At 42.3% G+C, this 47972-nt stretch carries 69 protein-coding genes and 1 other RNA gene; 9 read left to right on the top strand and 61 right to left on the bottom strand.

All coding sequences use genetic code 11. The annotated features are described in order from the left end of the window. The 10 genes from FN732_RS06570 to FN732_RS06525 all read right to left on the bottom strand — a co-directional run. On the bottom strand, positions 1–318 hold a 318-nt coding region (locus FN732_RS06570), incomplete at its 3' end, for a helix-turn-helix domain-containing protein (protein ID WP_142935767.1). A 286-nt stretch (positions 319–604) separates the two neighbouring features. Next, positions 605–1066 carry an SsrA-binding protein SmpB gene (gene smpB, locus FN732_RS06565; RefSeq protein WP_142935766.1) on the bottom strand — a complete coding sequence of 154 codons (462 nt, stop codon included), beginning with the start codon at positions 1064–1066 and terminating at the stop codon, positions 605–607. After that, the gene (locus FN732_RS06560; protein ID WP_142935765.1) at positions 1039–2058 is read right to left on the bottom strand and encodes a 30S ribosomal protein S1; all 1020 of its coding nucleotides are present in this window, start codon (positions 2056–2058) and stop codon (positions 1039–1041) included. Before FN732_RS06560 ends, smpB begins: the two co-directional genes overlap by 28 nt. Then, the gene (gene ispH / locus FN732_RS06555; protein WP_142935764.1) at positions 2030–2908 is read right to left on the bottom strand and encodes a 4-hydroxy-3-methylbut-2-enyl diphosphate reductase; all 879 of its coding nucleotides are present in this window, start codon (positions 2906–2908) and stop codon (positions 2030–2032) included. Before ispH ends, FN732_RS06560 begins: the two co-directional genes overlap by 29 nt. Next, positions 2889–3545 (bottom strand): lysophospholipid acyltransferase family protein, encoded by a 657-nt coding sequence (locus FN732_RS06550; protein ID WP_142935763.1) that lies wholly within the window; start codon positions 3543–3545, stop codon positions 2889–2891. The genes ispH and FN732_RS06550 overlap by 20 nt, the downstream gene beginning before the upstream one ends. Positions 3546–3629: 84 nt before the next feature. Then, the gene (locus tag FN732_RS06545; RefSeq protein ID WP_142935762.1) at positions 3630–4634 is read right to left on the bottom strand and encodes an outer membrane beta-barrel protein; all 1005 of its coding nucleotides are present in this window, start codon (positions 4632–4634) and stop codon (positions 3630–3632) included. A gap of 58 nt (positions 4635–4692) precedes the next feature. Beyond that, positions 4693–5976: an ammonium transporter gene (locus FN732_RS06540; protein WP_142935761.1), complete on the bottom strand. Its 1284-nt coding sequence runs from the start codon at positions 5974–5976 to the stop codon at positions 4693–4695. Positions 5977–5998: 22 nt separating this feature from the next. After that, positions 5999–6337 (bottom strand): P-II family nitrogen regulator, encoded by a 339-nt coding sequence (locus FN732_RS06535; protein ID WP_142935760.1) that lies wholly within the window; start codon positions 6335–6337, stop codon positions 5999–6001. A gap of 170 nt (positions 6338–6507) precedes the next feature. Continuing rightward, positions 6508–8052 carry an HD-GYP domain-containing protein gene (locus tag FN732_RS06530; RefSeq protein WP_142935759.1) on the bottom strand — a complete coding sequence of 515 codons (1545 nt, stop codon included), beginning with the start codon at positions 8050–8052 and terminating at the stop codon, positions 6508–6510. Further along, on the bottom strand, positions 8030–8524 hold the full coding sequence (locus FN732_RS06525; RefSeq protein ID WP_142935758.1) for a ferritin-like domain-containing protein: 495 nt from the start codon (positions 8522–8524) through the stop codon (positions 8030–8032). Before FN732_RS06525 ends, FN732_RS06530 begins: the two co-directional genes overlap by 23 nt. A 67-nt stretch (positions 8525–8591) precedes the next feature. On the opposite strand from FN732_RS06525, the gene rsmH reads away from it, so the two are divergent. Then, positions 8592–9479, top strand: coding sequence for a 16S rRNA (cytosine(1402)-N(4))-methyltransferase RsmH (gene rsmH / locus FN732_RS06520; protein ID WP_142935757.1), 888 nt, complete (start codon positions 8592–8594; stop codon positions 9477–9479). Here the strand turns inward: rsmH and thrB are convergent. The 9 genes from thrB to dapA form a co-directional block, all read right to left on the bottom strand. Next, complete coding sequence (gene thrB, locus FN732_RS06515) at positions 9476–10369, bottom strand: homoserine kinase (protein WP_142935756.1); 894 nt, start codon at positions 10367–10369, stop codon at positions 9476–9478. The genes rsmH and thrB overlap by 4 nt on opposite strands. A gap of 29 nt (positions 10370–10398) precedes the next feature. Then, the gene (locus FN732_RS06510) at positions 10399–11529 is read right to left on the bottom strand and encodes a T4 RnlA family RNA ligase (protein ID WP_142935755.1); all 1131 of its coding nucleotides are present in this window, start codon (positions 11527–11529) and stop codon (positions 10399–10401) included. Then, the gene (hisA, locus tag FN732_RS06505) at positions 11519–12244 is read right to left on the bottom strand and encodes a 1-(5-phosphoribosyl)-5-[(5-phosphoribosylamino)methylideneamino]imidazole-4-carboxamide isomerase (protein WP_142935754.1); all 726 of its coding nucleotides are present in this window, start codon (positions 12242–12244) and stop codon (positions 11519–11521) included. Before hisA ends, FN732_RS06510 begins: the two co-directional genes overlap by 11 nt. Before the next feature lie 82 nt (positions 12245–12326). Continuing rightward, complete coding sequence (locus tag FN732_RS06500; RefSeq protein WP_142935753.1) at positions 12327–12587, bottom strand: hypothetical protein; 261 nt, start codon at positions 12585–12587, stop codon at positions 12327–12329. Then, positions 12587–13369: a 4-hydroxy-tetrahydrodipicolinate reductase gene (dapB, locus tag FN732_RS06495; protein WP_142935752.1), complete on the bottom strand. Its 783-nt coding sequence runs from the start codon at positions 13367–13369 to the stop codon at positions 12587–12589. Before dapB ends, FN732_RS06500 begins: the two co-directional genes overlap by 1 nt. 3 nt (positions 13370–13372) lie before the next feature. Beyond that, the gene (locus tag FN732_RS06490) at positions 13373–14407 is read right to left on the bottom strand and encodes a protoglobin domain-containing protein (protein WP_142935751.1); all 1035 of its coding nucleotides are present in this window, start codon (positions 14405–14407) and stop codon (positions 13373–13375) included. Between the two features lie 29 nt (positions 14408–14436). Continuing rightward, positions 14437–15057, bottom strand: coding sequence for an MjaI family restriction endonuclease (locus FN732_RS06485; protein ID WP_221928608.1), 621 nt, complete (start codon positions 15055–15057; stop codon positions 14437–14439). After that, complete coding sequence (locus tag FN732_RS06480; protein WP_142935750.1) at positions 15047–16315, bottom strand: DNA methyltransferase; 1269 nt, start codon at positions 16313–16315, stop codon at positions 15047–15049. The genes FN732_RS06485 and FN732_RS06480 overlap by 11 nt, the downstream gene beginning before the upstream one ends. A 25-nt stretch (positions 16316–16340) precedes the next feature. Continuing rightward, positions 16341–17216 carry a 4-hydroxy-tetrahydrodipicolinate synthase gene (gene dapA, locus FN732_RS06475; protein WP_142935749.1) on the bottom strand — a complete coding sequence of 292 codons (876 nt, stop codon included), beginning with the start codon at positions 17214–17216 and terminating at the stop codon, positions 16341–16343. Positions 17217–17291: 75 nt separating this feature from the next. Here dapA and thrC point away from each other — a divergent pair, with 75 nt between their 5' ends. Genes thrC through FN732_RS06460 form a run of 3 tightly spaced genes read left to right on the top strand, consistent with a single transcriptional unit; the run spans position 17292 to position 20952 of the window. Continuing rightward, positions 17292–18353: a threonine synthase gene (gene thrC, locus FN732_RS06470; RefSeq protein WP_142935748.1), complete on the top strand. Its 1062-nt coding sequence runs from the start codon at positions 17292–17294 to the stop codon at positions 18351–18353. 1 nt (position 18354) lies between these two features. Continuing rightward, positions 18355–19626 (top strand): ATP phosphoribosyltransferase regulatory subunit, encoded by a 1272-nt coding sequence (hisZ, locus tag FN732_RS06465; protein WP_142935747.1) that lies wholly within the window; start codon positions 18355–18357, stop codon positions 19624–19626. Positions 19627–19662: 36 nt separating this feature from the next. Next, positions 19663–20952: an adenylosuccinate synthase gene (locus FN732_RS06460; RefSeq protein WP_142935746.1), complete on the top strand. Its 1290-nt coding sequence runs from the start codon at positions 19663–19665 to the stop codon at positions 20950–20952. Positions 20953–20956: 4 nt separating this feature from the next. Here FN732_RS06460 and FN732_RS06455 read toward each other — a convergent pair whose 3' ends face one another. The 7 genes from FN732_RS06455 to FN732_RS06425 are packed head-to-tail and all read right to left on the bottom strand — an operon-like array spanning position 20957 to position 26324. Further along, positions 20957–21769: a DNA polymerase III subunit delta' gene (locus tag FN732_RS06455; RefSeq protein WP_142935745.1), complete on the bottom strand. Its 813-nt coding sequence runs from the start codon at positions 21767–21769 to the stop codon at positions 20957–20959. Next, the gene (gene tmk / locus FN732_RS06450) at positions 21759–22373 is read right to left on the bottom strand and encodes a dTMP kinase (RefSeq protein ID WP_142935744.1); all 615 of its coding nucleotides are present in this window, start codon (positions 22371–22373) and stop codon (positions 21759–21761) included. The genes FN732_RS06455 and tmk overlap by 11 nt, the downstream gene beginning before the upstream one ends. Continuing rightward, a complete protein-coding gene (locus tag FN732_RS06445) occupies positions 22374–23546 on the bottom strand; it encodes a cation:proton antiporter (RefSeq protein ID WP_142935743.1) in 1173 nt (390 codons plus the stop codon). Continuing rightward, positions 23547–24035 carry a cation:proton antiporter regulatory subunit gene (locus FN732_RS06440; RefSeq protein WP_142935742.1) on the bottom strand — a complete coding sequence of 163 codons (489 nt, stop codon included), beginning with the start codon at positions 24033–24035 and terminating at the stop codon, positions 23547–23549. It abuts the gene before it with no gap. Beyond that, positions 24036–24632, bottom strand: coding sequence for a Tll0287-like domain-containing protein (locus FN732_RS06435; protein ID WP_185954274.1), 597 nt, complete (start codon positions 24630–24632; stop codon positions 24036–24038). Beyond that, positions 24629–25435, bottom strand: coding sequence for a radical SAM protein (locus tag FN732_RS06430; protein ID WP_142935768.1), 807 nt, complete (start codon positions 25433–25435; stop codon positions 24629–24631). The genes FN732_RS06435 and FN732_RS06430 overlap by 4 nt, the downstream gene beginning before the upstream one ends. After that, positions 25422–26324, bottom strand: coding sequence for a PSP1 domain-containing protein (locus FN732_RS06425; RefSeq protein ID WP_142935740.1), 903 nt, complete (start codon positions 26322–26324; stop codon positions 25422–25424). The genes FN732_RS06430 and FN732_RS06425 overlap by 14 nt, the downstream gene beginning before the upstream one ends. Positions 26325–26826: 502 nt before the next feature. On the opposite strand from FN732_RS06425, the gene ssrA reads away from it, so the two are divergent. Both ssrA and FN732_RS06415 read left to right on the top strand, forming a co-directional pair. After that, positions 26827–27179: a transfer-messenger RNA gene (gene ssrA, locus FN732_RS06420) on the top strand. A 51-nt stretch (positions 27180–27230) separates the two neighbouring features. Next, positions 27231–28184 (top strand): bile acid:sodium symporter family protein, encoded by a 954-nt coding sequence (locus tag FN732_RS06415; protein WP_142935739.1) that lies wholly within the window; start codon positions 27231–27233, stop codon positions 28182–28184. On the opposite strand, the gene FN732_RS06410 is transcribed toward FN732_RS06415, so the two are convergent. Genes FN732_RS06410 through speB form a run of 3 tightly spaced genes read right to left on the bottom strand, consistent with a single transcriptional unit; the run spans position 28181 to position 30910 of the window. Then, a complete protein-coding gene (locus FN732_RS06410) occupies positions 28181–29227 on the bottom strand; it encodes a bis-aminopropyl spermidine synthase family protein (RefSeq protein WP_185954275.1) in 1047 nt (348 codons plus the stop codon). The two genes, FN732_RS06415 and FN732_RS06410, sit on opposite strands and share 4 nt — an antisense overlap. Before the next feature lie 11 nt (positions 29228–29238). Next, positions 29239–30105 (bottom strand): polyamine aminopropyltransferase, encoded by an 867-nt coding sequence (gene speE / locus FN732_RS06405; RefSeq protein WP_142935737.1) that lies wholly within the window; start codon positions 30103–30105, stop codon positions 29239–29241. 1 nt (position 30106) lies between these two features. Beyond that, on the bottom strand, positions 30107–30910 hold the full coding sequence (gene speB, locus FN732_RS06400; RefSeq protein ID WP_142935736.1) for an agmatinase: 804 nt from the start codon (positions 30908–30910) through the stop codon (positions 30107–30109). 50 nt (positions 30911–30960) lie between these two features. Between speB and FN732_RS06395 the strand changes: the two genes are divergently transcribed. The 3 genes from FN732_RS06395 to FN732_RS06385 are packed head-to-tail and all read left to right on the top strand — an operon-like array spanning position 30961 to position 32666. Further along, positions 30961–31611: a septum site-determining protein MinC gene (locus FN732_RS06395; RefSeq protein ID WP_142935735.1), complete on the top strand. Its 651-nt coding sequence runs from the start codon at positions 30961–30963 to the stop codon at positions 31609–31611. After that, positions 31612–32409 (top strand): septum site-determining protein MinD, encoded by a 798-nt coding sequence (gene minD / locus FN732_RS06390; protein ID WP_142935734.1) that lies wholly within the window; start codon positions 31612–31614, stop codon positions 32407–32409. It begins immediately after the preceding gene. 8 nt (positions 32410–32417) lie between these two features. After that, positions 32418–32666: a cell division topological specificity factor MinE gene (locus FN732_RS06385; RefSeq protein WP_246051346.1), complete on the top strand. Its 249-nt coding sequence runs from the start codon at positions 32418–32420 to the stop codon at positions 32664–32666. A 24-nt stretch (positions 32667–32690) separates the two neighbouring features. Here the strand turns inward: FN732_RS06385 and rplQ are convergent, their stop codons facing one another. The 32 genes from rplQ to FN732_RS06225 form a co-directional block, all read right to left on the bottom strand. Then, a complete protein-coding gene (gene rplQ, locus FN732_RS06380) occupies positions 32691–33065 on the bottom strand; it encodes a 50S ribosomal protein L17 (RefSeq protein WP_142935732.1) in 375 nt (124 codons plus the stop codon). After that, positions 33065–34015 (bottom strand): DNA-directed RNA polymerase subunit alpha, encoded by a 951-nt coding sequence (locus FN732_RS06375; RefSeq protein ID WP_142935731.1) that lies wholly within the window; start codon positions 34013–34015, stop codon positions 33065–33067. The genes rplQ and FN732_RS06375 overlap by 1 nt, the downstream gene beginning before the upstream one ends. Positions 34016–34042: 27 nt before the next feature. Continuing rightward, on the bottom strand, positions 34043–34669 hold the full coding sequence (gene rpsD, locus FN732_RS06370) for a 30S ribosomal protein S4 (protein WP_142935730.1): 627 nt from the start codon (positions 34667–34669) through the stop codon (positions 34043–34045). Between the two features lie 12 nt (positions 34670–34681). Beyond that, positions 34682–35074, bottom strand: coding sequence for a 30S ribosomal protein S11 (gene rpsK, locus FN732_RS06365; protein ID WP_142935729.1), 393 nt, complete (start codon positions 35072–35074; stop codon positions 34682–34684). A 16-nt stretch (positions 35075–35090) separates the two neighbouring features. Continuing rightward, positions 35091–35471 (bottom strand): 30S ribosomal protein S13, encoded by a 381-nt coding sequence (gene rpsM / locus FN732_RS06360; protein WP_142935728.1) that lies wholly within the window; start codon positions 35469–35471, stop codon positions 35091–35093. An 11-nt stretch (positions 35472–35482) separates the two neighbouring features. Continuing rightward, positions 35483–35599 (bottom strand): 50S ribosomal protein L36, encoded by a 117-nt coding sequence (gene rpmJ / locus FN732_RS06355; protein WP_013637834.1) that lies wholly within the window; start codon positions 35597–35599, stop codon positions 35483–35485. Between the two features lie 54 nt (positions 35600–35653). Beyond that, complete coding sequence (infA, locus tag FN732_RS06350) at positions 35654–35872, bottom strand: translation initiation factor IF-1 (RefSeq protein WP_142935727.1); 219 nt, start codon at positions 35870–35872, stop codon at positions 35654–35656. Between the two features lie 26 nt (positions 35873–35898). Further along, the gene (gene map, locus FN732_RS06345; RefSeq protein ID WP_142935726.1) at positions 35899–36669 is read right to left on the bottom strand and encodes a type I methionyl aminopeptidase; all 771 of its coding nucleotides are present in this window, start codon (positions 36667–36669) and stop codon (positions 35899–35901) included. Between the two features lie 3 nt (positions 36670–36672). Next, positions 36673–37236, bottom strand: coding sequence for an adenylate kinase (locus FN732_RS06340; RefSeq protein ID WP_142935725.1), 564 nt, complete (start codon positions 37234–37236; stop codon positions 36673–36675). Further along, the gene (gene secY, locus FN732_RS06335) at positions 37233–38567 is read right to left on the bottom strand and encodes a preprotein translocase subunit SecY (protein WP_142935724.1); all 1335 of its coding nucleotides are present in this window, start codon (positions 38565–38567) and stop codon (positions 37233–37235) included. Before secY ends, FN732_RS06340 begins: the two co-directional genes overlap by 4 nt. A 10-nt stretch (positions 38568–38577) precedes the next feature. Next, on the bottom strand, positions 38578–39036 hold the full coding sequence (gene rplO, locus FN732_RS06330) for a 50S ribosomal protein L15 (RefSeq protein ID WP_142935723.1): 459 nt from the start codon (positions 39034–39036) through the stop codon (positions 38578–38580). A gap of 1 nt (position 39037) precedes the next feature. After that, positions 39038–39223: a 50S ribosomal protein L30 gene (gene rpmD / locus FN732_RS06325; RefSeq protein WP_142935722.1), complete on the bottom strand. Its 186-nt coding sequence runs from the start codon at positions 39221–39223 to the stop codon at positions 39038–39040. Positions 39224–39225: 2 nt separating this feature from the next. Further along, complete coding sequence (gene rpsE / locus FN732_RS06320; protein WP_142935721.1) at positions 39226–39783, bottom strand: 30S ribosomal protein S5; 558 nt, start codon at positions 39781–39783, stop codon at positions 39226–39228. 11 nt (positions 39784–39794) lie between these two features. Continuing rightward, the gene (gene rplR, locus FN732_RS06315) at positions 39795–40160 is read right to left on the bottom strand and encodes a 50S ribosomal protein L18 (protein WP_142935720.1); all 366 of its coding nucleotides are present in this window, start codon (positions 40158–40160) and stop codon (positions 39795–39797) included. Between the two features lie 18 nt (positions 40161–40178). Further along, complete coding sequence (gene rplF / locus FN732_RS06310) at positions 40179–40721, bottom strand: 50S ribosomal protein L6 (protein WP_142935719.1); 543 nt, start codon at positions 40719–40721, stop codon at positions 40179–40181. 22 nt (positions 40722–40743) lie between these two features. After that, complete coding sequence (gene rpsH, locus FN732_RS06305; RefSeq protein WP_142935718.1) at positions 40744–41166, bottom strand: 30S ribosomal protein S8; 423 nt, start codon at positions 41164–41166, stop codon at positions 40744–40746. A gap of 25 nt (positions 41167–41191) precedes the next feature. Continuing rightward, on the bottom strand, positions 41192–41377 hold the full coding sequence (locus FN732_RS06300) for a type Z 30S ribosomal protein S14 (RefSeq protein WP_142935717.1): 186 nt from the start codon (positions 41375–41377) through the stop codon (positions 41192–41194). Between the two features lie 15 nt (positions 41378–41392). Further along, positions 41393–41950, bottom strand: coding sequence for a 50S ribosomal protein L5 (gene rplE, locus FN732_RS06295; RefSeq protein ID WP_142935716.1), 558 nt, complete (start codon positions 41948–41950; stop codon positions 41393–41395). Between the two features lie 20 nt (positions 41951–41970). Continuing rightward, on the bottom strand, positions 41971–42324 hold the full coding sequence (gene rplX / locus FN732_RS06290) for a 50S ribosomal protein L24 (protein WP_142935715.1): 354 nt from the start codon (positions 42322–42324) through the stop codon (positions 41971–41973). A gap of 12 nt (positions 42325–42336) precedes the next feature. Next, positions 42337–42705 carry a 50S ribosomal protein L14 gene (gene rplN, locus FN732_RS06285; protein ID WP_142935714.1) on the bottom strand — a complete coding sequence of 123 codons (369 nt, stop codon included), beginning with the start codon at positions 42703–42705 and terminating at the stop codon, positions 42337–42339. 24 nt (positions 42706–42729) lie between these two features. Then, a complete protein-coding gene (gene rpsQ / locus FN732_RS06280) occupies positions 42730–43023 on the bottom strand; it encodes a 30S ribosomal protein S17 (RefSeq protein WP_142935713.1) in 294 nt (97 codons plus the stop codon). Positions 43024–43034: 11 nt separating this feature from the next. Next, positions 43035–43235: a 50S ribosomal protein L29 gene (gene rpmC / locus FN732_RS06275; protein WP_142935712.1), complete on the bottom strand. Its 201-nt coding sequence runs from the start codon at positions 43233–43235 to the stop codon at positions 43035–43037. A 3-nt stretch (positions 43236–43238) separates the two neighbouring features. After that, positions 43239–43667, bottom strand: coding sequence for a 50S ribosomal protein L16 (gene rplP, locus FN732_RS06270; protein ID WP_142935711.1), 429 nt, complete (start codon positions 43665–43667; stop codon positions 43239–43241). A gap of 2 nt (positions 43668–43669) precedes the next feature. Continuing rightward, entirely contained in the window at positions 43670–44368 is a 699-nt protein-coding gene (gene rpsC, locus FN732_RS06265) for a 30S ribosomal protein S3 (protein ID WP_142935710.1), read from the bottom strand. A 14-nt stretch (positions 44369–44382) separates the two neighbouring features. Further along, positions 44383–44781, bottom strand: coding sequence for a 50S ribosomal protein L22 (gene rplV, locus FN732_RS06260; RefSeq protein WP_142935709.1), 399 nt, complete (start codon positions 44779–44781; stop codon positions 44383–44385). A gap of 13 nt (positions 44782–44794) precedes the next feature. Beyond that, the gene (gene rpsS, locus FN732_RS06255) at positions 44795–45073 is read right to left on the bottom strand and encodes a 30S ribosomal protein S19 (RefSeq protein ID WP_013537020.1); all 279 of its coding nucleotides are present in this window, start codon (positions 45071–45073) and stop codon (positions 44795–44797) included. 9 nt (positions 45074–45082) lie between these two features. Beyond that, positions 45083–45910 carry a 50S ribosomal protein L2 gene (gene rplB / locus FN732_RS06250; RefSeq protein ID WP_142935708.1) on the bottom strand — a complete coding sequence of 276 codons (828 nt, stop codon included), beginning with the start codon at positions 45908–45910 and terminating at the stop codon, positions 45083–45085. Positions 45911–45925: 15 nt separating this feature from the next. Next, entirely contained in the window at positions 45926–46249 is a 324-nt protein-coding gene (gene rplW / locus FN732_RS06245) for a 50S ribosomal protein L23 (protein ID WP_142935707.1), read from the bottom strand. After that, complete coding sequence (gene rplD, locus FN732_RS06240) at positions 46246–46872, bottom strand: 50S ribosomal protein L4 (RefSeq protein WP_142935706.1); 627 nt, start codon at positions 46870–46872, stop codon at positions 46246–46248. Before rplD ends, rplW begins: the two co-directional genes overlap by 4 nt. Before the next feature lie 10 nt (positions 46873–46882). After that, the gene (gene rplC / locus FN732_RS06235; protein ID WP_142935705.1) at positions 46883–47506 is read right to left on the bottom strand and encodes a 50S ribosomal protein L3; all 624 of its coding nucleotides are present in this window, start codon (positions 47504–47506) and stop codon (positions 46883–46885) included. A gap of 14 nt (positions 47507–47520) precedes the next feature. Beyond that, a complete protein-coding gene (gene rpsJ, locus FN732_RS06230) occupies positions 47521–47832 on the bottom strand; it encodes a 30S ribosomal protein S10 (RefSeq protein WP_142935704.1) in 312 nt (103 codons plus the stop codon). Between the two features lie 17 nt (positions 47833–47849). Continuing rightward, on the bottom strand, positions 47850–47972 hold a 123-nt coding region (locus FN732_RS06225; RefSeq protein ID WP_483985260.1), incomplete at its 5' end, for an EF-Tu C-terminal domain-related protein.

Below are 47972 nucleotides of genomic sequence, written 5' to 3'. Positions count from 1 at the left end.
TTCAAGTTCTGGTTCTATCTGAGGTTGTCTTACTCTGTGGGGTCTTTTGTTTCTGTCTTTGAGGCCTTCTAAACCGTACTTTTTGTATCTATTTTTCCACTTGTAGAAGGTGGTTGGACTTATTCCGAAGTATCTGCAGGTTAGTCTTGCATTTTGGTGTTTTTCGTAGTGTTGAATCCATTTAAGTCTTTTTCTCACGTTTGGGTCTTTTGTTAGGTCGAGTTTGGTTTTTATTTTTGTTCCTCTTTTGATTGTTTTTTTGAAGGGTGTATTTGATATGTGCAGGGATGTTCCTTTGAATTTCTTTAATTGTTTCATTGGTGGACACCTCCTTTTGTTGGAGTTCAAATCTTATTTTAGGGTGTCCACCTTCTTTCTGAACTTCAACAACAGTTTTAAAAGGAGAATAGTTGAAATAAGAGACATCTCTCTGTAGTTCTGTTAGTTAGGATTTTTCAATCAGTTTCAGGTAGTAACATTGATTTTTAGATTTAGATAAAAAAGAGAGAAAGTTCCCCTTGAAAAGGAGAATAAAATAACAAAACAAATTAATCAGGTACATTAGCAAAAATCAGAAAAACTTTAAAATTGTAAATCCACCCTCCTACTTATAGTACTTCATAGCCTTTTGAGCCTCTCTCTCAAGTTCTCTTCTCTTGATAGCCTCTCTCTTATCGTACTTCTTCTTACCCCTAACCAAAGCTATCTCTACCTTTACCTTTCCCCGTTTATTGAAGTACATTCTAAGAGGAACTATTGTTAATCCCTTTTCTTGAACTTTTCCCAAGAGCCTTTTTATCTCTCTCTTGTGTAGAAGTAGCTTTCTCCTTCTCGTAGGTTCGTGATTGAAGAGATTTCCATGTGTATATGGAGCTATATAAGCGTTAAAAAGGTAGGCTTCCCCATTCTCTATGCGGACAAAGGAATCCCTTAAATTAACTTTTCCCTCCCTTATGGATTTAACCTCTGTTCCCTTTAGCTCAATACCTGCTTCGTACTTTTCGAGAATCTCATAGTCAAAGAAAGCCTTTTTGTTTTTTATCTCTGGTGTTCTTCCTCCGGCCATTTTAGAATAACTCTCCTGTTCTCTTTGTCTATTCTGTCAACTACAAATTTATACTTATGTTTATACTTAAGTTTTACTCCTTTAGGAACGTTTTCGCTTGGAATAAATCCTGCAACATCCTGAGGGAGGTAGACCCAGAAACCTCTCTTTTCCTCCTTTACAACCTCACCCTCAACTTTCATTCCAGGAGCATAAATCTCATCAATCCTTTCCCAGGGGTCAGGTTTTACATCCTTTAGCGATAGAACGAGTCTTTCCTTGTCCCTCTCTATCTTCTTGATTTTTACCTTTATTCTGTCCCCTATCTTGGCTACATCAAAGGGTGTTTTTAAACCGGACCAGGAAATATCACTCTTGTGAACCAAACCATCAACACCATCAACATCTACAAAAATTCCAAAGTCCACAATATTTTTAACAACTCCCTCTACAACGTCTCCCTCTTTTAATCTCTTTAACGTTTCCTTTCTCTTTTCGGCTCTTCTTTCCTCAAGAAGTTTCCTCCTTGATATAACGATGCTCCTTCTCTTTCTATCAATCGATAGAACCTTTGCCTCTATCTCCCTGTCAAGCCAATCATCCGGCCTTGTAACTGGCATTATGTCAACCTGAGACATGGGGAGAAAAACGGTCAAACCGTTATCGAGTTTAACCTTGTATCCCCCTCTCACTTTTTGCTTTATTATCCCCCTAACAAATCCCTTTTTCTCAATTTCGTCTGCAAGCCTTTCCCACTCCTTAATTGACCTTGCACAGTTAACGGACAGGAGGGCATAACCATTTTCCGTTTCAGGTTCAACAATACAGACATCAATTTTCTCGCCAATTTTGGGTCTATAACCTAATTCTTTCAAAGGAACAACACCTTCCGATTTCCAACCAAAATCAATAAACGCCTCCCTATCCGTTACTTTAACAACGGTTCCGGTAATTACTTCTTGCTTTAGCTTTTTAAAACTCTCTTCAAGTAGTTTGGCAAACTCCCCTTCCACTTAAAACTCCCCCTTTTTTAAGATGAAGAAGATGGTTGACTACCTCCTCGATTACCCACTGCGGAGTAGAGGCTCCTGCAGTTATTCCAACTGTTTCAGAGTTTTCAAGCCAATCGGGCTCAATTTCATCTTTAGATTCTATGTGGTAAGTTCTTGGATTAACCTCCTTCGCTATCTGGTAGAGTTTTGTTGTATTCGAACTATTCTTCCCACCGATAACAAACATAACATCAACTTCTTTAGCAAGCTTTAACGTTTCCTTCTGTCTTACGGAAGTTGCACTGCAGATTGTATTGTAAACTTTCAAATCTTTCACCTTTAAAGACAGAATAGAAACTGCCTCCTTAAAAAAGGAGAGATTTAAGGTTGTCTGGCATACAACACCCAACTTTTTCATAAGAGGAAGTTTTTTTATCTCCTCTAAACTACCAATTATCATTGGATTCTTTACATGTCCAGCAATTCCTATAACCTCAGGGTGGCGGGCATTACCCAAGATTAGAACGGGATATCCCTCCTCTTCCAACTTTATTGCCTTTTCGTGAACGTCCTTAACAAAGGGACAGGTTGCATCTACGATTTCAACTCCCTTTCTTTTTAGAAACTCAAGAACTTTTGGAGAAACACCGTGAGACCTGATTACAACTGTGTCCCCTTTTCTCAAATCGTTCATATCCTCAATAAAGACCATTCCCAAATTTTTTAACCTCTCTATCTCCCTTTTGTTGTGAATGAGTTCCCCTAAGCAGAGAGCTCTTCCTCCTGCCTTTTTGACAGAGTCAACTGCCATATTTACGGCTCTCTTAACTCCCCAGCAGAAACCTGCACTCTTAGCTACTTTTATCTTCACCCTTTAGCTCCTTTATTTTCTCCATTATAAAATCGGCAGCCTTTTGATAATTGTCCTTTCTATCCTCTAAATCTAATTGAAAGGGCTTACCAAATGCAATAGTAACTCTCGGTACTCCTCCTATGAGTTTTTCCTTACCTATCAGAGCCTCACTTCCCTCTATTAAACATGGAACAACTGGAACTCCCGACTTTAAAGCAACCATTCCTGCTCCCCACTTTGGTCTAACAAACCTGCCGGCTGGAGCTCTCTGTCCTTCCGGAAAAATACAAACCAATTCCCCTTTTCCTAAAACCTCTAAGGCTGTTTTAAGGGCTGTTAAATCTGCCCTTCCCCTCTTTACGGGGAATGCATTTCCCCAGTGTTTTATCAACGTTGAGAGAACAGGCATTTCAAAGAGTTCCGATTTTGCCATAAAGAAAACAGGTCTCTTCATCACTGCATACGCAACAAGTGGTGGGTCAAGGTAGCTTCTGTGGTTTGCCATTAGAAGAACTGGTCCTCTGTCCGGAATGTTCTCCCTACCGATAACTCTTAGTCTGCATAAAAAACCTAAAAGACGAGCAACAGTATGAAGCCAGACCCAGTAGGCCTTTTTTCTTTTTACCCAAGGATATTTTTTTGTTAACTGTTCCATAAGTGAGATTTTAGCAAAACCCCTTATTCTTTAAATGTGTCCCCCCTTCCTAAGAAAGGGGGGAGAGAAGAAGAGGGAGGTGTCCTAAAAGGTGAAAGAGAGTTGAACAGAAGCTATACCTTTGTGGTCTGAGCCGTTAAAGGCATTATCGTCATTACTCTTAACGTAGGAGTATTCAGCTCTAACCGTTGTGTCGTCGGAGAGTTTGTAGGTTGGAGTAATTGTAAGGGAATAGGTTCCTTTGTTGTTAAACCCGTAGATTCCCGAATTGTCCTTGTCCTTTACATACTCGGCTCTTAAGGGAATAGAGATTTTTCTGAATTCGGGAATAATATAGAGCACAACTCCATAACCTTTCTTACTACTGTCCTCGTCAAGCCACTGGTAGTCTCCATTTAGTGCAAGTTGAACGTTCTTAATCTTATAGCCTAAAGTGAAGTCTATGAGGTTTTTATAGTTTTCATAGTCGAAATAGGTTAACTTATAGCTAACATCCTTAACCGTTCCAATACTTCCCACTGCAAAGGCATGGTCCTTACTATTTCCGTTTAACTCGTCTCCCCTATCGTACTCGGCGTATACCTGAATGTTGTCTGTGAGATTGTATGTAGCTCTTGCACCTTTGTAGATAAAGGGCTGGGAGTTCCACACTAAACCGTACGTAATGTTTGGATTTAGATAGGTTGCAGCAAGCTCGTAACCTACGTTTGTCGTTAAAACACCGGCATCAATCTCAAGTCCCTTTAAGGGTAGGGCAGAGACGTATCCCCATAGAATTCCATAGTGGTCTCCTACAATGGCAACGTTGTCGTTGTTTACACTGCCTAAAACTGTAGGTTCTAAAATTGAACCTAAGGCAATGTCAAAACCTCCAAACTTATCTCCTCCTGAGAGCTCTAAAACAGCATCTGTCAACTTTATGTTGTTTGTGGAGCTCCCATAACTCTCTGCCCTTGACTCGTTGAAGCCTGTTGTAGAAATTCCACCGCTCAACTTTACTTCTGGCAGGTTTACCTTAATCTCTCCTGCCTTTGAAACTGCCGGTACCGTAGAAAGTACTAATGTTAGAATTATAAGTGCGCGCTTCATCGTTTTTTCTCCTTTTCCTCTTCTGTTTTTAAATAGGAGGGTCTCCCCCTCCCAATTTTTACAGCTTAAAGCCCTTTTCTCCGTGGATTGCAGAGTCAAGCCCTTCAACTTCGTATTCTTCAGGAACTCTTGCACCACCTGTAAGGATTGATGAAACAAAGTAGACAACTACAGTCATTACACTGGAGTAGACTATTGTTACGATAACTGCTTTTAGCTGAATCCAGAGCTGAGGAAGATTCCCTTCGAGGACACCGGGAGTTCCACCTATAGCCTTAACTGCAAAGATTCCAGTTGCAATAGCTCCCCATATTCCGTTTAAACCGTGAACTCCAAAGGCATCAAGAGAGTCGTCGTATCCCAACTTCTTCTTTAAAACAAAAACTCCGAACCATCCCAAAATTCCTGCAACGAGTCCTATTACGAGTGCTCCAAAGACATCAACAAAACCTGCGGCAGGAGTAATTGCAACTAATCCTGCAACTGCACCGGATGCAGCACCAAGTAGGGTGGGTTTCCTTGCAAAAATCCACTCTGTAACCATCCACGAAATTGCTGCCATTGATGCGGCAACGTTTGTTACTAAGAATGCAGAACCGGCAACCCCGTCTGCAGCAAGCTCGGAACCTGCATTAAATCCGAACCATCCGAACCAAAGTAGCGCTGCGCCTAAAACGGTCAGAACGACAGAAGATGGAAAAAATGCCGTTTTCCCGTAGCCTTTCCTCTTTCCAAGAAGTAAAGCAAGAACCAATCCTGCAATACCTGCATTTATGTGAACAACAGTTCCACCGGCAAAGTCTAGGGCTCCATCATTTCCTAAGAATCCACCACCCCAAACCCAGTGGGCTATTGGAGCGTAAACCACCGTAACCCAAATGAGTGAAAAGATTAACCAGGTTGAAAACTTCATTCTCTCAATTACAGCACCACTTGCAAGGGCAACAGTTATTGCTGCGAACGTTCCCTGAAATGCTGCAAAGACAAACTCCGGAATCTTTCCGCTTAGAGTGTCTGTTCCTATGCCGTGCATGAATATTTTCTGTAATCCTCCTATGAATCCTCCAACGTCTGGTCCAAAGGCCAACGTGTATCCCCAGAGAACCCAAACGACAGTTGCTACACAGTAGGCAAGAAAACTCATTCCTATGGTGTTTAGTATGTTCTTGCTCCTCGACATTCCTCCGTAAAAGAGTGCAAGACCTGCCGGTGTCATTAGCATTACAAGGGCTGTTGAAACCAGCATCCAAGCAGTATCTCCACTGTCCAGCTTTGGAGCTTTACCTGCAAACGCTGCTGCTGGCATTAGGGCTAACGGCAGAGCTCCCAGTAACTTTCTCATCAAAACCTCCCTGAAAGTATTTTTAAAGAGCTTCATCCCCTCTTTCTCCCGTCCTTATTCTCACTGCATCTTCAACGGGAATTACGAAAATCTTCCCGTCCCCGATTTTCCCGGTCCTTGCCGAGTTAACAATCACGTCTAAAGCCTTTTCAACCAAGTTCTCCGATACTACAATTTCCAGCTTTATCTTCGGGATTAGGTCAATAACGTACTCAGCTCCCCTGTAGAGTTCTGTGTGTCCCTTTTGTCTTCCAAATCCCTTCACTTCCGAAACGGTCATTCCAGAGATTCCAATTTCTGTTAAGGCCTCCTTTACCTCATCAAGCTTAAACGGCTTGATGATTGCCTCTATCTTTTTCATTCCAACCTCCTTTAAACCATTTTTGGATACTTATTTAGCAAAGAACGTGCCAAAAAGTGGGGTTTTAAATAGAGGTCTTAAAACAAAGGATTTAAAACAAAAAGGGAAACTTAAAGAAAAGTTTCTTAGAAATAGCTGGAGTTGAACAGTAGGGATTTAAAACTGCACCATTATTGTTCAGTAGGTTCACTTAGTATTTTTCTTATCTCTTCTTTCGACTCGCAGAGAGCTCTAACAACCCTTTCATCGAACAGTTTATCCTCACCTGAGTTTTCCAAAATGTAGTTTATCACATAGTCGAGAGAATGGGATTTTTTGTAAGGTCTTTCAGCAGTCATTGCTTCAACAACATCGGCAACTGCAACAATCTTTGCTAAAAGGGGGATTTCATTACACTTTAATCCTTTAGGATATCCGGAGCCGTTGCACCTTTCATGGTGATAGAGAACAATTGGTAAGACATCTGAGAGCTCTTGTATAGGTTCAAGTATTTTATATCCTATTTCAGGATGTTTCTTTACTATTTCAAATTCCTCCTCTGTCAACTTTCCTGGCTTATCTATTATGCTTTGAGGAACTCCTAACTTTCCAATGTCGTGGAGTAGAGCTCCAATCTCCAACAATCTCAAATCCTTTTTATCAAGTCCCAGTTTTCTTCCTAAAATAACTGAAATTTCCGCAACCCTTTCACTGTGTCCTCTCGTCCACGGAGACATTGCATCAACTGCATTGGCAAGAGCTCTAACTGCCCCCATCAGAAGGTCTTCAAGTTCCTTCTTCTTTTCTAATACAGAAATTCCTTGATGAACCATGTTTAAAATGGTTTTTAGAATATTTTCTGGAACATCTGCAGAATCTCTTATTTCGATTTTAACTTTTCTTTCTTCGGATAAATATTCTAAGACAGCATCTATATTAAAGAACTTTTTTAGCGTGGCATAAGTTCTACCTAAGAATTCATCCAGATTATCCGAATCTACAATGGAGTTTAAAAGTTCTTTAGAAAATAGGAGAAGCTTATTATCTATCTCCCTTCCTTTTTCCAAGTTACTATACATTTCAAGAACGGACTTGATAATATCAGCAAATTCATTACCTGATTCAAGCCAACTTTTTTGCTTTAAAGTTTTAAGTTTTCCTTCATTCCATCCTTTAATCGCAGTAACGATTTCTGATACTCTTTTGTTTATTTTGAAGTAAACGTAAAACAATATTGATAACATTGATGAAAATACAGCTAAAAAGAGAACAATCACAAACTTTCTTATTTCTGCAATTAAATTTATAATCTCTTGGGTGCTAAAGTAAGCTGAAAACTCCAGAACGGGAGTTGTGTTAAATTCATAGGTAACCTTATAGTAACATGGCTCATTCAAAAGGGAATTTTTACAAATCTCTTTATTCTTGCAGTTTCCAACTGAAACTAAAGGAAATCCGTACTCATAAATTCCTAAACAGGATAAATTTCTATCCTGTCTAACAGTATCCTCTAAAACTTTATAGAGTTGAGTATATTCATAGTTTTTTATCAATTCCCATGAATAAGAAGCAAGAAGCTTCGTTTCAAGTTGACATCTCTCTTTAAACTTCTTTTCTAACCCCTCACTTAAGTAGTTTTTTATACCAAAATAGACAAGAATTAGTGCACCAAGAAATAGGAAAGCAGATGTGATGAGCAATTTTCCATAAGTACTACTTATTAGTCTTTTTAGCATTCAAAATCCCCACGAGGCGAGAACGGTGGAGCTCTTCTCTCTTTAAAAACGAGTAAATGGAATCCCTCCACTTTGAGGACTCCTTTAAATCTAAAATCGTTGAATAAAGCTTTATGGCCTGATTTTCTCCATTAATGTCTTCCTCTATCAATTTTTCAAATTGAAGTCCCGTCTGTGGGGGCCAAATTGCTACAGTTGGAGTAGCTCCCTCTTTAACGAGTATTTCAGTTAAACTTCTTGCGTGTAGAATCTCATCCATCATATTCATCTCAAGAATTTTTTTCACACTTTTATCTTGAATTATGCCACTGTGGTTTATATACTGACAAATAGCTCCGTATTCGTGGGATATGGCAAGGTTGCAGAACGTAACAAACTTATCCTCTTTAACTATTTCTGCTTCCGAATAAACAGGAACGACGAATGAAAATAGTGAACCAAAAAGGAGTTTTAAAATATCTCTTCTATTCATAATTAGCTCCTACTATAAGTTTATTAATAAATTTAATTTTATCAATTAACCATACTTAGAGGATAAAATGAAGGGAGAGATTTACCATCCACCAGTTTTGCTGAAAGAGTCCTTAGGTTACCTAAAGGCCGATAAAGGAGGAATTTTTGTTGATGCCACGTTGGGAGGAGGAGGGCATACAGAGGCAATTTTAAGGGCAAATCCTAAAAACAGGGTTATTGGAATTGACAGGGATGAGGAGGCAATTGAGAGAGCTCTAAAGAGGTTGGAATCGTTTGGAGATAGAGTTTCAATATACCATGCAAACTTTTCTCAAATTGGAAAGGTGTTAGAAGAGGAGGGAATAGATAGAGTTGATGGCATTCTCTTCGACCTGGGAGTTTCACACTTTCACCTAAGGGGAGAGAGGGGATTTACAGTTTGGAAGGAACAGCCCTTGGATATGAGGATGGACAGAAGACAGAAGCTAACGGCAAAGGACGTTGTGAATAAGCTTTCAGAGAGGGAACTCTCAGAGATAATTTTCAAGTACGGAGAGGAGAGGTTTGCAAGGAAGATTGCAAGGGAGATTGTGAGGAGGAGAAAGAAGAAGGAGATAGAAACAACAAAGGAGCTTGCAGAGATTGTTGAATCTGTTATTCCTAAAAAGCTCTGGGCAGGAAGGAAAAAGCACCCTGCAGTAAAGACTTTTCAGGCAATAAGGATTTACGTAAACAGGGAGTTTGAGGAAATTGAGAGGGGAATTCCTGAGGCAGCAGAGTTTGTAAAAACTGGTGGGAGAATAGTTGTAATCACGTTTCACTCCTTGGAGGACAGGCTCGTTAAAAATATACTGAAGAACTTGGAGAACTTTAAGGTAGTTACGAAGAAGCCGGTCCAGCCAACGGAGGAGGAGGTAAGGGAAAATCCGGCCTCAAGGAGTGCAAAACTAAGGGCAGTTGAAAGAATAGGTTAGAGCTCCTCTATCTTTGCCCCGTCTCTGTCAACATCTAAAACGAGGTACCTCGATTCTATTCCGAGAGCGTCAAAAACGTTACACATCGCCCTTCCTATCTCGTCAAAGTTACCGTCTGCGAGAGCTCCAATACAGCTTCCGGCGCCGGACAGGTAAACTGCATAAGCTCCGGCTTTGTACCCTTCTGAAACAACCTCCCAGAAGGAAGGAATGAGGTCACACCTGTAAGGTTGGTGGATTCTATCCTTAACTGCCTCCTTTAAAAGCCCGTAGTCCCTCTTTTGGAGGGCTCCTAAAAGTAGAGCAACCCTTTGGATGTTAAAAATAACGTCCTTCTTAGGATAGCTCTCTGGAAGAACAGAGCGGGAATCCTCTGTGGAGAGGAAGAGTTCAGGAACAACAATTACAACCTTCAAATCGTCAGGCCAGTCAAGTTTTATGTAGTGGAGGTCTCCGTTCGTTGCGGCTACAACAAATCCACCGGTGTATGCAGGTAGAACGTTGTCAGGGTGTGGTTCAAACTTAAAGGCAATATCAATGACCTCTGGAAGGGAGAGTTTCTTTCCGGAAATTCTCTCAGCGGCAAGTATTCCCCCTACAATTGCCGTTGCAGAACTTCCAAGTCCTCTTCCTAAGGGAATTCTGTTTATAAGTTTAACCTTTATGGGTTGGTTTAGACCTAAGTACTCCATTGTACTTCTGTAAGTTTTTAAGAAGAGGTTGCTTTCATCCTTGGGGAGCTCCTCCTTTCCCTCTCCCTCAATCTCTACAGAGTAAAAGTCTGACGGCTCAAACAGAAATTCATTGTAAAGGCTCAAGGCAAGTCCTAATGCATCAAACCCAGGTCCTAAGTTACTTGTGGAGGCTGGAACGGAAACTTTAAACCTCATAGTTAACCTCTTTCTATTTTTATACCAAACTATTTTAACAATTCTATTTCTTTTGTTTTCAACATTGTGTAGAACTTCGTTCCTAAATAGGACTCGTACTTCCCGCCGGTCTTTGCTATTCTGACAGCTTCCTTTAGATAATTTTCTTGAATTTTTAACTTACTAAAATCCCTTCCATATTTTTTCCTCAGCTTCTTAACTTCTCTTTCAAATACCTCGTCAAATTTAGAAGAACCATAAACCTCAGATAATTTTTCTACCAAACTCAGTAAATCAGTGTAAAGGTTTGTTAGTTTTTTTAACCTTTCTTCCTTTTCTCTTACTAAATTTTCATTAGTTACTCTTGAGAAAATGTCGTCAACTCTTCCCTGAAGGAATATGTTAAAAAATTTATGGTCTGGAATGTTATTAAGGTACGTAAAAGCGTAGTGATGCTCTACGTACCAAGGAGATTTGACCTTAACAAAAAGGGGAAAAGGCTCTTTCTTAGAGAAATCCTTTAAAACAAATCCCTCTATACTTTCTCTATTCTCAATTAGCTTAAGTAAATCCTTAAGTCTCCCGTAAAATTTACGAGGAATCTTTATTCCTCTCTCTTTAATTTCATTTTCCCACTCTTCGAGATAGTATCTACCTGATTTGTTTTCTCTAATTTCTGTTAGGAAAAGCTCATCCTTATCGTACGGAATTACAAGTTGAAACTCGGGAGAGATAAGCTCAAAAATCGGAGTAAATCCTTTGTTTAGTAGCTCCTTAGTAAAGTTCAGTAAGTTATCGTTCTTTTTTAAAAGTTCCTCTCCCTTTTCGGTGTAAGGATTGGAGAAACCCTTTTGGGTTAAAAGCTTTACTTTGTTGTTTATTAAAACAGGATGGAGCATCGTTCCATCAAGTTTTTCTCTAAAAATATACTCTCCCCTTAATCTCTCTTCCTTTGTCTCTTCAACCTCGTTTAAATTGAAAAATTTATGGAAAGGACGGGAAACTACACTTCCCGTTTTCCTATCAAAAGTAATTCCCCTCAGTTCTCTCTTTAAAGGAGAATCAAAGACAAAAGGGGCATTGTACCTATAGGATACCTTCGTTAAGTTTTCCCTTTCTAATACTTTAAAGTACTTGTTGTTTTCTATCTCCTTTAGAGCTCTATCGAGGTTAAGCTCCACTTAAAACCTCAAGGGCTTCCTTTAGGTCAACAGTTCCCTCGTAGAGAGCCCTTCCAACAATTGCACCAAAAACATTTTTAATTTTGGAAAGTTTAACTAAATCCTCTAATTTTGAAACTCCGCCCGATGCTATAACTGGGTGAGTAACCGACGATGCAAACTTCTCTACTTCCTCAAAGTTTGGACTCGTTAGAGTTCCGTCCCTTGATATGTCGGTATACACAAATCCCCAAATGTTTTCATCATCAACCCTTTTTGCAAGTTCAACTGCAGGAATTCCGGAAAGCTCTACCCAGCCCTTTGTCGTTGCAATACCGTTCTTTGCATCTATCCCAACAACAACTTTGTTTGGGAACTCTTTAACCATTTCTTTAAAGAGCTCTGGATTTTCAACGGCAACCGTTCCAACAACCACTCTGTCAACTCCGGCTTTAAACAGCTCCTCAAGGGCTTTTAAAGTCCTTACCCCTCCTCCAAACTGAACGGGAATGGAGAGCTCCTCTACTATTTCTCTAACTATTGGCAGGTTCTTAGGAATGCCCTCAAATGCACCGTCGAGGTCAACTACGTGGACTCTACGAGCTCCTAAATTTTCCCACCTTTTTGCAACCTCAACGGGGTTTTCAAAGTAGACCTTCTCCCTATCTGCCCTTCCCTGATAGAGCCTCACACACTTTCCACCTTTTATATCAACTGCAGGAATTACCTCAAACATACATTTTCTCCTCAAAAAAATTTTTGTCATTTAGTAGGACTTGTTTTAAGCATATAGAGAAACAGCCCAAGAACTATCGACATTAAGAATAAAACAAAAAGAATTTCAACCATTTTCTGCCTCTTTCAATAGCTTTAATAATCTTAAAATCTTTCTCCAGATTAAGAATATAAACGAGTGAGATTGCTAAAAGACCTAATATTCCTCCGAGAACCCAAACATCAAAAACGTCAACTTTTACAGCCCTTGTAACTGTTGCCGTTAAATCAAGAACAAATAAATAGATAACAGCTTTTAAATTTTCCTTACAAACTCCAATCTCTTCTTTTAAGGCTTCTTTCATCAAATCTCCAAAACGTCAAACATTGTGTAGAGTCCGGGTTTCTTATCAAAGACCCACTTAGCGGCAATTAGAGCTCCCCTAGCAAAGGTCTCCCTGCTCGTTGCCCTGTGGGTGAGCTCTAATCTCTCTCCCAACGTTCCAAAGAATACTGTATGGTCTCCCACAACGTCCCCCATTCTTGAGGAGAGAATTCCAATCTCATCGGGCTTTCTCTCCCCTACGAGTCCTTTCCTTCCATAAACGGCTACATCCTCCAAATTTTTACCTAAATTTTCTGCAACTATCTCTGCCAGCCTCACTGCAGTTCCAGAAGGGGCATCCTTTTTGAACCTGTGGTGAATTTCAAAAATCTCTACGTCGTAACCCTTATCCTTTAAAGCTCTTGTAACTTCTCCAACTATCTTAAATAAAATGTTTACCCCTAAACTCATGTTGGGAGAGAAAACTATCGGAATAACCTTGGAGGCTTCCTCTATTATCCTTTTTTCCTCTTCAGAAAATCCCGTAGTTCCTATTACAAGGGAAACCCCCAAAGTTTTTGCATCTTCAATGTTTTTTAAGGTCGCATTAGGAGTAGTAAAGTCAATGAGAACATCCGGCCTTTCCTCAAACTCCCTTAAAGAACTGTAGAATTTAACCCCTCTTGAAAATTCGCTCCCTATGAACTCAGAGTCGGGTTTTTCCGTAACCCCTACAAGCTTAAAATCACTCTCCTGAAGGGCTAAATTTGCTATTAATGAACCCATCCTACCCTTAGCACCTGCAACGGCAAGCTTTACCATTTCCTACTCTCCCAACTTCTTTTTTCTCTTTATTTCAAACCACTTAACTATCCCGTAAACAATACCCAAGATGAGAATTAAGGCTCCAATTCCCAGTTTGAACTCTATAGGTTTACCGTGCTCCAACGAAACAACAAGGGCTTCCCTTATTGTTGCCGCCAGTGCAACGCTGACAAATGCAGAAACGGCAAGTTCCCCACCCAACATGAACTTTATCTCGCTGTTGAGGAGCTCCAAAACGGTCCAGAGGATAAGGAGGTCGCCCATTGCAGCAATTAAGCTGTGAGCAAGGTCTCCGTGGAAGAAGTGGTAGATATCCATTCCAAAGAGCGCGATAACGAAAACTGCAAGGAACATTAAACCTATAAGAATTGCTATATCCATAAAAACTGCAAACTTCTTGCTGAACTTAATTGCAGCCCTCTCTACTTTTCCGGCCTCAAAGAAGGTTCGGAGCTCTGCATCAACGTAGTAGGAGACTAAAACGTCCTCGTTTAAGGCAAGAATCTTCCTCAAGGACCTGTTTAGGTCCTCCATCCTCTCAAAGACTTCCTCAAGAATAAATCCCTCTACAATCTCAGCCTTTGAAGGGTCACAGACCTTCTCCTGCTCTCTCCTGTAGTCCTCAAAGAAGACCTTTGCCTTTTCGGAGAAAAAGTTTGCTATGCGGCGGCTACAGAAACGACTAACGAAGTTCATTGCAACGATTATGTAGTGAGGAGGAATACCTTCCTCAACATGAACCTTCGCAATTCTCAAGAGATACAGAAGATACTCAGAGTCGTACCTTCCGGAAAAGAGCCTTTCATACCAAATCTTTATTGTTCTCTTTAACCTCTGAAGTTTGGCTTCAGGAATGTATTCCTTTATATCTTCAAACTTCATTAAATTGTCATAAAAGGCATCTGCAAACTCCTCCTTGTAGGGAAGGAGGATATTTCCCAAAAACCTTAGATTCTTAACATCCTTATCCCTTATCTCAAAGTAGTCAAAGAGTCTCTCTAAATCCCTATAGTCAACTCCAGCAGCTAAACTCACTTTATAACTCCAAATTTGGTTAGAAAATTCTAAGCCTCATTATTCCTTTGAATTTTGAGTTTTTTCTCTAAAGCAGGAGGAATTGTAATCTTTAATCCATCCTTTTGCTTTTCATAGTAAATGATGTCTATTTTTATTTCTTCAGGTAACATTTCTTTAGCTTGATAACTTTTAGGTTTCAAACTTACAGGAACACTTCCAATATAACCATCAATACCTTTACTTTCCTCCTCAGGCGTTGAAAGTCTATAATCTAAGCTGAACTTATCAGCAACTTTCCTCAATATTGCTTCCTGGAACCTTAAGCCAACGAAAGTTTTTACAATTACTAAGTCTCTAATCCACTTTCTAACCATTGATTCATCAATTTGGTTTATAACTTTCCTAAAATTATCAACCATCTCCAAAACTTTTTTAGTAGCCTTCTCTATCGCATCAGGATAATGTTCTAAATACCACTCTTCCCATTCCTCTAAAGTTTTACCTGAAAATTCCTTTATGAGTTCACTCATCTGCCCTACAACCTTAGGTCTGGTTGCTTGAGCATTTTGATTGGCCAAGTTAAGTATTTGAGTTGCATATTTTGGGAACTCAGGAGCATCAATTTCCATTAACTTTCTTATTTCCTCTGTTTTTATTTTAAATTCCACCTAAATCCTCACTACACAACTTTAGATTCTCTTTCTCTAACTTTAGAAATTTAGTTTTAAAGTCAAAATTGATATGCCTTTCTGTTGTTGCAGTTCCAAGCTTAATTAATTGAGCATTGATAAAAATTCTGTTTTTTAAGTATACGTAAGCTTCTAAAAAATCCTCATTAGCCACATAATTTTTATCAAATTTCAAATAAACTTTCTTCTTTAAAACATATTCTTTCAAATACTTAATAGCTCTTTTTAAATCCGTTATAACAATACCCCGCAACTTAACAGTAAGCCCCGAATCCAATTTTAATTTTCCATCCTCCAAAATATCAACCACTCTATACAAATTATTTTTATTGAACCTTAATTTATCAGGCTCAATAAGGGGCTTTGCATCCTGTATTCTGGGAACATAATCCACAATTTCTGGAACTATCTGACTCTTCCTTTTAATTACTTCAATCCTCCTACTGAATAAATCCAAGTTATCCATTCCCAATTTTTTTCTTATAACCTGCAAAAAGTCCTCATTTATCTCGTAGCCAATTACATTTCTATTCAGTTCTAAAGCTACTTTCGCCGTAGTTCCGCTTCCTAAAAAAGGGTCTAAAACCGTCTCACCTACAAAGGAAAACATCCTTATCACTCTATTAGGAAGCTCTTCGGGAAACATTGCCTGATGTTCTATCTGTCTAACTCCACCAAAGTACCAGTGTCCTGAAAAAAACTCCTTCCACTCCTCTTTTGTTAACTTGGATTTTTCTTTAATTTCCTTGGGAACTTTCCTACTTTTTCCCGGTTTTTTAAAAATCAAAATATATTCATAATCAATCTCAACCATTCCATTCGGCGGGTAGGGATAAGAACCCATCACATTTGCTCCGCCGGTTGTATTCATTGTGGTTTTTTTCTGCCAGATTATGGAACCCATATAATCAAACCCAATTTCCTCACACTGCGCAATTATTTCTGCATGGAGAGGGATAATTTTGTACCTCCCATAAATGATAGACCTTGCAAACTGGTCACCTATGTTAATAACCAACCTTCGACCCGGTTCTAGCACCCTATAAGATTCCTTCCAAACCCTGTATAAATCCTTTAAATATTCATGAAGAGTTTGACCATAACCAATTTGGTTTTCCGTACCATAATTTTTAATAGACCAGTATGGTGGAGAAGTAACAACTAATTGAACAGAGTCATCTTCCACTTCTAACATTTTCCGACTATCACCTATTACTATTTTCGCCCAGTTTTCCATAGTAAATCTCCAGACTAAGTTAAACTCAACTTATGATTCCATACTCCTTAAGAACTTTTCTGATTTTCTCCTCCTTTTCAGGAGTTGTAGGACAGAGTGGAAGTCTAAACTCCTTCTCCATCCTTCCCATCATCCAAAGAGCCGTTTTAACAGGAATAGGATTTGTATCAATGAACAAGACCTTTGAAAGAGGATAGATTTCTCTGTGAATCTCCGAAGCCTTCTCCCAGTTTCCATTTTTAAAGGAGAAGTACATCTCAACGACCCGTTCAGGAACAACGTTTGCAGTTACAGATATAACCCCCTTTGCTCCTACAGAAAGTAGTGGAAAGAATGTCTGGTCGTCGCCGGAAAGAACCGAGATTTTATCTCCACACAGGTTAATTATTTCAGTTGCAACGTTTGTACTTCCGGTTGCCTCCTTTATGGCAACAATGTTGTCTATTTCTGAGAGTCTCGCAACTGTCTCCGGAAACATATTTACTCCCGTTCTTCCCGGAACGTTGTAAAGAACAATCGGAATGGAAACGGCCTCTGCAACGGTTTTAAAGTGAAGGTATAAACCTTCCTGGTTCGGTTTGTTGTAGTAGGGAGTTATAAGGAGAGCTCCGTCAGCCTTAACCTCCTCCGCAAACTTTGTAAGCCTTATGGCCTCACGCGTTGAATTTGAACCGGTTCCGGCAATTACCTTTACCCTTCCCCTTGACTGTTCTATTGTCAGCGCAATTACTTCCTCGTGCTCCTCGTAGGATAAAGTTGCACTCTCACCGGTAGTTCCACAGGGAACGATTCCGTCAACTCCGTTTTCAATGAGAAACTCGATGTGTTCCTTCAGAGCTCCCCTGTCAACAGAGCCGTTTTTAAAGGGAGTAGGAATGGCAACGTAGATTCCCTCGAACATGTCTCCTCCAAAATTTGAGTAGAGAGGCTATAATTTCTAACCCTGTATTTTAACTGTTTTTTGGAGGTAAATTTAATGGAAAGGTGGAAAGGTGTAATTGAGGAGTTTAGGGATTTCCTTCCAGTTTCAGATAAAACTCCTGTAATAACGCTCCTTGAGGGAAATACCCCCCTTATAAAGGCAGATAATTTGGCAAAGGAGATTAAACCTGGGATAGAGCTCTACCTCAAGTTTGAAGGACTCAATCCGACAGGTTCATTCAAGGACAGGGGAATGACAATGGCCGTTTCAAAGGCCGTTGAGGAGGGAGCAAGGGCCGTTATATGTGCGTCAACTGGAAACACCTCGGCTTCGGCTGCAGCATACGCAGCAAAGGCGGGACTGAAGGCAGTTGTTCTAATTCCTGAAGGGAAAATTGCCCTTGGTAAGCTTTCACAGGCAGTGATGTACGGAGCTGAGGTTATACAGATAAAGGGAAACTTTGATGATGCACTTGAAATTGTCAGGGAGATTGGAAGTAGTTACCCTATAACAATTGTTAACTCGATAAACCCGTACCGGCTTCAGGGACAGAAAACTGCTGCATTTGAGATATGTGAGCAGCTTAAGAGGGCTCCCGACTACCACTTCATCCCCGTTGGAAATGCCGGAAACATAACGGCCTACTGGATGGGATACAAGGAGTACTACGAGGCAGGTAAAGTTGATTCAAAACCTAAAATGTGTGGTTGGCAGGCAGCGGGAGCTGCTCCAATAGTTTTAGGACATCCCGTTAAAAACCCCGAGACAATAGCTACAGCAATAAGGATTGGAAATCCTGCAAGCTGGAAGGGAGCCGTAAACGCAGCAGAAGAGTCAGGTGGTTTTATAGACATGGTTACGGATGAGGAGATACTTGAAGCTTACAAGTTGGTTGCAAGAACGGAAGGGATTTTCTGTGAACCTGCATCTGCAGCATCAATTGCCGGAGTAATAAAGAGCGCAAAGGAAAAAGGAATGTTTGAAAAGGGAGATGTGATAGTCTGCACCCTAACAGGTCACGGTTTAAAGGACCCAGATACTGCGATTTCAATGGGAGTTCAGCCGGTAACACTTCCGGCAGACAGAGAAGAAATAATTAAATATCTGGGATTTTAAGATGAAGCTATCGGAGATTCCAAAGGGATTTAAGACGCTACTACCTGAAAAGGCGAAAAAAAGGGAGTATTTGATAAATAGAATAAAGGAAATTGTGGAGCTCTGGGGGTACGAGCCGGTAGTTCCGCCGACAATTGAGTTTTTGGATACCTTTAAATTGGTTGATGAGAAACTTGAAGACGTTTCCTTCAAGTTGGTAGACAGATTTACAGGGAGATTACTTGCAGTAAGACCCGACTTTACTCCTCAGATAGCAAGAATCGTTGCATCCTCCTTTAAAGATGACGAACCTCCCTTTAGGTTCTACTACTCTGGAAAGGTATTCAGGGACTCGGATGAGGACAGGGAGATCTTTCAGTTTGGCTTTGAGCTTATAGGCGTAGATGAAAGGGAGGCCGATGCTGAGGTTGTAGCTGTTGTTGTAAACGTTTTAAGAGAATTGGGACTCAAATCGTTCCAGATAGATATAGGCCACACGGAATTTTTAAACAGTGCCGTTGGGGAGCTCTCAATAGAGAACAGAAAAGAAGTAGTTGAAATTTTGAGCCACAAGGACTTTTCGGGACTTGAAATCTTCTGCGACCAGAATGGAATCGAAGGTGAAAGAAGGGAAAAGCTGAGGAGTTTGTTGGAGCTCTACGGAAAAGAGGAGGTTTTTGAGAGAGCGGAGGAGCTCTTTAAAAGTGAGAGGGTAAAGAGAACCATCAATGAGCTAAAGGAAGTTTATGGAATTCTTAAAAGTTATGGATTTGAGAAAAATGTTATTTTCGACCTCTCAGAAAGAAGGGGAATGGAATACCACACGGGAATTACATTTGAAGTGTTCCATCCGCTCCACGGCTTTTCACTTGGAGGTGGAGGAAGGTACAACACCCTCATAGAGAAGTTTGGTAGGAAACTTCCGGCTACCGGAATTGCCGTTAACGTTGATGCCCTTCAGGAGCTCTTGGAGAGGAAAAACTCACTTAACGTTAAGAAAAAAAAGGACTTTTACATAGTGGACCTAAGGAAGGAACTCCAAACTGCCTACAGAATTGCCTCAGAGTTAAGGAATCGAGGATACTCAGTTTCAAGGGACATTGTCAAAAGGAACTACGAAACTTCCGTTAAAGTAGCCTTTAAAAAGGGATTTAAATACGTAATTGTTTTAAATAAGGAAAAAGAACCAAAGAATCTCCTGTTCCTGTCGGAAGAAAAGTTTGTTCCTCTTCCAGAATCAACCGAAGAAATACTGGACTCTATAGAAAAGCTAATAATGGTTGAAAATATGTAGTATCATTTGGCGGGAATTTTTTCTGGAGGAAGCTTAATGTCCACTCTGGCAATCGTTGGAACACAGTGGGGCGATGAGGGAAAGGGAAAAATTGTTGACATACTATCTGAAAGGGCCGACTACATCGTAAGGTATCAGGGAGGAAACAACGCAGGACATACAGTTGTTATAAATGGAACGAAGTACATTCTCCACCTTCTACCATCTGGAATCCTCCACGACGATAAGAGATGCGTTTTAGGAAACGGAATGGTCATTGACCTTGAGTCCCTCTGGAACGAAACAGAGTTCATAAAGAGGGTCGGAAAGAATCCTGAAGGAAGGCTATTCGTAAGTGAGAGGGCTCACGTTATATTTCCTTACCACAAAGAGTTGGATGCAGCTTCAGAAAAGCTGAAAGGGAACGGCTCAATAGGAACGACTCTTAAGGGAATAGGACCTGCCTACAGGGATAAGGCAGGAAGGGTAGGAATAAGAATAGCAGACCTTAAGGATGAGGTTAGTTTTAAAGAAAAACTTCGCTGGAATCTGAGGGAAAAGGAATTAACACTTAAGTACGTTTACAACTATCCTGTAAGCTTCAACTTTGATGAAATTTTCTCTCATACAATGAGAATCTACGAAAAAATCTCTCAGTTCGTCTGTGATACGGTGTCACTTCTAAATAGAGCAATTGATTCTGGAGAGAGGGTTCTCTTCGAGGGAGCTCAGGCAACACTGCTTGATATAGATGTCGGAACGTATCCCTTTGTAACATCGTCAAACTCATCGGCACTTGGAATCTCAGCAGGAGCAGGGATAAGTCCTAAAAAGGTAGAAAAAATTTTCGGAATTGCAAAAGCTTACACGACAAGGGTTGGAGGAGGCCCCTTCCCGACTGAACTTAAGGACAACACAGGGGAGCTCCTTAGAGCCCGCGGACATGAGTACGGTTCAACAACGGGAAGGCCGAGAAGGTGTGGTTGGTTGGACCTATTTGCTGTTAAGTTCTCAAAGGAAGTAAACAGCCTCGATGGTTTAATCATCACGAAACTTGATGTTTTGGATGCCTTTGACGAGATAAAGGTCTGCGTAGGCTACGAGTTAAACGGAGAAGTCATTGACAGATTTCCATCGACTGCAAAGGAGCTCTCCCAGGCAAAACCCATTTACGAAACACTGCCAGGATGGAAGAGGGAAACTACCCATGTAAGGAAGTGGGAAGACCTTCCAGAGGAGGCTAAGAGCTTTATCAAATTTATAGAGGATTACTTGGATGTCCCTGTTCCAATTGTATCAACAGGTCCACAGAGAGATGAAACAATTGTAAGAGAGGAGATATGGTAACAGATTAAATACTTAAAATTTCTAAAATCAGCCACTCAATTACTGATTGAGGTTTCCCGTAAAATTTCAGAAAGTTCCTTGCTCTGTTTATTGCCTCTTCCCACTTGGGATTTCCCGATTTTTCGAATACAAGAACTTCAAGGGAGTTCAGAAACAGTAAAGCCTCCTCTCTTGAAAGTTTTGAAAACTTTTCAGAGTATGAAGTAACCAATTTCAACTTGTTTGGACTTTTTAACAGTTTAAAAAACTCCTCAAGGCGCTCCACAACGGGAGACTCCAAAATTTCTATGGCAGTTCCAACGCTCCCCCTTGAAACCCTAACGGCCTTTTCGTTTGGCTTTATTCCCTTTCTCTCCAAAATATAGATGACGTTGCTCTCTGAAAGGGGTCCAAACCTAAAGATTCTACACCTTGACCTTATTGTAGGAATTACTGCCTCCTCGTTCTTTCCTATCAGACATAAAAATGCGTAGCCTGGAGGTTCCTCCAACGTTTTGAGGAGGGCATTTGCCGCCTCTCCCCTCATTTCATCAGCCCTATCGATTATTACGGCCTTCATCTCATCCTTTCCCGGCTTTGTAAAGAGCCATTCCGAAATTTCCCTAACCTCCTTTATTGTTAGAGGGGATTCAACTCCGTATGTCCTAACGTTTAACTTGTTTTTAGTTAAATAGGAAAAGAGCTCCTCTGCAACAGTTCTCTTTCCAACGCCTTCAGGACCGACAAAGAGGGAGCTCTGAGGGAATCTGCCCTGCTCAGCAAGTTTTCTGATTATTCTTAACTGCTTTGAGTGTCCTACAATCTCGTTAAAGAGCATTTAACCTCTCTAAAACTATTCTCAGAACGTGATTAAATATTTCCTCTACATCCTGAGTTCCGTCAAGAACAACAACCCTTTCCTTCTCCCTCTCTGCTATCTCTAAAAATCCCTCTCTCACCCTTTCGTGGAAAGAGCGCTCCTCAGATTCCATCCTATCAAGGCTCTTCCTCTCCAACCTCTTAAAAGCAGCCTCAACGGGAAGGTCTAACAGAAAGGTTAAATCCGGTCTTAAACCTCCAGTTGCCTCAAGGTTTAACCTCTCTATTAGCTCCAAGGATAATCCCCTCCCGTAACCCTGATAGGCAACAGTTGAGTCTGTAAACCTGTCGCAGATAACAACTGCCCCCTCATTTAAGGAGGGCCTTATCAAATTTTCAACGTGGAGGGACCTTGCCGCTTCGTAGAGAGAGAGCTCCGCAAAGGGCGTAAACCTCTCCTCCCACTTCTTTAAGATAATTCTCCTTATCTCCTCAGAGGCCTCTGTTCCACCGGGCTCCCTCGTCAGAACAACGGAAAATCCCCTGTCTATCAGCTCCTCAAACAAAAGCTTCGACTGAGTACTCTTTCCACAACCCTCTATTCCCTCAAAAGTGATAAACACTTAGTCCCCCAAAAGCTGCGATTTTGTAAGCCTGCTCTTCCTCCTCTTCTCCTTGAAGAGAAATTTTAGAATCCTTGAGGATTCCTTGACGGCAAAAGAGCCTAAAAGTGAGGTTGTCAAAACGTAAAGGGCAGATAGGGGAATAATTGACTCCTTAGTTGCGGCAACGAGGATAGAAAACTCTCCCCTCGGAAGGAGCATCAAACCTGCGGATAATCCCCTCTTTAACGAAAGGCCGTAGAGTTTTACAGAGAAAATTCCCGTAAGGAGCTTCGTTAGAAGGGAAATTGTGAGAATTACTAAAAAGGGGAAAAAGACGGAGGACGTTATCTTTGTCAGGTCAATCGAGAGGCCGAAGGAGAGGAAGAAGAGAGCTCCAAAAACGTCCCTAAAAGGAACAACTAAGGATTCAATACTTTCCTTGTGAGAGGTTTCTCCAAACAGGGTTCCGGCAACAAATGCTCCTATTGCCTCAGAGAGACCAAATCCAAGGGAAAACTCGATAAATCCGAAGAGAAGCGTTCCTACTAAGATGGACAAAAACTCCTTGGCTCCCCCTACGTAGTCAACCGACAGGTCAACAACTTTCCTCAGCAGTTTAATGATGAAAAGGGACAGTAGAATAAAGAGGGAAATCTTGAGTAGAACGCTTAAAATTCCTGAGGGTTCGAGGTTTCCCGACCTTAGGTTGAACAGAACGGCCAAAAGAGTTGCCGCTGCTAAGTCCTCAAAGACCAAAATGGAAAGGACAGGTTCAACTTCAGGGTTTGCAAGCTTCTTAAGGTCAATCAAAAGCTTCGAAACAATTGCCGAGGAACTCGGATAGACAACGGTGGCAATTAGAAGAGAGGTTAAACTGTCAAAGCCCAAAAACTTTGAGACGAAGAAGGCCGGAAAGAAATTAAGGACAAAATCAATTAAACCAACAGAAATAATACTCTTGTAGTTTCTCTCAAGTTCAGCAAGGGAGAACTCAAGACCTATGAAGAAGAGGAGAAAGACCACACCTAAAAACTCAAATATGTGTACGTCTTGGCTGTGAAAGAAAACTGACGTTAAAACGCCCGAAACTATGTATACTGGAATTACAGGAAAATTTAACCTGTTGGCTATTAAGTAAGAAATCAGAAGAAGTAAAAAAAAGATAGAGAGGGAAGAAATCTGACTCTCCATCTATCCCTTTCTCTCTACAAGTTTTGAAAACTTCTTTATGTTCTCAATATTTCCAACAACGACCAAAGTATCACCGGGTTCTATTTTAAAGAGAGGAGATGGAGAGACAACAACGTTCTCATCCCTTACAACTGCAACAACAATCACGCCGTAGTTCTTTCTTATATCGAGCTCCTTTATCGTTCTGTTTGCTAAAAACGAGTTTTCAGGAACTTTTATCCACTCAAATGCCAGGTGCTTCATGAGAAAACCAATTTTCTCCTCGTCTGAGGTTGGCTGGAACAGAGCTCCAACCAGAATGGTTCCCAACGTTCTTGCCTCTTCGTCTGTAAGCTCAATAACGGCCGTTGGTTCTTCACTATCATCCTCAAAGTAGTAAACTTCCCTCTTCCCGGAGTAGTGAATTACTACAACTATCGTGTCTCCGTTGCTCGTTTTCATAGAGTACTTCTTTCCAACTCCAGGGAGCTCTCCTTCCTTTACAAACATTTAATCCCCCTTCAACTCTTCAGCCGGAATAACAACCTTAAAAACGCCCCTAAGGTCTCCTACCCTGTATCCGAGAGCTCTATCCTCAGGATACTTTTCCCTTAAGATTTTCAAAACTTCAGGAGACATACTTTCTGGGTCACCGTGGCAGTTGAGACAGAAAGGAGCAACCCTAATAGGTTTGTAGTAGATTACGTAAGTCTTACCATTCCTCTCTACCGTTTTAATGTAATAGGGAGGAAGTTTTCCTTCCTTTAACCTTTTCTTAAAGTAGTTTATTACAGAAAGGTCTGTCCTATCTGGTTTATCCTTCGGATTTCTGTACTTATCGGAAATCCTCTTTACCCTTACAAGAACTAACTCCTCGTTCACCTTTTCGGTTAGTTTCTGAGCCTTACCTGCACAGAACTCGATGGCCTTTGGAAATCCCCCTTCCTTTAAAGCCAAGCCTAAGTTTTTCTTCAGCTCCCCCATCAGCTTAGACACGGCTCTGTTCCCAATATCTACTGCCCTTTCCTTTTCCTCCTTTGTAAGGGTGGTAGTTGAGGCACACGAGAATAGAAGTGAAAAAGAGAGAAAGAGTACCAATCTCTTCATCTTACCTCCCTCGATATGGTGAGTGTTCCACATCCACCTAAAGGGTCTCTCCTGAACCTATTGCTCAGCGTTACCCGTACTCCCATTCTCCTGAGTGCAAGGAAGGCTTTCTCGTACTCCTCTTCCGTTAAGGGTTCAATTCCGACACCCTCTACCGGATTGTAGGCCATAAGCATGATGGTCATCCTGTACCTTTTTGCAAGTTCTCCTAACCTTCTCAGGTCTTCTTCCGAATCATTAACTCCCTTTAAGAGAAGATACCCTATCTGAAACTTCTTTCTCCTTGATGATGATGCCTCTTCCCAGTACTCCTCAAGAGCTCCGAAAATCCCATCGAGACTTTCAGAGATGCCAAATATTCTTTTCCTCTTTTCACCATCAACGGCGTGGACAGAGACTGTAAGGCCATCGTGGGGAGCTCTGATGAGCTTTTTAAATCCAGAAAGTGGATATCCCGTAGTACTAACAGTAACTTTTAACCCTTCTCCTTTAAAGAGCTCAATGACCTTTAAGACTTCATCGGCGTTTGCGGAGGGTTCCCCTATTCCGGCAATTGCTATTCCCTTTATAGGGAACTCCTCTTTCAAAAGACTGTACTGAGAGTAAATTTCATCGGCAGTTAGATTCCTCTTTAGTCCCTTCTTTCCCGATGCACAGAATAGGCACCTTACCGGACATCCGACCTGTGAGGAGACACAGAGCCTATCTCCCTTGTAAAAGACAGATTCAACCTTGAATCCGTCATCAGTTTCAAATATGAAAAGCCTGTTCAATGGACTTTTCAGCTCCTTAATTACTCTCATCACCGATTACTCCTGCTTTTGTAAAACATTTAAATCTATCATCCTCTTTAACCTTTAACATTTCAATGTAACTGTTCCACTGCTCCTTTGAAACAAAGGCCCTCATAGGGTAGTTAATTTTTCCCCTCTCCCCAACCTCAACAGTTACAGTCTCAAGGACAATGTTTACATCAACAACCCTTCCCCTGTTCCCATCGGGAGTTGTAATCTCACTTCCAACCTCAGGTAGGAACTGGCGTATATAGTAGTTGGCCTCCTCGTACTTTAAACAGCACATTAACCTTCCACACGTTCCAGACAGCTTTGCAGGGTTTGGAGGTAAACCCTGAAGCTTTGCCATGTTCAGTGATATTGAGTGAAAACAGTCTAAGAACTCCTTGCAGCAGCAGATTCTTCCACACATTCCGAGTCCGCCTACCATTTTTACTTCGTCCCTTACACCAATCTGGCGGAGCTCTATCCTCGTCTTAAAGTGAGAGGCCAAATCCCTGACAAGCTGTCTGAAATCAACCCTGCTTTCAGCCGTGAAGTAGAAGACAATTCTCTCCCTATTTAATGTTGAGTATGCCTTTACCAACTTCATATTTAAACCGTGTTTTTCAACCTTTTCCCTACAAACATCGAGGGCTTCCTTTGAAAAGAAGAGATTTTCAACAAACCTGTTCCTGTCCTCCTCAGTTGGCAGTCTTAGGAAGGAGTAGAGCTCCTTCTCGCTCAAGTTGAACTTGGAGAGAGTGCTTTCGTCAACTTTGTAGCTCCTTAAAACTTTGACTAATTCCTCCCCTCTGTCAGTTTTAACAACAACGTCCGTTCCGTAGTCAAACTTCTCGTCAGACTTTGCAAGGCCTACCTTTTCAGTATCTGGATATTTAAACTTTAAAACCACCATTTGATTCCCCAGAAGATTTTTTCACTCTAATAAGTAAGGCTTTTAAAAACTAATAGCAACTTTATGTTAAAATAAATTTGTTCTTTGAAAAAGAAATATAGGGAAGGAAAAACTGTACAGCTGAGGTTGTTGTTTTTCAAGGTTTATTAGAATTTCGTATAAAATCTTATGTTTTGAAGCCCTTGGAAGTCAATGGCTCAATTTTTGAACTGTTGAAATGCCCTAAAAAGTGGAAGGGATTGCGACCCCCAATGGACGTGGATGCCTTGTTTCTTGTAGTTTTTGTCTGTTGAAATGCCCTTAGAAATGGAAGGGATAAAATTTGTGGGATTGAAGGAAATCTTTTGTCAGGGGGAGTCTGAGGGGGATTTTCATCCCTCTCACATACAAATGTCCTGAAAAGTGGAAGGGATTCCGACAGGATAAATCTTGTAGATAAATATTTTTCCAAAGTTGCACAATTTTTGTGCGTGTCTATATTTATGAACAGACAGAAGAATACGGGGGTGACCGGTTTCGACGGGGATGCAGAGGTTCAGGTAGTGGCAGGCCGAGGAGCCAACCTCGTAAAAAAGGCACCCAAGATAGTTGCCAACGAAGAACTTGCTCTCGCTGCCTAATTAACGCAGCGACGTCCTCCGGAGCTCCGCCCGTCGGCTCCGGGTAGGGCGACAGAGAGACGGGCTGGGTGACCTTCCCCGCCCTCGGGAAGGTTGCCGAGATGTAAGAGGGCTGGCTTCAGGGCGCCTGCCCGTGGGCTAACCCTGAAGCGAGAAATTAAAGCACGGGCTAAGCCTGTAGAAGCTACCTGAGCCGCATCTCCGGACGCGGGTTCGAATCCCGCCACCTCCACCAAAAAAAATCCTACCTGCTAAAATTCCTCCATAAAATCTCAGGTGGCTAAAAATGGGAACAATTTCTAATTTCCTTTGGCTCTGGGTTTTAATAATTGTTCCAATAGCCTTAACGTTTCCATTTCTGTTTCACCCTCTAAAGTCGGTTATAAAGCCCCTTTTAGGTTCAGTTATTCTATCAATGGGATTAACTTTAAAACCAAGTGATTTTAAAGAAGTTTTCAAAAGGCCAAAGATTGTCTTAATAGGAATACTAACTCAGTACTCTGTAATGCCGTTTTTGGGCTTTATCATTGGTTTAATTCTATTTAAGGAGCTCTCAAATCTCTTTTTGGCAGGCCAGGTTTTGACAGGCTCCTGTCCTACAGGAGTTGTATCTAACGTCTACAACTTCCTTGCAGGCTCAAACCTTGCTCTTTCTCTCTCACTTTCAGGTGTAAACACGATAGTTTCTCCAGTTTTAACACCACTTCTGACAAAATTTTTAGTGGGTAAGGCCGTTAATGTTGATGCAGTTAAACTCTTCTTTGATATGGTTCAGATAACCCTTCTTCCCGTTCTTTTGGGAATTTTAATAAATTCAAAATTTGAAAGTGAAGTTGAAAAAATAAAGGAATTTTTACCTGCTTACTCAACAATTGTTGTCGTTCTCATAGTTGGTTACGTTGTATCTGCGGGATACGGAAGAATCCTTTCACTTCCTCTGAAATCGTTTGAGCTCCTATTTTTAGCCTCTCTGTTCCATCTTCTCTTTGGTTTTTGGTTGGGATATGTAATTCCAAGGCTTTTGGGAGTTCCTAAGGTTGAGAGGATAACTATTTCCATAGAAACTGCAATGCAAAACTCGGGACTTGCAGCAGTTTTAGCCGTTTCACACTGGGGAGCTCTATCGGCCCTTCCTGCTGTTTTCTACAGTGTAGTCCAGAACCTAATTGGTCCCTTTGTTGTGAAGCTCTTTAACTGGATGATTGAAAGGGAAAGGCGGGAAGACCCGCCAAAAGATTAAGTAGTTGAGCTTTCTGCATCGTTGTATATGTCACCAACTATAGGCTCGTTGAATCCTTCGAATCCTCTAACTGTCTCAACTCTGAACTGTGTAGACCTGTACCAGATATCCTTAGGAGGCTCCTTAACGGGAGTTAACTGCCATCCTCTCATCTCCTCGTAGTAGTCCCAGTTGACGTACTCGTTGAAGTTGTGAATGAGGTCTGTTATAACGAGTCCCATATCTATAAGAACTCTCTGAATCCTTCTCCACTTGTCTGCTGAGGATTCTCTACGGGTCACCCCAAAGTATCCGGCGCACCTTGGCCCTTTAAGGGTTGCAACTCCCCTTCCAACAAAGGCTTTAATGGCTTCAACTGTCTCAGGAGGGTCTGTAAAGAAGGTGTCGTAAGCGCCTAAGACGTCCTCTGGAAGTGGCTGGCGAAGGTCATGAACCCTTGCATCTATATTGAGGTTATACTTGTCAGAAACCTCTTTTATAAAGTTCACAAGCCTTTCATCAATTTCAAGGATTGTAACCTTCTTTGGGAGCCCAGACAGTGCTAAAGCAATGCTCATAAGGTCATCGTCACCGAGAACAACAACCTTCTTTCCCCTTAAATCCCCTCTATCGTCTGCAAGGGCAACTCTTGCAAAGGTGTTTTCAGGAGTAACGTATCCCTGGTCAAACTGGTGAATGGCGGGAGGCCTGTTTTCCTGAATTTTTAAAAACTTTTCGTAGGCTTCCCTTAATGAATCATCGATGATTACTCCCCTTCCCTTACAGGTTGGACATTTGTGGGAGACAAAGGGTTCAATTCCCAGTCTCCTTGCAAGCTCTGCACCTGCCTCGGTCAGTAGAATCTGATTCCCCTCAAAAATAACAAGGTCGTGCTCCTTTAAAAGTTTCAGGATTTCTGCAACCAAAGGAAGGGGCTCATCCGATAGGTCAACGATTTTCCAGAAGTTGTTCGATGTCATGATGGCAGAGATAACCTTTTCGACACTCCTCGGATAAGCAGGAACCTGCGTCCTCTTTTCAGCTTCAGAGGCTATCTGCTCCAATATTTCCATTTCTACTCCTCCCTATATACAAAGTTTGGTATTGCAAAAGCTCCGTAGTGAATTTCGGGATTGTAGTACTTCAATTCTCCATTTTTCTCAACAAACTCCCTGTAGAGCTTTCCTAAGGATGATGGAGGAACTCCCAATGGGTCAAGCTTGTTTGAGGCCATTGTGAAGCTCCACATACCAGAAGGATACGTTGGAATGAATGCAAGGTAGGGTCTAATGATTTTAAATACTTTAGAGAGTTCCTTTACTACCTTTATGTGAACGTTTCTTTGGGCAAAGGGGGACTCAGACTGGGTTACAAAGATTCCGTCAGGTTTTAAGGCTTTTAGCACGTCCCTGTAAAATTCCTCCTCGTACAGAACCTTTGAGGGACCGATTGGGTCAGAACAGTCAACGATTATGAGGTCGTAGAGACTGTCTTTGTCCTTGACAAACTCCCTTCCATCTCCAAATATCAGATTTACCCTTTCGTCTGAAAGTCCTGATGAAATTGAGGGGAGCTCCCTCTTTGAAAATTCAACGACGTCCCTGTCTATTTCAACCAAATCAACCACTTTTGGGTTGTGCTTTAAAACTTCCCTTACAGTTCCTCCATCTCCTCCACCTACTACTAAAACTCTTTCAATTTCCCTTGTAAATGTGAACCCTGCAGGGTGGACAATCATTTCGTGGTAAATGAATTCGTCCCTTTCTGTGGTCTGAACTGCTCCATCGAGGACCAACATCTTTCCCCAATCCTCGGTCTCTAAAAGAAGAAGTTCCTGGTATGGGGTCTCCTTTTTTACGGCACTCTTAACTTTAAAGGTGAGTCCGGTTGCTTGGAGCTCCATCCCCTCACCTTCGTACTTTTCAGTAAACCAAAGCCCCATCTTACCCCCAGAATTTAAGGATTAACTCCCTTACTATTTTTGCAGCCAACATCTGTGTTGTACCACTTGGGTCGTAGGGGGGAGAAACTTCAACAACGTCAAACCCAACGACGTTGACGTCTGGTAATTTATAGATAAAGTTAAAGAATTCAACCGGTGAAAAACCAGGGGGTTCAGGGGTTCCCGTTCCAGGTGCAAATGCAGGGTCAAAGAAGTCTATATCAATTGAAAAGTAAACGGGCATTTCGATTTTTGAAACTAAAGATTTGAGCTCCTCAAAGGTTTCAACAACCTTAATGTTTGTATTTTCCATTCGGAGCTCTGCCTCCTCCCTTGTGGCACTCCTTACTCCCAACTGAACTATCTGGACCCCCAACTCCAAAACTCTCCTCATTACACAGGCGTGGGAGTATTTTGTTCCAGAGTAATCATCCCTTAAATCTGCATGGGCATCAAAGTGAACAACGGTTAAATTCTCATATCTTTCAGAGAGAGCTCTTAAAACGGGAAAGGTTATGGAATGTTCTCCACCTAAAATTACAGGAATTTCCATCTTCCTGACAGCTTCATATACCTCATCCACCATTTTTTCAGGGGCAGTGGAAGGATAGAGGTTTCCTAAATCACAAAATTCGACCTCTTCAAGGGATTTTCCAAGAGGAAGGCTGTACTCCTCCAAGTTATCCGAGAAAAACCGAATGCCGTCGGGAGCAAATCTTGTACCGGGTCTGAAGCAGGTTGTTGAGTCGTAGGGAATTCCCAAAATTTGAACTTTTCCCTTCTCCTTTGCGCCGATAAATCTCACCTTTTCCTCCTATTATTGATAAAATTTCTCTATAGAAATGGGGTGTTATTATGAACTACAAACTAAGAGGAACAAACGTAATAGCCATAGAGCTTATTGCTGATGAGGAAAATTTTGATATAGAGGATATCAAAAAATTTATTCTTGAGAAGAAACAGCTTCTCAGAGGAACGAGGTTTATACTCTCCGTTGAGAATAGAGTTCTATCGGAAGAGGAACTAAGGGATTTGGTGGAATTTCTGAAAAATGTAAACGAATTTATCTTTTGCGGATTGAAAACGAACTTAAAGGAGAACAGAGAGCTCTGCATAAAGTTGGGTATCCCCTGTGACATATCAACACTTGAAATTGAAAAGGAGAAAGAAAGGTCTGAGAGCGAGGAGATTAAATTTTACGGTAAGACACTGAGGTCTGGTGATAAGTTAACCTCGAGTGGAGACCTAATCATAATGGGGGATGTAAATCCCGGTTCAGAGGTTGAAGCCGGTGGAAATGTCTACGTAATGGGAAATTTGATGGGATTTGTTAGGGCAGGTATAGGGAAGAGCGAGGCTGAAGTAAGGGCTATATTCTTTAAAGCTCCGGTTCTTGAAATATGTGGAAGAACGGTTTCGTTCGAGAGGAACGAGGAGTACCTCAACTTTAGGGTTAGAGTAAAAAATGGAAAGGTTAAAATAGAACACAAATCCAAGGGGAAATAGATGGCAGAAAAAGTAATCTGTATTACTTCCGGAAAAGGAGGAGTTGGAAAGAGCACTGTAACGGCAAATATCTCTACCGCTCTTGCAATGAAAGGGTATAAAGTTGTTGCAATTGATGCAGACATCGGTCTCAGGAATTTAGACTTGGTTTTAGGATTGGAAAATAGGATTGTCTACGATATCGTTCACGTAATTGAAGGGGTTGTACCTCCAGAGAAAGCCCTTGTAAAGGATAAGAGGACCAAAAATCTCTACCTGTTACCTGCAGCCCAAACAAAGGACAAGAGTGCAGTAAAACCTGAGGACTTGGTAGGAATTGTCGAAGAGCTTAGAAAGAATTACGACTTCATATTTATAGACTCACCTGCAGGAATAGAGGAAGGATTCAAGACTGCAGTAACTCCTGCAGATATGGTAATTGTTGTAGCAAATCCTGAGATGGCATCAATAAGAGATGCCGATAGAGTTGTTGGCCTATGTGAAGCAATGCAGAAGGAGGAACCAAAGTTAATAATCAACAGGATTGACCCTAAAAAAGTTGCCAGGGGGGATATGTTGGACGTTGAGGATGTCCTTCAGGTTTTGAGTTTAGATTTGTTGGGGGTTGTTCCAGAGGACAAAAATATGGTTTCCTACATAAACAGGGGGGAACCGGCAGTCCTATTTCCGGAATCCATAGCAGGAAAAGCTTTAAGAAACGTTGCTGATAGGATTTTGGGAAAGGATGTTCCATTTATGGAACTCAAAGTTTCTGAGGGATTTTTCGAAAAATTGAAGAAACTTTTTGGGAGTAAATAATGGGGTTTATGGATAGAGTTAGGATAGTTTTTGGAAGGGAACCTGCGAAAGAGGTTGCCAAGAAGAGGCTTCAGTTAATTTTGAAGTACGATAGGGCTGGACTTCCTCCAAACGCTATTGAGGCAGTTAAAGAGGCCATACTAAACTCTCTACGTGAATTTCCTTTCATAGATATAGAAGGGGTAAACATACACATTCCGGACCCTGATGCTGAATCTGGGAAAATAGAGATAGAAGTTCCTGTTAAAAGCAAGTGATAAGCCCCCAAAAGGGGGCAGATATTACTCCTCTGTTTCCTTTCCTTCAACCAACATAACTATTGCTGTGGGAGCTGCATCTCCCTTTCTGAAGTCGTAGTGGAGAAGTCTTGTGTAACCACCGTTTCTATCCTTATATTTTGGAGCTATTTCATTAACTACCTTATAGGCAACCTCTTTTTTAGTAACGATTCTCAAAACTTCTCTGATTGCCTTAACTTTATCTTCCTGTTTTCCCTTTGTTATGACCTTATCGGCCAATCTACGGAGCTCCTTCGCCCTTGCAACTGTTGTTACAACTTTTCCGTGCTCCATAAGGTCTGTAACCAAATTTCTAAGCATTAAAAGCCTGTGTTCCGTTGGCCTTCCTAACTTCTTTTTCTTTACTCTATGCCTCATTACTCCTTACCTCCAAGCTCAAGTCCAAGAGAAGAGAGAAACTTCTCAATATCTGATAGTGACTTCTTACCAAGGCCTTTGATTGAAGAAAGCTCTTTCTTTGTTAGTTTGACAAGGTCTGCAACCGTTTCAATTCCGTTTTCCTGAAGAATTTTAAGAGCTCTACCTGAAAGTCCGGCTTCCTCTAAGGTTTGATTGAGAATTTCTGCAGATTCTGATTCCTTCTCCTCCACTCTTTCCGTTGCGAAGATAGCTTCAACAAGCTTGTCTCTAACTAAGGAGAAGTGGTCAATGAGTATGTTTGAAGCTCTCACAAGAGCATCTTTTGGAGATATGCTTCCGTCCGTCCAGATTTCAAAAGTTAGCTTGTTGTAGTCGGTTCTCCTTCCTACCCTTGTGTCCTCAACCTTGTAGGTTACCTTCTTTATCGGGGAAAAGTCTGCATCTAAAGGAATCCAACCTAAAGTTGAGATTTCAAAAATTTCCTGAATCTCCTCTGAGAGGATAAATCCCTTCCCTTTGTCTATCCTTAGATGAATCTCTATTTCGGCATTTTCATTGTCGAGCGTTGCTATTTCCTGGTCGGGAGTGAGGAGTTCTAACTGAGAGGGAATTTCAAAGTCCTTTGCGTATACCTTTCCAGGTCCCTTTTTGCGGAGCTCTATGAAGATTGGACCTTCTCCGTGGAGAACAAACCTCAACTTTTTTATGTTTAAAACAATATCTGTAACGTCCTCTACAACACCGGGTATAGTTGTAAACTCGTGGTATACCCCTTCAAACTTTACGGCAGTAGGAGCAGCTCCCTCTATTGAGGAAAGGAGGACTCTCCTCAGGGCATTTCCTACAGTAATACCGTATCCTTTCTCAAGGGGCTCAACGACAAAGCGACCATAAGTATCTGTATGTTCCTCCCACTTAAACTTATCGGGAGTGATAAATTCGACCATTCTTTCCTCCGCATTAAGCGTTAGCTATTACTTAGAGTAGAGCTCAACAATTAGGTGTTCCTCAACTGGAATCTCTACTTCCTCACGTGTAGGCTCAGACTTAACAATTCCCTTGAAGTTTTCCGCATCGAGCTCAAGCCAGGAAGGAATTCCCCTTCTCTGAGCAAGTTCAATTCCCTCCTTAATTTGGGGAATATCCCTGCTCTTCTCTTTCACTTCAATAACGTCTCCAGGCTTTACAAGGTAAGAAGGCCTATCCACCTTCTGGCCATTTACAAGAATGTGTCCATGAACAACTAACTGTCTCGCATGTCTATGGGATTTACCAAATCCCAACCTATAAACAACGTTGTCAAGCCTGCTTTCAAGAAGCTTGAGGAGGTTCTCACCTGTCTGTCCCCTCATACGTTCAGCCATTTCGTAGAAACGCCTAAACTGACCTTCCCTTATGCCGTAGTAGTACTTAACCTTCTGTTTCTCCATAAGCTGGCGACCGTAGTAGGAAATCTTCCTACGGGAGCGGCCGTGCTGTCCTGGAGGGTACGGTCTCCTGTCAAGAACAGACTTTCCTTTTTGTGATTTTTCCTCTCCAACGTATATGTTAACACCAAGACGCCTCGCAATACGCCACTTTGGTCCTGTATATCTTCCCATCTACTACCTCCGTTAAACCCTTCTTCTCTTAGGTGGTCTACATCCATCGTGTGGAATGGGGGTAACATCCCTGATAACCTTAACGTTCAATCCGGCAGCTGCAATTGCTTTAATTGCAGTTTCCCTTCCTCCACCGTTTCCCTTGATTCTTATCTCAACGTCCTTAACACCAAACTCCTTCATAGCCCTTTCTGCAGCCTTTGTTGCAGCAAGCTGGGCTGCGTAAGGAGTGCTCTTCCTCGTTCCCTTGAATCCAACAGTTCCACCACTTTCCCAGCAGAGGGTATTTCCCTCCTTATCTGTGAAAGTGATTATTGTATTGTTAAAACTTGTTTGAATGTGGGCTATAGCAAAACCAACAGTCCTTTTCTGCTTTTTCTTAGAGCCTCTCTTAGGCCTTGCCATCAATTACCTCCTTCAATTACTTCTTAGGTGCCTTCTTCTTACCAGCAACAGTCTTTCTTGGTCCCTTACGGGTTCTTGCATTTGTCCTCGTTCTCTGACCACGGACAGGAAGACCGAGTCTGTGGCGAATACCCCTGTAACAGCCAATTTCCATGAGACGCTTGATGTTCATTGCTATCTCTTTTCTCAGGTCACCCTCAACCTTGTACTCGTTCTCGATGATTTTTCTGATTTTTGCAATCTCTTCCTCAGTTAAGTCCTTAACCCTCTTTTCAGGGTCAACCCCAGCCTTTTCACAAATCTTGAAACCGCTCTTAATGCCTATTCCGTATATGTAGGCAAGAGAATACGGAACCTTTTTGTTGTCTGGAATGTCAACTCCAGCTATCCTTGCCACAGCATTCCTCCTTACTTACCTTGTCTCTGTTTGTGTTTTGGGTTTTCACAGATGACCCTTACTACGCCCTTTCTCTTAATAATCTTGCACTTAGGGCAGATTTTCTTTACAGACGGTCTTACCTTCATCCTAAAACCTCTCCCAAAGTTTTTCGTGCCTCAGCCGCGGTATTAAAGGGACGGTTATCCTTTTCTGTAGATAATTCTCCCCCTTGTTAAATCGTAAGGGGAAAGCTCAACGACCACACGGTCGCCTGGCAGAATTCTTATGAAGTGCACCCTCATCTTTCCCGATGCATGGGCAAGAACCTGATGCCCATTTTCCAACTCCACCTTAAAGTAAGCATTTGGAAGAGCCTCTATGACTTTCCCTTCCACCTGAATTCCCTTCTCTTTAGCCATTACTTCTCCTTAAATTCATTAACAACTTAAATTGCGGACATAATTATAGTCCCCTCTTCTGTAAGGGCAATATCGTGCTCGAAGTGAGCCGAAAGTTTACCATCCTTTGTAACTACTGTCCATCTATCCCTTTTAACCTTTACCTGACCCGTTCCCTGGTTAACCATTGGCTCAACTGCAAATGTCATTCCGGGCTCTAAAGTTATGTTGGGATATCCCTTGTAAACGTAGTTTGTTATCTGAGGTTCCTCGTGGAGGGAGCGGCCTATACCGTGACCTGCATATCCCCTGGTTACATTGAAGCCGTGGGACTCTACGTACTTTTGGATAGCCCTTGAGATATCTATGAGTTTTCCTCCAACCTTTGCAGCCTCAATTCCCCTGTACAGGGATTCTCTCGTTACATCTATTAACCTTTGAGCTTCCGGTGAAACCTTCCCGACGGGAACTGTAACTGCAACATCCCCTATCCAGCCGTCAACAATGGCTCCAAAGTCCAGGGAAACGATATCCCCTTCCTTGAAGACCTTGTCCTTTGTGGGAAGGCCGTGGACAACCTCCTCGTTTACAGAAACGCAGATTGCTCCCGGAAATCCACCGTAACCCAAAAATGCCGGCTTAACTCCGTAATCCTTACAGAAGCTCCTTGCCATTTTATCTATCTCAAGGGCAGAGATGCCGGGAGCAACCTGTTCTGCAACCTTAAGGAGAATCTCCATAGTCGTTGCAGCAGCCTTCCTTAATTTAGCTATCTCATCAGGTGTTTTAAGGATTATTCCGTGTTTTGTCCTTCTCAACTTCTATCCTTCCAATCCAACAGATTCTTTAATTTTTCCCGTTATCTCGCCTATATCACCTACACCGTAGATTTCAACTAAAATGCACTTTTCGCTGTAGTAGTCAATCAAGGGAGCAGTCTGTTCTCTGTAAACTTTCAGTCTGTTTCTTATAACCTCTTCAGTGTCGTCAGCCCTTCCCCTTGCCAGTAGCCTTTTAACGATTTCTTCGTCATCAACGTTTAAGTAGACGACTCTGTCAAGGGGCATTGATAGTTCCTTTAGAAGTTCATCAAGGGCTTCTGCCTGAGGAAGAGTCCTTGGGAAACCATCAAGGATGAAACCTTTCTCTTTCACATCGGGCTGTGACAGTCTCTCTCTAATTATTCCGATAATAACTTCATCGGGAACAAGCTCTCCCTTATCCATGTATGATTTTGCAAGCTTTCCGAGTTCTGTTCCTTCCTTGACGGCATTCCTTAGAATATCCCCAGTCGATATGTGAGGAATACCGTATTCTTGGGCAATTCTTTGAGCCTGTGTTCCCTTACCTGCTCCAGGAGGTCCTAAGAAGACAAGTCTAATCATTTTGTACCTCCAGCCTCAAGGCGGAATTTCCTGCGTCTCCTGCTGAAAAAGTTTTCATAGGAGAGAGTGAGGGCAAATGCCTCCATTCTCCTCAAGGTATCTAATGCAACACCGACAACAATTAGAATGGCCGTTCCACCGAAGTAGAATGGAAGGTGCATATTCTGGGTAATGATGAGTGGAATAACTGCAACTAAGGTTAAAAATACTGCTCCCGCAAACGTTAACCTTGAAACAATTCTGTCAAGGTACTTTGCAGTGTCAGAACCTGCTCTGATGCCGGGAATAAATCCACCTGCCTTGTTGAGGTTCTCAGCTATCTCCTCGGGGTTGAATATTATCGCAGTGTAGAAGTATGTAAAGAAGAAGATGAGAGCTCCATAAACCACCATGTACAGAGTACTGCCCGGCTGAAGGGCATCGTAGATTGCCTGAGCTATAGGGTGGTGGATAAACTTAACAACTGTGGCAGGGAACATTAAAACGGAAGCAGCAAAGATAATAGGCATAACCCCAGACGGGTTCAGCTTTACAGGAAGGTAGCTTGTGTACTTTCCTGTGGCCTGCCTTCCGACGGTTCTCCTTGCGTACTGAAGGGGAACTCTCCTCTCTGCCTCCTGAATGTAAACGATTGCAGCAATCATTCCAACAATTATTACAACAACGCCGATGACCTTAAAGAGAGACATATCACCGTTTTTGAGCATTGTTACAGTTGTAATGACTGCGTTTGGAATTCTTGAAACGATACCTGCAAAAATTAGAAGGGATATTCCGTTACCTATTCCCCTCTCTGTAATCTTTTCTCCCAGCCACATTAAAAAGGTTGAACCTGCAGTAAGGGTCGTAACTGTAACGAACATGAACGTTAAACCGGGATTTGGAACGACAGGAACGCCAGATGGGCTTGTTAAGCTCTGCAGACCTATCGATATTCCTAAGGCCTGAATGAATGCAAGAAGAACGGCTCCGTATCTTGTGTACTGGCTTATCTTTTTCCTTCCGTATTCACCCTCTTCCTTTGCAAGCTTTTCAATCGATGGAATTGCAACGGTTAAGAGCTGCATTATTATTGCAGAGCTGATGTAGGGCATTACACCTAAGGCAAAGACTGTAAGCTTTCTGAGGGCTCCACCAGAAAAGACGTCCATCATTCCAAATACCGTTCCCTGAGCCCTCTGGAAGAACTCTATTAGAGCACTTACGTTTATCCCGGGAACAGGAATATGAGCCCCCAGCCGGTAAACGGCCAGGATGGCTAACGTAAAGAGAAACCTCTTCCTAAGCTCTGGAACTTCTGTTACGTTTCCGACTATCTTTGATAGGTTCATTTAAAACTCCTTACTCTATCTCCTCCCAAGAACCTCCAGCTGCCTCAATCTTCTCCTTTGCTGAGGCAGAGAACTTGTGGGCCTTAATCTTGAATTTCTTTGTAACTTCACCGTCACCTAAAATCTTAACGGGAAGTTTTTTCTTGACCAGCCCAGTTTCTCTGAGGAGCTCCGGAGTAATCTCCGTTCCCTCTTCAAAGGCCTCGTTTAAGTCTCCAACGTTAATAACAGCGTACTCCTTCTTAAATGGAGCATTTGAGAATCCCCTCTTTGGGAACCTCATGTAGAGGGGAGTCTGTCCACCTTCAAATCCTGGCCTTGTTCCTCCCTTCCATCCAGAACGGGCTGTTTGTCCCTTCTGTCCCCTTCCGGACGTTTTACCGTGTCCAGAACCGTGACCTCTACCTAAACGCTTCTTCTCCCTTACTGCTCCAGGATTGGGTTTTAAGTTATTTAACTTAAGTTCCATCTTACTCCTCCACAGGTTCGACTTTTACAAGTTCTTTAACCTTTTCAATCATTCCTTCAATTGCTGGATTTAGCTCCTTAACAGTTGTAGCGCCCCTCTTGTGGAGTCCAAGAGCTGCGAGTGTTCTCTTCTTTCTCTCGCTCTTTCCAGCAAGGCCTCTTAAGAGAGTTATCTTAACTTTTGCCATTACTACCTCCTGATAACCTCACCTTCCTTTGTTATTTTCCTACCTGGAAGCTTCCAGCGCCTTCTGAGTTCCTCGACGGGAATTCCACGGAGTTTGGAGAACTCCTCTGGAGTTTTCAGCTGCTCGAGTCCCTTCATAACAGCCCTTACAACTGTGTGGGGGTTTGTAGAACCGATAACCTTTGTAAGAACGTCTGTAACTCCTGCAGATTCAAGAACTGCACGAACAGGAGCTGAAGCGATAACTCCTGTACCAGGAGCAGCCGGTCTCATTATGACCTTTGAACCTCCAAACTTTGCCTGAACCTCAAATGGAATAGTTCCATCAACCACAGGAATCTTTATAAGGTTTTTCTTTGCGTCCTCAACTGCCTTCCTTATTGCATCTGGAACCTCGGCAGCCTTACCCCTTCCAAATCCTACAACGCCCTTTCCATCACCTACTACGACAAAGGCTGTAAAGCTAAACTTTCTTCCACCTGTGACAACTTTAGCGTTTCTATTTATGTGTACAAGTCTCTCCTTCAGCTCAAGTCCGTCTGGTCTTACCCTTTTAGCCATCAACTACCTCCCTAAAATTCAAGTCCACCTTCTCTTGCTCCCTCGGCAAGAGCTTTGATTCTTCCGTGGTAGATAAATCCACCACGGTCAAAAACAACCTTTTTAATACCCTTTTCAAGGGCTCTCTTGGCTATAAGTCTTCCAACTTCCCTTGCCTCTTCTGTCTTTGTAAGCTCAGCGAGCTTGTCCCTCAACTCTTTATCCAAAGTTGAAGCTGAAACGAGAGTAACTCCTTTTGTATCATCAATAATCTGAGCGTATATGTGCTTAAGGCTTTTATAGACAGAAAGCCTTGGCCTTTCAGATGTTCCAAAAACCTTCTTCCTGACCCTAAGGTGTTTCTTGCGAATTCTCTCTCTCCTTGTAAGCTTTGCCATTTTCTCACCCCTTTAAGGTTACTTCTTAGCAGATTTTCCAGCTTTGAGAATAATTTTTTCTCCTCTGTACCTAATACCCTTACCCTTGTAGGGCTCTGGTGGTCTGAAGGAGCGAATCTCAGCAGCTACCTGTCCAACCTTCTGCTTGTCAATTCCACGAACGTAAATGTTGTTGTCCCTGTCTACCTCTATCTGAATTCCCTCCGGAATCTTGTAGAGAACGGGATGGGAGAATCCAAGGTGGAGCTCAAGGGTATCTCCCTTAACAAAAGCCCTGTATCCAAGACCTTTTACCTCGAGGACTTTTTCGAATCCCTTTGAGACCCCGATTACCATGTTGTTAATGAGAGCCCTTGTAGTCCCATGGAGAGCCCTCATCTGTTTTTCATCGTTAGGTCTCTCAACTATTACCTTGTTATCCTCAACCTTAATGGTCAATTTTGGGTTAAATGTGAACTCCAACTGCCCCTTTGGTCCTTTAACAACTACGTGATTTCCTGGCTTTACCTCAACTGTAACACCCTGAGGTATTTCAACGGGAAGCCTTCCTACCCTTGACATCTTTCCACTCCTTATCTTGGTTTTACCATACGTAGCAGAGAACTTCTCCGCCTACACCCTCTTTTCTTGCCTTGTATCCAGGGATGATTCCCTTGTTTGTAGAGAGAATAACAACTCCAAGACCAGCTTTTACAAGAGGAATCTCGTCCTTTCCTACGTAGATTCTCCTACCGGGCTTAGAAACCCTTTTTATCTCGTTTATAACCCTCTCCTTGTTAGGACCGTACTTCATGTGGATTCTAATTATCCTCTTCTTGTTTTCGGGATTCTTTGCCCTTTTAAAGGGTTCCTCAACAATTTCATAGTCCTTTATAAATCCCTCTTCCTTCAGGATTTTAGCTATTGCCTCGTTAACCTTTGAATAAGGAGCATCAACGGTTTCGTGGTAAACAAGGTTAGCGTTCCTTATCCTTGATAGGAAATCTGCAACTGTATCCATCATCATGGCTCTTCTACCCCTCTATGAGTTTTTACCAGCTTGCCTTTCTAACTCCAGGGATTTTACCCTGAAGGGCAAGTGTTCTAAAGCAGAGTCTGCACATTCCAAACTGTCTTATAAATCCCCTTGGACGTCCACATATGGGACACCTGTTGTACTTTCTAACCTTGTACTTAGGTTCCCTTTGAGCTTTAACGATTAAAGCCTTTCTTGCCATCAGTTCCTCCTAAAATTACTTCCTGAATGGAAATCCAAGAGCTTCAAGGAGAGCTCTCGCTTCCTCATCGGTTTCAGCTGTAGTAACAATAGTGATGTTCATTCCCCTGATTTTGTCAACCTTATCGTAGTCAATTTCAGGGAAAACTGTCTGCTCCTCAAGTCCAAAGTTGTAGTTTCCTCTACCGTCAAAGGACTTTGGAGAGAGTCCCTTAAAGTCCCTGACCCTTGGAAGCGCCATTGAAATGAGCCTGTCAAGGAAGTCCCACATCCTGTCGCGCCTCAAGGTTACCTTAGCACCGATGGGCATTCCCTTTCGGAGCTTGAATCCAGCCTCAGACCTCTTTGCCCTCCTAACGGAAGGCTTCTGCCCTGTTATAAGGGCAAGGTCATTCATTGCATTTTCAAGCTCCTTTATGTTCTGAACAGCCTCTCCAACACCCATGTTGACAACTATCTTTTCAATTCTTGGAACTTCCATAACGTTCTTGTAACCAAACTTTTTCATAAGGGATGGAACAACCTCTTCCTGGTACTTTTTCCTGAGCCTTGGAACGTACTTCTCTTCTGCCATAACTCCTCCTTACAAGCGGATTACCGACCCGCCCTTTGTGGTTTGCTAATTTCGTCAATTACTTCACCGGAACGCTTAGCATAGCGAACCTTTTTACCGTCAACAAACTTTATACCGACCCTTGTAGGCTTGTTCGTTTTAGGGTCAACCAACATTACGTTACTTATATGGATAGGAGCTTCCTTCTCTATAATTCCGCCCTCAGGGTTCTTTTGACTTGGTCGAAGGTGTTTTTTAACAATCCTGACACCCTCAACTATTACCCTTTCCTCTTCAGGAAGGACTTTTAAAACTTTTCCTACTTTTCCCTTGTCCTTACCGGCTATGACAACAACCTTATCGCCGGCCTTTATCTTAAACTTCTTCTTAGCCATTAGATTCCTCCTCTAAATAACTTCAGGAGCCAGAGTTGTGACCTTTGTGAAGCCCTTTTGCCTTGCTTCACGGGCAACAGGCCCTAAAATACGGGTTCCTAAGGGTTCACCCTGCTTGTTGAGCAGGACAACAGCATTATCGTCAAACTTTATGTAGGTCCCGTCGGGACGTCTTACTTCCTTCTTAGTCCTAACAACAACAGCCCTGTAAACTTCCCCTTTTTTGGCTGTTGCGTTAGGAGCAGCGTCCTTTACAGTAACAACTATTTGGTCCCCCAGGGAGGCATACTTTCTGTTTGAACCACCTAAAACCCTTATGCACTGGACTCTCTTTGCTCCAGTGTTATCAGCAACGTTTAAGTAAGTTTGAACCTGAATCATTGTTCCACCCCTTCATTCAAGGATTTACTCCTCTGCACTCTCAACAGTTTCACCTAACTTTTTAGCCTTTTCAATAATCTCAACCACTCTCCACCTCTTGTGGCGGGAAAGTGGCCTTGTTTCCATTATTCTTACAACATCTCCAACCTGACACTCGTTGTTCTCATCGTGGGCCATGTACTTTTTGGAAAGCTTAACCCTTTTACCATAAACGGGATGGCGGAACTCCCTTGTTACGCGAACAACAACAGTTTTATCCATCTTGTCGCTAACAACAACGCCAACCCTTACCTTTCTCCTGTTAACCCTTTCTGCCATTCTCTCCTCCATTATGCCTTAACACCGCGCTCTCTTAGGATTGTAAGAATGCGGGCAATTTTGCGCCTCGTATTCCTAATTTCCATAGGGTTCTCAAGCTGGCCGAAAGCATTCTTGAACCTTAACTTTAAGAGCTTTTCCTTGAGCTCCTTGACCAATTTGAGGAGCTCCTCGCTTGACTTCTGTCTAAGTTCCTCTGTGTACTTTTTCATCCTTTACTCCTCACCAGCTGGAGTTTCTTCACGTTTAACGATTCTACACTTCATTGGAAGCTTGTGAATTGCAAGTCTAAGAGCTTCCATTGCAACGTCTTCTGAAACACCTGCAATTTCAAACATGATTCTTCCAGGAAGAACCTTTGCGACCCAGGTTTCTACGTTACCCTTACCCTTACCCATACGGGTTTCAAGGGGCTTTTTAGTGTAAGGCTTGTCTGGGAATATTCGAATCCAGACCTTACCGCCCCTTTTCATCGTACGGGTCATAGCAACCCTTGCAGCTTCAATCTGGTTCGTTGTAACGTAATGGGGTTCAAGGGCTTGAATACCGTAATCCCCAAAGGCCAACGTATTAGCCCTGTAAGATTTACCCTTTAATCTTCCTCTCTGTTGCTTTCTATACTTGGTTCTCTTTGGCATTAACATGGTTACTCACCTCTCGCCATCTCTTGTTTTACTTCTTTCTCGATTTTCTTGAGAAGTTCTTCAGTCTCACTCTTGTAAACATCTCCCTTGTAAATCCAAACCTTTACACCAATAACACCGTACTTTGTCTTGGCAACAGCAGTTCCATAATCTATGTCTGCACGAATAGTCTGCAACGGTACCCTTCCCTCACGGTACCACTCTTTTCTTGCCATGTCGGCACCACCTAACCTTCCTGCACACTGAACCTTAATTCCCTTTGCTCCTGCCTTCATTGCATCGGCAATTACCCTCTTCATGGCACGCCTGAACGCCACACGGCGCTCTAGCTGGGAAGCTACGTTCTCTGCAACTAATTGAGCATTAAGTTGGGGATACTTAACCTCTTCAATGTTTATGTGGATGCTCTTTCCCGTTAAATCCTCGAGAAACTTTCGAAGAGCTTTAACCTCAGCCCCCTTCCTTGCAATGAGAAGTCCTGGACGGGCTGCCCAAATTCTAATGTTTATCTTGTCTAAGGTTCTCTCAATATCAATTCTTGCAATCCCAGCGTGATAGTACTTTTTCTTGATGAGTTCCCTGATTTTCAAGTCCTCATGGAGAGATTCAACAAACTTTTTTCTCTCCTTAGCAACCCACTTTGACTCCCAATCCTTTGTTATTCCAAGTCTAAATCCTACTGGATGAACTTTCTGTCCCAAGGTTTACCTCCAAATTACTTTTTAGCCTCAGGTTTCCCTACCACAACAGTAATGTGGCAGGTTCTCCTGCGTCTGATGTTAGCCCTTCCCATAGCCCTTGGTCTAACCCTTTTCATTGTAGGGCCTTCATCGACGTAAGCCCTCTTGACAATGAGCTCCTCAGGGTCAAGACCTTTCTGTTCAGCATTTGCAATTGCACTCTTTAAGACCTTTTCAACCATGCGGGCAGCTTTTTTGGGAGTGTTCTGGAGAATAGCAAGGGCCTGTTCTACGTGCTTACCCCTGATTAGGTCAACTACCAACCTAACCTTTGAAGCGGACATTCTCGCCCTTCTCCAGATAGCCCTTGCCTCTTCAGGGGTGGCAAATCCCCTTTCACCTTCCTTGTAGTATTCCCTCTGCTCAACAGCCATTTTCTACCTCTCCTTACTTCTTCTTAGCTACTTTTTGACCGGCGTGTCCACGGAATGTCCTGGTCAGGGAAAACTCTCCCAATCTGTGACCAACCATTTGTTCGGTAACGTAGACGGGAATGAACTTTTGTCCGTTGTATACGGCAAATGTGTGACCTATGAATTCAGGAACTATCGTGCAGGCCCTATCCCAAACCTTGATAACCTTCTTCTCTCCGGTTTCGTTCATCTTACGAACCTTTTTAAGTATTTTAGGGTTAACGTAGGGCCCTTTCTTTAGTGAACGTCCCATTTAGACCTCCTACTTCTGATTACGGCGCTTAATAATAAACTTGTCAGAGTACTTTTTAGCTCTTCTCGTTTTGTATCCCTTTGTCGGTTGTCCCCAAGGAGTAACAGGGTGTTTACCAAAGGTTCTACCCTCACCACCACCGTGGGGGTGGTCAACCGGGTTCATTGCAGTACCGCGAACGGTAGGTCTTATTCCCAACCACCTCGAACGTCCAGCCTTACCTAAGACGATGTTCTCATGGTCCAAGTTTCCTACCTGACCAACGGTTGCCATACAGTCAAGGTGGACAAGGCGGAGCTCCCCAGATGGAAGTCTCAACTGGGCGTAGTCTCCAACTTTACCCATAATTTGAGCAAAGGAGCCTGCTGCCCTTGCAAGCTGTCCGCCCTTTCCGGGTTTAAGCTCAACATTGTGAACTATTGTACCTACGGGAATGTTTCTTAAAGGAAGGGCATTCCCAACTTTAATTTCTGCATCTGGACCTGCAACGACAGTATCGCCAACCTTTAATCCTTCAGGCCAGAGGATGTACCTTTTCTCTCCGTCTGCATAGACTAAGAGTGCGATTCTTGCAGACCTGTTTGGGTCGTACTCTATTGCAGCAACCCTTGCAGGAACTCCAATCTTATTACGTCTGAAATCTATGATTCTATAACGGCGCTTATGTCCACCACCTTTGTGGCGGCAGGTAATCCTTCCTTGGTTGTTCCTTCCCGTTCCCCTTACAAAACCAACTGTAAGGGACTTTTCAGGTTCCGTCTTTGTAATTTCGGAAAAGTCCGATACTGTCATAAAGCGCCTTGAAGGCGTGTATGGCTTAAACCTCTTAATTCCCATTTCCTAACTCCTCACTTAGAGTTTCTCAAGGTCAATTTCGTACCCAGGCTTCAGGGTGACTATTGCCTTTTTCCAGTCCTTCTTCTTACCACGGAAGAACCTGATTCCCTTCCTCTTGCCCTTAACAATCATCGTGTTGACCTTTTCAACTTTAACATCAAATATTCTTTCAACCGCTTCTTTAATTTCCGGTTTTGTTGCATCCATTGCCACTTCAAAGGTTATCTTGGAGATTTTCTTTGGCTCCTTAGTTTTGGAGCTCTTAACCTCCATATTAGCAAGCCTAACGCTCTTTTCAGTAACAATCGGGCGCAGGATTATATCATAGGGAGTTCTCATGACAGCCTCTCCTCTAACTTAGGTAAAGTTGACTTAAAGAAAACACACTTATCGTAGCAGAGAACGTCGTAAACGTTGAGTCCTTCGATTGGAAGAACTTTGACGTTTGGTAGATTCCTGAAAGAGAGATAAGTGTTCTCATCAAGCTCAGAAGGAACTACGAGGAGAACTTTTTTGTTCTCCAGTCCCAAGTTCTTTAAAAACTCAATGGCTTTCTTCGTCTTAGGAGCTTCAAAGGAGAAGTCCTCAACAACTAAGAAGTTTCCTTCCTGGATTCTTCCTGAAATAACGCTTCTTAGAGCTACCTTTCTAACCTTTTTAGGTAAACTGTAGGAGTAATCCCTTGGCTTTGGTCCGTGGACAACTCCACCACCTACCCATTGGGGAGCTCTGATAGAACCCTGACGGGCTCTACCTGTGTGCTTCTGAGGCCAAGGTTTCTTTCCTCCGCCTCTAACTTCCCCACGGGTCTTTGTGGAGTGGGTTCCGCGTCTCCTCTTTGCTAACTGCCACTTAACGGTTTCCCAAACTGCATGTTTCTTTATAGGTGCTTTAGCTATCTCTTCCTTTATCTCAACTACGCCAACTTCCTGATTTTGAGGGTTTACAACCTTAATTTCCATTTCTCACCCCTTACTTTCCTTTGACTATTACAAGTCCACCTTTATGTCCTGGAACAGCTCCTTTAACAAGGAGTAAGTTCTTCTCAGGAATTACATCGATAATTTCAAGGTTTCTAACTGTAACTGTTTCATTACCGTAGTGACCTGCCATTCTCTTACCCTTGTGAACCCTACCTGGTGTTGCACAAGCACCAATTGAACCAGGTCCCTCGTGGAAGTCAGAACCGTGGGACCTCCTACCGCCACCAAAACCGTGGCGTTTGTGGTAACCTGCAAATCCCCTTCCCTTGGATTTTCCAGTGATGTCAACCTTTTCACCCGGTTTAAAAATCTCAACAGTTATTTTGTCGCCTACAGCGTATTCATCTACATTGTCAAACTTTACTTCCTTTAGCCACTTTGTAGGCTTAATTCCAGCCTTTTTGAAGTGGCCTAAGAGTGGCTTAGGGAACTTAGACTCACTTTTGTTCCTTTCAATAAATCCAAGTTGAAGGGCAGAGTATCCGTCCCTTTCAGGTGTTCTCTTTTGAACTACAGTACAAGGACCTGCCTCTATAACAGTAACTGCAACTGCCCTTCCATCCTCTGTAAAGATTTGAGTCATTCCGACTTTTCTTCCCAATATGCCTTTCATCTCATCACCTCTTATCAGTCAAGCTTAATCTCTACATCAACACCGGCGGGAAGCTTCAGGTCCATTAAAGCTTCCACGGTTTGAGGTTTAGGATTCTTAATATCCAAAAGTCTTTTGTGCTTCCTTATCTCAAACTGCTCCTGTGAGTACTTGTACTTGTGGGGAGACCTTATAACACTCCACCAGGAACGCTTTGTTGGAAGAGGTATGGGACCGGCCACTATAGCGCCAGTCCTCTTTACAGTATCAATAATCTCCTGAACTGACCTATCCAAAAGCCTGTGGTCATAAGCTGTAAGTTTTATCCTAATACGGTCCTGAGCCATAACTACCCCTCTCTACCTTAATCAAGAATTTCCGTAACGACACCGGCACCAACAGTTCTTCCACCTTCCCTTATCGCAAACCTCAATCCTTCCTCAATGGCTACCGGCTTCAGTAACTCCACCTCAAACGTTACGTTGTC

Source organism: Balnearium lithotrophicum (assembly GCF_900182585.1).
Taxonomy (GTDB): Bacteria; Aquificota; Aquificia; order Desulfurobacteriales; family Desulfurobacteriaceae; genus Balnearium; species Balnearium lithotrophicum.
The sequence above is the reverse complement of the archived record's forward strand: the minus strand, read 5'-3'. Positions and strand labels throughout refer to the sequence as shown.

What these genes read in the sequence shown, in the direction of transcription:
- rpsJ (WP_142935704.1), bottom strand. Translation starts at nt 47,832, where the DNA reads ATGGCTCAGGACCGTATTAGGATAAAACTTACAGCTTATGACCACAGG.
- FN732_RS06440 (WP_142935742.1), bottom strand. Translation starts at nt 24,035, where the DNA reads ATGTTTGTAAAGGAAGGAGAGCTCCCTGGAGTTGGAAAGAAGTACTCT.
- FN732_RS06425 (WP_142935740.1), bottom strand. Translation starts at nt 26,324, where the DNA reads ATGGTGGTTTTAAAGTTTAAATATCCAGATACTGAAAAGGTAGGCCTT.
- rplW (WP_142935707.1), bottom strand. Translation starts at nt 46,249, where the DNA reads ATGAGAACTCCCTATGATATAATCCTGCGCCCGATTGTTACTGAAAAG.
- rplV (WP_142935709.1), bottom strand. Translation starts at nt 44,781, where the DNA reads ATGGCTGTTGAGCAGAGGGAATACTACAAGGAAGGTGAAAGGGGATTT.
- rpsS (WP_013537020.1), bottom strand. Translation starts at nt 45,073, where the DNA reads ATGGGACGTTCACTAAAGAAAGGGCCCTACGTTAACCCTAAAATACTT.
- FN732_RS06530 (WP_142935759.1), bottom strand. Translation starts at nt 8,052, where the DNA reads ATGCTAAAAAGACTAATAAGTAGTACTTATGGAAAATTGCTCATCACA.
- FN732_RS06525 (WP_142935758.1), bottom strand. Translation starts at nt 8,524, where the DNA reads ATGAATAGAAGAGATATTTTAAAACTCCTTTTTGGTTCACTATTTTCA.
- rplN (WP_142935714.1), bottom strand. Translation starts at nt 42,705, where the DNA reads ATGATTCAGGTTCAAACTTACTTAAACGTTGCTGATAACACTGGAGCA.
- FN732_RS06535 (WP_142935760.1), bottom strand. Translation starts at nt 6,337, where the DNA reads ATGAAAAAGATAGAGGCAATCATCAAGCCGTTTAAGCTTGATGAGGTA.
- rpsK (WP_142935729.1), bottom strand. Translation starts at nt 35,074, where the DNA reads ATGGCAAGGCCTAAGAGAGGCTCTAAGAAAAAGCAGAAAAGGACTGTT.
- FN732_RS06395 (WP_142935735.1), top strand. Translation starts at nt 30,961, where the DNA reads ATGAACTACAAACTAAGAGGAACAAACGTAATAGCCATAGAGCTTATT.
- rpsE (WP_142935721.1), bottom strand. Translation starts at nt 39,783, where the DNA reads ATGGCTAAAAGGGTAAGACCAGACGGACTTGAGCTGAAGGAGAGACTT.
- rplO (WP_142935723.1), bottom strand. Translation starts at nt 39,036, where the DNA reads ATGGAACTTAAGTTAAATAACTTAAAACCCAATCCTGGAGCAGTAAGG.
- FN732_RS06375 (WP_142935731.1), bottom strand. Translation starts at nt 34,015, where the DNA reads ATGGTCGAATTTATCACTCCCGATAAGTTTAAGTGGGAGGAACATACA.
- rplE (WP_142935716.1), bottom strand. Translation starts at nt 41,950, where the DNA reads ATGGCAGAAGAGAAGTACGTTCCAAGGCTCAGGAAAAAGTACCAGGAA.
- rplQ (WP_142935732.1), bottom strand. Translation starts at nt 33,065, where the DNA reads ATGAGGCATAGAGTAAAGAAAAAGAAGTTAGGAAGGCCAACGGAACAC.
- FN732_RS06500 (WP_142935753.1), bottom strand. Translation starts at nt 12,587, where the DNA reads ATGAAAGAAGCCTTAAAAGAAGAGATTGGAGTTTGTAAGGAAAATTTA.
- rpmD (WP_142935722.1), bottom strand. Translation starts at nt 39,223, where the DNA reads ATGGCAAAAGTTAAGATAACTCTCTTAAGAGGCCTTGCTGGAAAGAGC.
- rpmJ (WP_013637834.1), bottom strand. Translation starts at nt 35,599, where the DNA reads ATGAAGGTAAGACCGTCTGTAAAGAAAATCTGCCCTAAGTGCAAGATT.
- hisZ (WP_142935747.1), top strand. Translation starts at nt 18,355, where the DNA reads ATGAAGCTATCGGAGATTCCAAAGGGATTTAAGACGCTACTACCTGAA.
- rplB (WP_142935708.1), bottom strand. Translation starts at nt 45,910, where the DNA reads ATGGGAATTAAGAGGTTTAAGCCATACACGCCTTCAAGGCGCTTTATG.
- thrC (WP_142935748.1), top strand. Translation starts at nt 17,292, where the DNA reads ATGGAAAGGTGGAAAGGTGTAATTGAGGAGTTTAGGGATTTCCTTCCA.
- speE (WP_142935737.1), bottom strand. Translation starts at nt 30,105, where the DNA reads ATGGGGCTTTGGTTTACTGAAAAGTACGAAGGTGAGGGGATGGAGCTC.
- hisA (WP_142935754.1), bottom strand. Translation starts at nt 12,244, where the DNA reads ATGTTTGAGGTAATTCCTGCAGTTGATATAAAAGGTGGAAAGTGTGTG.
- rpsD (WP_142935730.1), bottom strand. Translation starts at nt 34,669, where the DNA reads ATGGGAAGATATACAGGACCAAAGTGGCGTATTGCGAGGCGTCTTGGT.
- secY (WP_142935724.1), bottom strand. Translation starts at nt 38,567, where the DNA reads ATGAACCTATCAAAGATAGTCGGAAACGTAACAGAAGTTCCAGAGCTT.
- FN732_RS06445 (WP_142935743.1), bottom strand. Translation starts at nt 23,546, where the DNA reads ATGGAGAGTCAGATTTCTTCCCTCTCTATCTTTTTTTTACTTCTTCTG.
- rpsH (WP_142935718.1), bottom strand. Translation starts at nt 41,166, where the DNA reads ATGATGATGGATACAGTTGCAGATTTCCTATCAAGGATAAGGAACGCT.
- FN732_RS06460 (WP_142935746.1), top strand. Translation starts at nt 19,663, where the DNA reads ATGTCCACTCTGGCAATCGTTGGAACACAGTGGGGCGATGAGGGAAAG.
- FN732_RS06385 (WP_246051346.1), top strand. Translation starts at nt 32,418, where the DNA reads ATGGATAGAGTTAGGATAGTTTTTGGAAGGGAACCTGCGAAAGAGGTT.
- smpB (WP_142935766.1), bottom strand. Translation starts at nt 1,066, where the DNA reads ATGGCCGGAGGAAGAACACCAGAGATAAAAAACAAAAAGGCTTTCTTT.
- FN732_RS06480 (WP_142935750.1), bottom strand. Translation starts at nt 16,315, where the DNA reads ATGGAAAACTGGGCGAAAATAGTAATAGGTGATAGTCGGAAAATGTTA.
- thrB (WP_142935756.1), bottom strand. Translation starts at nt 10,369, where the DNA reads ATGAGGTTTAAAGTTTCCGTTCCAGCCTCCACAAGTAACTTAGGACCT.
- rsmH (WP_142935757.1), top strand. Translation starts at nt 8,592, where the DNA reads ATGAAGGGAGAGATTTACCATCCACCAGTTTTGCTGAAAGAGTCCTTA.
- FN732_RS06550 (WP_142935763.1), bottom strand. Translation starts at nt 3,545, where the DNA reads ATGGAACAGTTAACAAAAAAATATCCTTGGGTAAAAAGAAAAAAGGCC.
- FN732_RS06430 (WP_142935768.1), bottom strand. Translation starts at nt 25,435, where the DNA reads ATGAGAGTAATTAAGGAGCTGAAAAGTCCATTGAACAGGCTTTTCATA.
- FN732_RS06300 (WP_142935717.1), bottom strand. Translation starts at nt 41,377, where the DNA reads ATGGCAAGAAAGGCTTTAATCGTTAAAGCTCAAAGGGAACCTAAGTAC.
- FN732_RS06540 (WP_142935761.1), bottom strand. Translation starts at nt 5,976, where the DNA reads ATGAGAAAGTTACTGGGAGCTCTGCCGTTAGCCCTAATGCCAGCAGCA.
- rplF (WP_142935719.1), bottom strand. Translation starts at nt 40,721, where the DNA reads ATGTCAAGGGTAGGAAGGCTTCCCGTTGAAATACCTCAGGGTGTTACA.
- rplX (WP_142935715.1), bottom strand. Translation starts at nt 42,324, where the DNA reads ATGGCTAAGAAGAAGTTTAAGATAAAGGCCGGCGATAAGGTTGTTGTC.
- dapA (WP_142935749.1), bottom strand. Translation starts at nt 17,216, where the DNA reads ATGTTCGAGGGAATCTACGTTGCCATTCCTACTCCCTTTAAAAACGGC.
- FN732_RS06545 (WP_142935762.1), bottom strand. Translation starts at nt 4,634, where the DNA reads ATGAAGCGCGCACTTATAATTCTAACATTAGTACTTTCTACGGTACCG.
- rplD (WP_142935706.1), bottom strand. Translation starts at nt 46,872, where the DNA reads ATGGAAATTAAGGTTGTAAACCCTCAAAATCAGGAAGTTGGCGTAGTT.
- minD (WP_142935734.1), top strand. Translation starts at nt 31,612, where the DNA reads ATGGCAGAAAAAGTAATCTGTATTACTTCCGGAAAAGGAGGAGTTGGA.
- rplP (WP_142935711.1), bottom strand. Translation starts at nt 43,667, where the DNA reads ATGTTAATGCCAAAGAGAACCAAGTATAGAAAGCAACAGAGAGGAAGA.
- FN732_RS06435 (WP_185954274.1), bottom strand. Translation starts at nt 24,632, where the DNA reads ATGAAGAGATTGGTACTCTTTCTCTCTTTTTCACTTCTATTCTCGTGT.
- rpsQ (WP_142935713.1), bottom strand. Translation starts at nt 43,023, where the DNA reads ATGGCAGAAAGGGTTAACAGGAGAAAGGTAAGGGTTGGCGTTGTTGTT.
- rplC (WP_142935705.1), bottom strand. Translation starts at nt 47,506, where the DNA reads ATGAAAGGCATATTGGGAAGAAAAGTCGGAATGACTCAAATCTTTACA.
- FN732_RS06455 (WP_142935745.1), bottom strand. Translation starts at nt 21,769, where the DNA reads ATGCTCTTTAACGAGATTGTAGGACACTCAAAGCAGTTAAGAATAATC.
- dapB (WP_142935752.1), bottom strand. Translation starts at nt 13,369, where the DNA reads ATGGTAAAGCTTGCCGTTGCAGGTGCTAAGGGTAGGATGGGTTCATTA.
- rplR (WP_142935720.1), bottom strand. Translation starts at nt 40,160, where the DNA reads ATGGCAAAGCTTACAAGGAGAGAGAGAATTCGCAAGAAACACCTTAGG.
- FN732_RS06415 (WP_142935739.1), top strand. Translation starts at nt 27,231, where the DNA reads ATGGGAACAATTTCTAATTTCCTTTGGCTCTGGGTTTTAATAATTGTT.
- infA (WP_142935727.1), bottom strand. Translation starts at nt 35,872, where the DNA reads ATGGCTAAAGAGAAGGGAATTCAGGTGGAAGGGAAAGTCATAGAGGCT.
- FN732_RS06340 (WP_142935725.1), bottom strand. Translation starts at nt 37,236, where the DNA reads ATGATTAGACTTGTCTTCTTAGGACCTCCTGGAGCAGGTAAGGGAACA.
- rpmC (WP_142935712.1), bottom strand. Translation starts at nt 43,235, where the DNA reads ATGAAAAAGTACACAGAGGAACTTAGACAGAAGTCAAGCGAGGAGCTC.